The organism is Bradyrhizobium sp. AUGA SZCCT0222 (genome assembly GCF_018130205.1).
Lineage (GTDB): Bacteria > Pseudomonadota > Alphaproteobacteria > Rhizobiales > Xanthobacteraceae > Bradyrhizobium.
Window position 1 is genome coordinate 1 of sequence record NZ_JAFCLX010000007.1, and the last position, 55,143, is coordinate 55,143.

Here is a 55,143-nt window from a genome sequence, read left to right on the forward strand (position 1 = left end):
AGGACCCCTGCGGAGTCCTTTGCCCAAGTGTTGCACTTCGAGTGTGAATCCACCTCCCGGCCTTCGCCGGGACGACGAAAGCGGGGTGCATTCGTGCAACCCATGCTGCCGGAGACGCTAGCTCGTGGTCGACGGGCGCACCACGCGCTTGATCTTGTCGGTGGTGTAGCTTTGCCCGCCGATCGAAAGCAGCGGCGGGGAGGCGCTGAGATCGACCGAATCCACGACGCCCTGGACTTCGGTGGAGATCGCCACGTTGTTGCCGGAACTGTCCTTGCCGGTGGCGGTCAGTGTGTAGGTGCCGGCCGGCCACTGCACGCCGTCATTGCCTTTGCCGTCCCAGACGAAACTGCTGCCGCCCTGTTTCAGCGCGTAGTTGCCGCTGTAGGCGGTCTGTCCCGCCGAGTTGGTGATCGTGATGGTTGCCGAGGTGTCCTTGTCGCTCTGAAAATTCCAGGTCGCCGACTTGTCGAACGCCGCCTTGCTGCCGTCGACCGCAACCGTGTTGCCGACATAGACCAGCGCCTGGGTCGCCTGGGCGCTCTTTTCGATTTCGAGCAGCGACTTCAACTGCTCGTTGGACTTGAGCTGCTGCTCGACGCCGGCGAACTGCACCAGCTGCTGGGTGAACTGGTTGGTGTCGAGCGGATCCAGCGGGTTCTGGTTCTGCAGCTGCGTCGTCAGCAGCGTCAGAAAGGTCTGGAAATTATCCGCGATCCCCGTCGTCGCGGTCGAGCTCGTGGAGCTGCTGGAGCTCGAACTGCCCGTTGCGGGCGCCGAGACGATCGTCGTCGGCATGGTTGCATCGACTGCCATGGTGCTCTCCGTTAAACCCTGATGTCCACGCCGCCACTCGCTCCGAGCATGCGGCCGTAGTTGCGGCCGGCAACTGCTGCCGGAATGCTGTCTTCTTCGCTGACGACCAGGCGATGGGCGTTGGGATTGGACTGGTTACCGTCGTTCTGGCCCTGCGAGGATTGATCGCGCAGGCTGAATTGCAGCCCGCTGTTGCCGGTCGAAAGTCCGGCGTTGTCGAGCGCGCGCTGCAGCTGGTTGGCGTCCTGGCGCAGCATCGACAGCGTCTCCGGCCGCTCCACCGTCAGATGCGAGGTGACGTGGCCGTTGCGATCGACATCGATGCGGACGTCGATGCGGCCAAGCTCGGCCGGATCGAGACGGATTTCGAAACGGCTCTTGCCGCTCTTGGCCGACGCTGCGATTTCCATCGCAAGCCCGCTGAGCGGCACCGCTGCCGATGTCGCGACGGCGACGTTGAGCTGGGGTGCCGGGACTGGTGCGGTGGAAGACGCCGGCTGCTGCGTCTGGATCGCGCCTGCGGCCTGCAAGCCGTTGTTCGATGCGCTAAGCAACGTCTGGCTGGCGTCGGCTGTGACCGGATGCGCATGCGTGGCCGCATGGGCCGATGGTGCCGCCGCACCGTTGCCTGCGACTTCCGCCTTGGCGGCGTCGATGACGCCGTTCTCGGCTTTCGGTTGGCCTGTGACCTCGGCCTGCGGCGTGACTGATGGAACGATGGTGCCGGGCGCCGGAGCCGCGGGGGCGGCGATCGTGCCGGCTGTCTTGTCCGGCTCGCCTGATGTCGCAGCAGCTTCTTTCGTGGCGACCGTCGTCTTGGCTTGCGTTGCGTTTTTCGACACGCCGGCGGCCGTCGCAGCTGCGGATGCAGCCAATGCGATGCCTGACGTGACCGTGGTGTCGGCGGGCGCGGCCTGCGCGGTGACGGCTATGCTGACCTCGGTCTGGGCATCGATCTTCGCGCCCTCTGTCTTGGCGGCGTTGGCGGTCGCAGCCGGATTTGCGCTGGCATCGGCCGCCGGAGCGGTTGCCCCGGTGAGCGTGGCGGTGGCGACAATGGCGGCGGCGGCGATCGCAAGCGGCGCCGTCGCGGTATCGGTGGGAGCTTTTGCGATCGAGGCTTCCACTGTTGCCGTAGCGACAGGAATCACGGTGGCCACGGCGTTGGCCGTTACCAGTGCTGCCGTATCCTGTTTCGCTTCGGTCTGATCGGTGGCTGCAGCGTCCTCGCCGGAAGCGGGCTTGCCTTCCGCCTTGGTCTCATCCGGTTTCGAGATGTCGGACTTGGAAGAATCCGATTTCGTCTTGGAGCGGCGGGTTGCGTCAGTCTGGGTGTCTGCCTCGGCGTTGTCGCGGGCATTGCTGCCGGCATCGCGGCCGCTGGAATCCTGGCGCGCGTCGCTGCGCGCGGCCTTGTCGGATGCCGCTTTGTCCGAAGCCGCCTTGTCCGATGCGGCGGTGTTGTCGCGCGCCCGGTGGTCCGCCGGGCTTTGCGAATCATCGGCGCGTCGCGGCGCGGTGTCTCGTGGCGCAGTGTCCTGGGTACGGTTGTCGCTGTTGGCAGCGGCCTTGTTGCTATCGACCAGCGCGGCAAAGCTGTCGTTTCCGGCCGTTTGGTCGGAATCCGGTCGCCCCGACCTCGCCGTCGCGCCTTGAAAAGACACGTTTGCCAATAGTTCTGACGTGACACTAACCACGGGCGACCCTCGCGCTGAAACCTTGGCTACCTCTGAGCAAGGACCGGGCCATGCTGGATCTCCAAAAAATATCGTTTTATTTCAATGCCTTGTGGTGAAGCCGGGTCGCCAGCGGAGGTCCTGGGCCGGCCTCCTTTTCTGCCCGGCGGCAAGATTTGCCGTCTATTGCCGGGCCAAACCCGGTCCGGCTGATTGCCTCCCGGGAATACGGCCTATATTAAAGAGCGGACTTCCGGTCCGGCCTGAGATGGCCGGAACGTGCCTTAAGGCCTTATATAAAAAGGCTTTTTTGAACTCTTGCCGCGCGGCGCTGCCTCGCGATTGAAGCCGATTGACCCATGCCGAACAGTCTGGACCTCGAAGGCCGCCCCCAGGACACACGGATCGTGGTCGCCATGTCTGGCGGCGTCGATTCCTCGGTGACGGCTGCCTTGCTGAAGTCCGAGGGCTACGACGTGGTCGGAATCACGCTGCAGCTCTACGACCATGGCGCGGCCACCCATCGCAAGGGCGCCTGCTGCGCCGGCCGTGACATTCACGATGCCCGCAATGTCGCCGAGCGGATCGGCATTCCGCATTACGTGCTCGATTATGAAAGCCGTTTCCGCGAGTCGGTGATCGACAATTTCGCCGACAGCTACGCGCTCGGCGAAACGCCGGTACCGTGCATCGAGTGCAACCGCTCGGTCAAATTTCGCGACCTGCTGGCCACCGCGCGCGAGCTTGGCGCCAGCGCACTCGCGACCGGGCACTACGTCGCCTCGCGGCGTCTCGCTGACGGATCGCGGGCGCTGGTGTGTGCGGCCGACGCCGATCGCGACCAGAGCTATTTCCTGTTCGCGACCACGCGCGAGCAGCTCGACTATCTGCGCTTTCCGCTCGGCGACATGACCAAGCCGCAGGCGCGCGAACTGGCGCGGCGCTTTGGGCTCGAGGTCGCCGACAAGCAGGACAGCCAGGACATCTGCTTCGTCCCGACCGGGCGCTACACCGACATCATCGGCCGCCTGAAGCCCGGCGCGATCGAGCCCGGCGACATCGTCGATCTCGACGGCCACGTCATCGGCCAGCATCAGGGCATCGTTCATTTCACCGTCGGCCAGCGCAAGGGGCTGGGCATCGCGTCAGCCGCGCCGCTCTATGTCGTCAAGCTCGATGCCGCCAGCCGCCGCGTCGTGGTGGGACCGCGCGAGGCGCTGCGGATGGACCGTATCCAGCTGCGCGACGTCAACTGGATCGGCGACGGCGCGCTGGAGCACGTGATCGGCGCAGGCATCGAGATGTTCGTGCGCGTGCGCTCGACGCGCCCGCCGCAGCCGGCGTGGCTGCGCGCGGTCGATGGCGGCTATGAAGTCGAACTCGTCGCCGGCGAAGAAGGCGTTTCGCCGGGTCAGGCCTGCGTGTTTTACGACGCGCCCTCGGGGCAGGCGCGCGTGCTCGGCGGCGGATTCATCAGGAGTGCGACCGCACGGAAGGTTGCGAGGGCAGGGGTGCAGGATATAACGGCGCCACCGCTCGCCGAGGTGATGCGCGGCTAAAAAAATGCGGGGCATAAGGGCGGGGGCTTAAGGGAATGACTGCGGACATCGACCGCGAGGGGGTCGAAAAGGCTTATGGGCGCTGGGCGCCGGTCTACGATCTCGTGTTCGGCAAGGTGTTCGAGCACGGCCGTCAATCGACGATCGCGGAAGCCGACAAGATCGGCGGGCGCATTCTCGACGTCGGCGTCGGCACCGGATTGTCGCTATCGGATTATTCGCGCAGCACCAAATTGTGCGGCGTCGATATTTCCGAACCGATGCTGCGCCGGGCGCAACAGCGGGTTCGCGCGCTCGGCCTTTCCAATGTCGAAACGCTCGCGGTGATGGATGCCAAGAATCTGGCGTTCAAGGATTCGTTCTTCGATGCGGTGGTGGCGCAATATGTCATCACCGCGGTGCCGGATCCCGAACGCACGCTGGATGATTTCATCCGCGTGCTGAAGCCCGGCGGCGAACTCATCCTGGTCAATCACATCGGCGCCGAAAGCGGCCCGCGGCGCGTCTTTGAACTCGCCTTCGCGCCGCTGGCGCGGCGGCTCGGCTGGCGGCCGGAATTCCCCTGGGAACGATTGACCAATTGGGCCGCCAAACATGGCGGCGTCAGCCTGACAGAACGGCGGCCGATGCCGCCGATGGGGCATTTTTCGCTGATCCGCTTCCGCAAGTCCTGAAATTGCAGGTCCTGGAATTGCAAGTCCTGAAACTGCAAGTCTTGAAATCAGCGGGGAACCTCCGCGGCTGCGGACCGTTTTCCTTCCATGGCAATAAAACGCTCGCTCTTTCTGTCGTGTGTTCTGATGGCGGCCTCCGGCGTGGCGGCGGCGCAAGCCCCGCCGGGTCCGGCCACTCCCCCGGTTCCGACCGCGCCGCCATCGGCTGCGCGGACCGCCAATTGCGCGCCGATGCATCCAGCGCCGCATTCCGGCGCGGCAGCATCGGAAGGCACCACCACCGGCCAGCGGGCCGAACCGCTCGGCGAAAGATTGGCCCGCTCCGATGGTGTACTTTGCCCGCCCGCCGGCATTGATCCCGAAATGCATGCACCGGCGCCCGGTGGCGGCAAAACGCCGGTGATTCCGCCGCCCGGAAGTCCCGGCGGCGATCCTTCGATCCGGCCCAAATAGCGCCGTTTGCAGGCCCTTTTCCAGCGAGGCGGGGTTGCTTGACAGGTGCCCGACCGACTCCTTATATGCCGCGCGTTCGCGACTGCGGCATATTGAGCCGTGACGGTGAACCGTGGCGAGGTAGCTCAGCTGGTTAGAGCACGGGAATCATAATCCTGGGGTCGGGGGTTCGAGTCCCTCTCTCGCTACCATCATCACCCCCCGACAAATCGGCGGGGCTTAGCCTGAAGCCAAAAACTCTCCGTGTCGGGGGCTGTGACGGTAGCGCCCCCTCGCTACCAATCGTACGATTTTGTACGCCGATCTGCGATGTTCTCCGATCGCTAAAGAGTTGAGTGCGTGATAGCGATCTGACCGCTTCAACAAACGCGGAACCTCAGCCTTCGGCCGCCGATTTTGCCGCGGGCATGTAGATCTGAGCGTAGCCTTCCTTGATCGCCGAGGTGATCTGATCAAGGCGCCGATCGATGTGCTTCTCGAGGACCGGCACGCACTTGGCTTCGTCGCGCGCCTTGACGCCCAGCAGCACGGCGCGATGCTCGGCCTGGGTCTTGGTGCGGTTGATCCGATCCATGTCGATCCAGCGGACGAAGCGAATGCGCGCATTGACGTTGCGCAGCACGCGCAGCATCTCGCCATTGTTCGACATGCTCAGGAGCCCCTCATGGAAGGTCTCGTCGAGCCGGACCAGCTCCATCGAGGTTCGCTCGCCTGGGTCGGGTCCGGTATCCCGCAGGAAGGTGAGCAGCGCGTCGATATCCTGGTCGCGGGCGCGCTTGATGGCCAGGCGGACCGCGGCGATCTCGATCGACTTGCGCAGTTCATACAGGTCGAAGATCTCCTGGGCGTCGAGCTCGCGGCAGAAGAAACCCTTGCCGGGCATGAAGCGCAGAAAGCCTTCGGTGTTCAGTCGGTTCAGCGCCTCGCGCAGCGGCGTCCGGCTGACGCCCAGCTTGCTGGCAATGGCGCCCTCGTTGACCCGCGCGCCAGGCTTGAACTCGAAGCTCACGGCCATCGCCTTGAGCTGTTCATACACCCGGTCGACGACGCTATCGGAGGAAATCTCCAGCTGTTTGATCATTACTGAATGTACTTTCGAACACACTTCATTATGCGAACATGTACGTTGAGCTTGCAATCACGGCGCTGGCGTTTTCAACGGCCCCGTGACGGGCAGGGCGCCGCCTGGGGTCAGGAAAAAGCGCGGGGGCGAAGGCCCGCATGAAACCAGGTGATCATCGAATAGATATCATAGACCGGAATGCCGACGGCGGCCTGCAGCGCCGCCGCATAGGGCGGCATATTGGTGCATTCCAGCACGATAGCGCCGACATCGGGATTTTTGGCGACGAGCTGTCTGCCGGCCTCCACGACGTCCTGTTCGGCGAGTGCCACGTCCATGTCCTCTTTCTCGGCCTTGATCAGCACGCGAAAAAACTCCCGGCCGTTCTCCGTGCCGACCAGCGGCGTATCGAGCGGCACGCCGGCGCCTTCGAGATGCGCCGGCGTCAACGTCGAGCCCGAGACGGTGACCAGTCCGACACGCTTGCCGGGCGGCAGTGTCGCCTGCACCCACGGCACCTGCATCAGCGAGGAGGTCGCGACCGGCACGCCGGTAGCAGCCGCGATCTCTTTCTGGAACAAGGATAGGAAACCGCAATTGGTGGTGATCGCCTCGGCGCCGAGCCGCACCAGATCCTTCGCCGCATCGATGAAATCCGGCAGCAGGCCGGCCGCGCCCTTCAGCACTACTTTTTCCGGGCTTGCACCTGATACCACCCGGTAGAGCACGGGAAACGGCCATGTCGTGCCGTTGCCCATGTCGCCGGGAATCCTCGGAAACCTGGCTTCCAGCATCAGGATGCCGAGCGGCGCGCCATAGATGGCCTTGCCGCCGCGGGCGATGCGCGGTGTGAGGACGGGGGACGAATGCGCGGTCATGGTCTGGTTCTCTTCACTGCGACGAAAAATCAAAGGTAGCGTTTCGGATCGAACGGCGCGACCGGGATCTCGGGTTCGCGACCGCCGATGAGTTGAGCCACAACGCGCCCGGTGCGGGCCGAGCTCACCAGGCCGACATGGCCGTGGCCAAAGGCATAGACGACATCGCGCGAGACACTGGAATAGCCCAGGCACGGCCGGCCGTCCGGCATACTCGGCCGGTGTCCGAGCCAGCTGCGAATCGCGGCCGGCGGCAGGTCTTTCGGCAGTTTTGGAAACATGCCGAGCAGATGATCGCGCAGAATCTCCGCGCGTTTCCAGTTCGGCGCAGCCGCGAGCCCGGCGATCTCGACCTGGCCGGCGGCGCGCAGGCCGCGGTCGGTCCAGTTCACCACCATCTTGGCGTCGGAGGCCATCATCGATGTGCGCGGACCGGTCTCGGCGCTTTCGATCATGACGTGATAGCCACGCTCGGTCTCCAGCGGCAGGCGGTCGCCGATCGACGCCGCCAGCGGCTTCGAATGGGCGCCGGCGGCAACCACCACCGCGTCGCAGGTCACTTCACCCTTGTCCGTCAGCACCGACACCGGCTTGCCGTTCGCGTGCCGCAGGCCCCTGGCCGTCGCAGCGACAAATTCCGCGCCCAGCGAACGAGCGTGATCGGCAAGGGCCGCGACATAACCGCCGGGATCGCGGCAACGACCGGCTTCCTCGACCAACACGCCAAACTGATAGCGCGGATGCAGATCCGGCTCGCGCTGCCGCATCTCGTCTGCGGAGAGTTCCATCCAGGTCACGCCGACGCGCTTGCGGATGCTCCACCCCAGGGCATCGGCGTCGAACGCCGCGCGCGACGGATAGACGTGCATGACGCCCTGACGTTCGATCAGCTGACCAACGCCTGCTTCCTCGGCGAGCTTTCTGTGCAGGGCCGGTGCATCGATCAATAGCGGGCGGAGCGCGCGCGCCGTCGCCTCGACGCGTGCATCGGTCCAGCCCGAGAGCAGATACTGCACCAGCCAGGGCAACGCCTTCGGCAGATAGCTCCAGCTGACTGCGAGCGGGCCGAGCGGGTCGTTCAGAAATTTCGGTACACTCTTCCATGTTCCCGGCATGGCCGGCGGAATCACCGAATGTGTCGATAGCCAGCCGGCATTGCCATAGCTCGCCGCCTGTTCGCCACCCGGCGTTGCGGGCTCGATGACCGTGACGCGATGACCATCTCGCAGCAACTCGATGGCGCTGATCACGCCGATGGCACCGGCTCCGATGATGGCGATGTGACGGCGGGCGGGCTCGGTCATGGGGCTGCAACCTGCTGTGGCACGAAATCCTTCGCATGGGATTGCGCGCGCGGATCGAGCAGGCAGTGCAGGATCGCGGGCTTGCCGGAGGCCAGCGCGCGTTCGAATGCGGGTGCGAATTGCTCGGTCCGCTCGACCCGCTCGCCGTGACCGCCGAACGCCTTGGCATAGAGCGCGAAGTCCGGATTCTGCAATTGGGTGCCGACCACGCGGCCTGGATAGTCGCGCTCCTGATGCATGCGGATGGTGCCATACTGGGCGTTGTCGACCACGATCACGACAATCGCAGCAGCATATTGCGCGGCGGTCGCGAACTCCTGACCATTCATCAGGAAACAGCCGTCGCCGGCAAACGCCACCACCACGCGCTCCGGATGCTGGCGCTTGGCGATCACCGCCGCCGGCACGCCATAGCCCATCGAGCCGGAAGTCGGCGCGAGCTGGGCGGCAAAGGTGTGAAAGCGATGAAAGCGATGCAGCCAGCCGGCATAGTTGCCGGCGCCGTTGCAGACGATGGCATCCTTCGGCAGCCGGTCGCGTAGCCAAGCCACCACTTCGCCGTACTGGAAGTCACCGGGCAGCGTGCGCGGCGTTGCGGTCCAGTCGAGATAGTCGGCGTGGGCTTTGGCAGCTTCGCCCGACCAGGCCGGCGGCGCGGTCGGCCTCAGTTCGTCGAGGGCGACAGCAAATGCCGCCGGGCTTGCCTGAATGGCGAGCTGTGGTTGATAGACGCGTCCGAGTTCTTCGGCGCCCGGATGGACATGAATCAGCGCCTGACGCGGCGAGGGGATCTCGAGCAGCGCATAAGACGACGACGGCATTTCCGACAGGCGGCCGCCAACCAGCAGGATCAGGTCGGCATTGGCGATGCGAGCCTTCAGGCGAGGGTCGGGACCGATGCCAAGATCGCCGGCATAGTTCGGATGCTCCGCCGGAAAAAGCGAAGCGCGGCGAAACGATGTCGTGACCGGCAGATCGAAACGCTCGGCAAAGCGCGCGATCGCACGACACCCGTCTGCGTCCCACCCCGAGCCGCCGAGGATAACGATCGGCCGCTTTGCCGCTGCCAACATGATTCCGAGCCTGGCGATATCGGCTGGCGCCGGCCAGGCCTTCGCTGGTTCGACGCGCGGCGCGTCGATCGCGGTAGCCTGCTCGGCCAGCATGTTTTCTGGCAGTGCGATCACCACCGGGCCGGGCCGGCCCTGCATGGCAATACGAAATGCGCGTGCCACCAATTCCGGAATTCGGTCCGGCCGGTCGATCTCCACGACCCATTTCGCCAGCGTGCCGAATGCCGCCTTGTAGTCGACCTCCTGGAACGCCTCGCGCTCGCGCATGCCGGTGTCGACCTGACCGATGAACAGGATCATCGGCGTCGAATCCTGCATGGCAATGTGCACGCCATGGCTGGCATTGGTTGCACCCGGGCCGCGGGTGACGAAACAGATGCCGGGCCGTCCGGTCAGCTTGCCATAGGCCTCGGCCATCATCGCAGCGCCGCCTTCGGCGCGGCAGATCACGACGTCGATCGGGCTGTCATGCAATGCATCCAGCGCGGCGAGATAGCTTTCGCCGGGCACGCAGGTGACGCGCTCGACGCCCTGCATAACGAGCTGGTCGATCAGGATCTGGCCGCCGGTACGGCTGTTGATGGGTGGCTGCTTGGTCATGACAACTCCATGGCGGCTGCCGAAATGCGTCCGATCGCCTCGATGAGGTTCGCTTCGGAGGCTGCATAGGACAAGCGGATGTATGGTGCGAGGCCAAAGCAGCTGCCAGGAACCACGGCGACATTATGCCGTTCGAGCAGATAGCGACAGAACGCAGCGTCGCTGTCGATCACGCTGCCGTGGGCAGTGTGCCTGCCGATCAGTCCAGCGCAATTTGCGAAGACATAGAAGGCGCCTTCCGGGCGGCGGCAACTGATGCCGCTGATGGCATTGAGCCCGTCGACCACGATATCGCGGCGCCGCTGGAACGCGATGCGGCGTTCAATCAGAAAGTCCTGCGGTCCGGACAGTGCGGCGATGGCCGCGGCCTGGCTGATCGACGACGGATTGGTGGTGCTCTGGCTCTGTACGACGGCCATGGCGGCGATCAGTTCCTTCGGGCCGCCGCCATAGCCGAGACGCCAGCCGGTCATGGCGTAGGCCTTGGAAACGCCGTTCACGGTGAGCGTGCGGCTCTTCAGGCTGGGCTCGAGCTGGGCGGGAGTGACGAAAGGCAATCCGTCGTAGATGAGATGCTCATAGATATCGTCTGATATGAGCCAGACATGCGGATTGCGCTTCAGCACCTCGAGAACCGGTCGGAGCTGGGCTTCCGAATAGGCCGCCCCGGTCGGATTGGACGGCGAGTTCAGCAACAGCCAGCGGGTGCGCGGCGTGATTGCGGCTTCAAGATCGCCGGCGTCGAGGCGAAAGCCGTTCTCCTCACGGCAGGTCACATTGATCGGCGTGCCGTCGGCGATCAGCACCATGTCGGCATAGCTGGTCCAGTAGGGTGCGGCGAGGATCACCTCATCACCCGCACTCAGCGTCGCCATGAAGGCGTTGTGAATGATTTGCTTGGCGCCGGCACCGGCGGTGATCTCGTCGGCGGCGTAGTTCAGTCCGTTCTCGCGGCTGAACTTGCCGGCGATCGCGGTCTTCAGCTCTGCGGTGCCGTCGAGCACGGTATATTTGGTCTGGCCGGCGCGAATGGCCTGTTCGGCCGCCGCCTTGGCGTGATCAGGCGTATCGAAATCGGGTTCGCCGGCGCCGAGCACGATGACAGGCCGGCCCTCGCGCTTCAGACGGGTGGCGATGGCTCCGATCCGCAGGATTTCCGAGACACCGATAGAGCGAAGGCGCGGCGCCGGACGGAAGCCAGACTCGACCGATGCCAAAGGTGACATCGAAAGCGCATTTGACGAGAACGACATGGAACCTCCATACGGCGGCGCCGTGGCCCTGGCGCGGAATCAGCGCGCCGCGATCACTACGATTTCGACGCGATAAGCGGGATCGGCCAGTTCGACCTTGCCGCAGCAGCGCGTCGGCGTGTCGCCCGGCACCACCCAGGCGTCGTAAACAGCGTTCATGCCTTCGAAATCGTCCATGCTCTTCAGCCAGATCTGCACGCTGAGCGCGCGCGACTTGTCGGTGCCGGCCCGCGCCAGCATGTCGTCGACCTTGGCCAGCGCCTCGCGGGTCTGGCTGGCAATATCCCCGCTCTTGTCGTCGGCGACTTGGCCGGCGAGGAAAACCAGATCGCCGAACACGGAGGCGCGGCTGCGCCGGGCGTTCTGATCGATGCGAACGATGCTCGACATGGACGTCATTCCTTCTGCAATTTTCAACGGCCGGTGGTGACGATACGGCGGCAGTGATCGAGCGCCGCCCCAATGAGATTGTCGCTAGCCTCCGGCGTACGGAATGCGGAGTGGGCCGACAGCGTGACGTTCGGCAGCGTGGTCAGCACGTGCCCGGCCGGCAGCGGCTCGGTGACGAATACGTCGAGCCCGGCGTGACCGATCTGCCCGGAGCGCAGCGCCTCGACCATGGCGGCTTCGTCGACCACAGCGCCGCGTGCGGTGTTGATCAGGATGGCGCCCGGACGCATCGCTGCAATGCGCTCTGCGGACAGGAAATCCTTGGTGTCGTCATTGAGCAGTAGATGCAGCGAGACGACATGACTTTCGGCGAGCAACCGCTCCAGCGTCACGAACTCGACGCCGGGATGCGTCTTCGGTGTGCGATTCCACGCCAGCACCTTCATGCCGGAGCCGGCTGCGATCCGCGCCACCTGCGCGGCGATGCCGCCAAAGCCGATCAGGCCGATGGTCTTGCCGGTCAGTTCGATGCCATCGCTGCGCAGCCAGTTGCCGGCGCGCATCTCTCGGTCCATCCGCGCAAAACCCCTGGCGGCGGCCCACATCAGCGCGATGGCGCATTCGGCCACCGCGGTGTCGCCGTAGCCCTTGATGATGTGCACGGCAATACCGAGTTCGGCGAGCGCCTCCGGGTTCATGTAGCTGCGGGCGCCGGTGCCGAGAAACACCACGTGCTTCAGGCTTTTGCATTGCCCGGCGATCTCCGCCGGCAGATGGGTATGGTCGATGATCGCGATCTCGGCCCCGCCGAGCACGGACGGCAGTTGCTCCGGCGTCACCGACGCATCGCGGTTGACGATCACCTTGGGATCATCCGCGCGCACCAGTCTTTCGGTGACCGCAGCAAGGGTTTCATTGGCGTCGACGAATACGGCTCGCAACGGTCTCTCCTTCAATCATCCAAAAGCTGATCAATTTCGGCCAGGCTGGGCCGGGAAGGCGGCGCGACGATCGGCAGTCGTTCGTCGGCGTCGCGGCTAACTGCGCTCACCACTGTATTCAGAATTGAATTCCAATGGCAAGCGGGATTTGTCGCGCCGCAACGCGTCCAAACTGAGCCATTTTTCAGCTATTGCGTATAAATTGGGCGACGATTTGGAGCTGCCCTAGCCATAGTCATTTTTATAAAATCCCGTCTTGCATTTCATCCTGAATACAGAAATAGTTTGGGCGGGCCCGTGGGCAGGAACGCCGAGGGCAAGATTTCAGCGGGGTTCAGACCATGAATCGTAGGGAAGCCTTCACGAGCGTTGCATTGGCCGGCGTTGCTATCGCCGCCGGAGTTGATCTGGCTGCTGCCCAGTCGGCAGTTCCGGGCTCCACGCTGGAGCGCATCAAGCGAAGCGGTGTGCTGCGCGTTGCCGTCATCGTCGGCCAGGAGCCGTATTTCCACAAGGATTTGCCGACCGGCAAATGGTCGGGCGCCTGCATCGACATGGCGAACGACATCGCCGCCAAGTTGAGCGCAAAAGTAGAGACGGTCGAATCGACCTGGGGTAACCAGATTCTGGACCTGCAAGGCGACAAGGTGGATCTCGCTTTTGCGGTAAACCCGACGCCGGAACGCGCGCTGGTGATCGACTTTTCGACCCCCATCCTGGTCCACTCCTTCACGGTCATTACCCGCAAGGGCTTTGCCAAGCCGCAGACCTGGCAAGAGATCAACAAGCCCGAGGTCAAGATCGCCGTCGACATCGGCTCCACCCATGAGATGATCGCGCGACGCTATTGTCCCAAGGCTACGATCCTCGGGTTCAAGAACCGCGATGAGGCGATCCTGGCGGTCGCAACCGGCCGCGCCGATTGCAACGTTTCGCTCGCCGTCCTCGCCGTCTCCACGCTGAAGAAGAATCCGAATCTCGGGGAACTGGTGATCCCGCGGCCGCTGCTGACACTGCCGACCAACATGGGCATTCGCGCGGAGTCCGATCGCCGTTACAAGGACTTTCTCAGCGCCTGGGCGGACTATAACCGGGCCATGGGTCAGACCCGGGAATGGATGCTGAAGGGCTTTGAGGCCATTGGCCTCGCGGCGGATGACATTCCGCCCGAAGTTCAGTTCTGACGAGACATCAACGATGTATGTGTGGGACTTCGCAGCGCTCAGGCCGTATTGGGGTCTGATCTGGCAAGGGCTCGGTGTCACCGTGTTTTACACGCTGGTCACCGTTCTCGCCGGTCTCGCAATCGGTCTCGCCGTTGGTATCCTGCGCACCGCCGGGCCGCGCTGGGTTTCGATCCCGTTGCGCGCCTACATCGAGGTGTTTCGCTGTACGCCACTGCTGGTTCAGTTGGTCTGGGTCTACTATGCCCTGCCGGTTCTGATCGGTGTTGACATGTCGGCGACCACGGCCTGCTTCCTGACACTCTCGCTGTATGCCGGCTCGTTCTATGCCGAGATCTTTCGTGGCGGCATCGAGGCCATTGATCGAGGTCAGTGGGAAGCCGGTCACGCGATTGGCATGCAACAGAGCAAGATTTTTCGGCGTATCGTACTCCCGCAGGCAATTCAGGTGATGGTCCCGTCGCTGATCAACCAGACCATCATGCAGCTGAAGAACACCTCGCTGGTGTCGACCGTCGCGGTCGGCGATCTGCTCTATCAGGGATCGGTGATAACGGCGGCGAGCTATCGGCCGCTGGAGGTCTATACCACGATTGCCGTGCTCTACTTCGTGGTGCTGTTTCCGCTTACCCTTGTCGCCGATCAGGTTGAGCAGCGCATGGGGGCACACCGATGACGCAAGCGGCTCCGATTCTCGTCGCAAGCAACATCCAGAAGGCTTTCGGCACCAACCAGGTGTTGAAAGGCGTATCTCTCTCGGTTGCGCGCGGCGAGGTCGTGACGTTGATCGGCGCCAGCGGCTCCGGCAAGTCGACGTTCCTGCGCTGCTTGAATCTGCTTGAATTGCCGCAGAACGGTGAACTCGCGATCGGCTCCCATCACTTCGCATTCGGCGATGGCAAGCGAGGGCCCGACAAGACCCGGCTCGCACTACTGCGCCGCGATGTCGGCATGGTATTCCAGCACTTCAATCTGTTCCCGCACATGTCGGCGCTCGACAACGTTATCGAAGGTCCGGTGCAGGTGAAGAACATGGCCAGGGCCGAGGCGAAAGAACTTGGTCGCGACCTGCTGGCCAAGGTCGGGCTGGCGGACAAGGCAGATAGTTTTCCGAGCCGGCTGTCCGGCGGGCAAAAGCAGCGTGTGGCGATTGCGCGTGCGCTTGCCATGAAGCCCGATGTGATGCTGTTCGACGAGGTGACCTCAGCGCTCGATCCGGAACTTGTGGCAGAGGTTCTTGCGGTGATCAGCAAGCTCGCCGCCGACGGCATGACCATGATCCTGGTCACCCACGAAATGGCGTTCGCCGCCGATGTGTCCAATCGGGTCGGGTTCATGAGCGAGGGCGTGATGGCCGAGATCGGCGCCGCCGCGAGCGTGATCCATCGGCCGCAAAATCCCCGGCTGATTGCGTTCCTGAATCGATTTCACCAGCGAACGATTGTGCCGAATACGGGGGGCGTAGGCGCACCTTAAATGTCGACCATTAGCGCGTGTCGGTATCGGCGGTTGTGCCTCCGGGATTTGAACCTATTATTCGACAAGTTTCTTGCGCTTTAGGCGGACGATCGAAGGAAATTTCGCAGATCTGTGTTGTGTGGGGAAAGGCAGTAGCGGTCTCTCGTATCGTCAATCGCCCCTATAGAACCGGCGGGGAACGCGGGCATCCCCGGCTGGTTCGGACAGCTTGGCTTTGATCTCGATGGAGAACGCCAGGCGCATCGAAGGCGTTGGCCACAGTCTTGAGAAGGATATTGTGCTAGTTCTGTGAACTCATCAGCAAACGTCTTGTAGCATGCCTTCAGAACTAACGGTCGCCATCGAGGAAGCCTACCGGGTCTTCGGCGCCTATCGATTGGGCCATCACCTCATCGTATGCCATTGCCGTTGTTGCATGACCGAGGAGGAAGAGCGACAGCTGGTCAACACGCCGTTGCGGTCAATCCCGGCCGATCTGCTGGCCGAGTACACCAACTCCGCGCATGACGATGACGATGATCAGGTCGCCCGGGAGCTACGCTGCTTCCTGCCGCGTTATTTCGAGCTGATCGCCGCGCATGATTACCCTGACCACATCGGGCTGGATATCTGCCTGCGCCGGCTTGGCCAGGCCGACTACCGGAACAAGTGGCCCCGGGCGGAGGTGGAGAGCATCGACCGCTTCTTCGATGCATTCCTCAAGCACAGCCTGACCCGCCTCGACCTGGAGCCTGTTGGATATCGCCTCGCCTTCAATATCAGGAGCGTCGTGACGCTAGCTGTGACCGCAGGCGGCGATATCGATCGGCTGTTGCATAGTTGGGCCGGTGCTGAGGACCCGGCCGCTGCCATCCATATGGCCGCGTTGCGCGAGTATGTGATCGAGGAGCGGGACAAGGCCTATCTCCACTCTGCCTGCCTGGAGAGCCACGAGGAGGCGGCCAAAACAGTTGGTGAATGGCTGTTGCAGCCGAACCTGACGGCACGAATAGAAGCCGCGTTCTTCGGAGTAGGCGATCCCAGATTGCAGGTGATCCTGTCCAACGGAATGAGAACGGCCTAGAGATCAGCTGCTCTGACGCATGGCTGGATCACGCCAGTTGCGAATTGCAAGGGCGGCCCGCTTCATCTGAAGAAATGGACAAGTCCGATGCTCAGGCCGAGCAGCAGGAGCAGCGACAGCGTGACGGCGGCGGTGACCCTTCCGCCGACCGTTGAGAGAACGCGCACATCGACACCAAGCCCGAGCGCGGCCATCGACAGCACGGTAAGGATGGCCGCGGTTTTTGTCACCGGCGCGACCGCGATATCCGGCACGAGCTGAAGCGAGCGCAGCGCGGCGAGCACCAGAAAGCCGATGATGAACCACGGCACCAGCTTGAACGGGCTGATCGCAACCGCCCTCGTCGCGTCGGCATGGCGCTTGCGGCGGTGCGCGGCGACGAGCGAGAGTCCGACCACGATCGGCCCCAGCATCAGCACGCGCACCAGTTTCACCAGCGTGCCGATCTGCGTGGCTACGATACCGGCGGGGACGGTCGCCGCCAGCACCTGCGGAACGGCATAGACGGTCAGACCCGCCAGAATGCCGTATTGCGTCGCGGACAGCGCGAGCAACGGGATCAGGAGCGGCAGGCCCAGCACCATCAAGACGCCGAGGATCGCGGTGAAGGAGATCGACGAGGCGACATCGTCGCCATCGGCGCCGATCACGGGCGCCACCGCGGCGATTGCCGAATTGCCGCAGATCGAATTGCCGCAGGCGATCAGGATCGACAGTTTGGTCGGCAGGCCGAGCATCCGGCTGAGGCCGTAGCTGACAGCCAGCATGATGACGACGGTAGCGACGATCGCTGCGACCAGAAGGTAGCCGGACGCCACGATCGCGGCAAAGCTGACGGAAGCGCCGAGTAACATGACGGCGACCTCGAGCAGCTGCTTGGCGCTGAAGGCAATGCCGGAGCGCCAACGCTCGGACGGTTGCCAGGCGGTGCGAATTGCCATCCCGAGCAGGATCGCGATGACGAGCGCTTCGACATAGGGGTGGGCGAAGACGCGCTCCTCGACCAGTTGGGCGCCAAGCGAGACGGCGGTGATCGCGCCGCAAAGTGCGATGCCGGGAATGAGGGCCAGGCTGCGGCCGAGCGCGCCTGGGTCCGACCTTATCCCGTCCGTCTCGTGGTCTTGTTGCGGCACACGCCCCCCGTTTTGGAGAACAGTTTATGCGCCGGCCTGCTCGGCTTCACCAATAAATTTTCGATTCAGTGAGATAGGGAGAGTATTCTTCTTCCGGCTTCCAGCAGGGGCGGCCGCATCGCGTGCGCGCCCTAGAGCAACCCGAACAGGCCCTGCGCCCACGCCACGGCCTGCCCGAAGCTGAAAGCGCCCGGTTCGAAGTACATCGCGCGTGCCAGCACGATGACGCCAACCAGCCCCCAGAACAGCCCGACACCGGCCGATTTCAACCAGTTAGAGCCACGCTCCGGCGCGGCCGCCGAATCGGCGGTCGGGACCAGTTCTCCAAAGGGATCGAAGGCGGGCGGACTCATAACGGCTTCCATTGAACGAGCCCCTAATGTCGCCCAGTTCGGCCCGGAAGCAAGGGTAGCGGTATGCAATCTGCGGCCAGAATGTGGAAGTCCCTTTCCCGCCGCCGTTCGGGGGGAGGGTTTTCTTCTCCTGGCCCACAATTCATGCCGCTTGACCCGGCCGTATTCCCAGCCACACTGGTGCGAATCCGAAACAGGAGCCGTCCATGGTATTTCTCATTACCGCGCTCGATACATCGGGAACCGTGACCTTGCGGCGGGAGTCGGTGCTGGCCGCGATGAAAAAAGCCGATGAACTGATATCGGACGGCTGCTGGGACGTCGAAATCGTTACGCCTGACGGCGCCACCTACCATTCCGGCGAGTTTGACCAGTTGAGAGAACGGGTGTCAGGCCGCCCAGCACTGTCCGGCGCCGTCGACGCGCAGCACCTGTCCTGAGACGAACGCCCCCATCGGCCCCGCGAACATTTCGACGACGCGCGCGACTTCATCAACGGTGGCGATGCGATCGAGCGTGCCGGTTTCGACCAGCCTGTTCTGGTCGACCGCGCGCGTGCCCATGAAGCGGCCGGTACGGGTGTCGCCCGGCGCGATGCAGTTCACATTGATGTCGTAGGCGCGCAGCTGATCGGCGAGGCAGCGCGTGTAATGCGTCATGCCGGCTTTGGCGACGGCATAGATCGAACCGTTGGTGCGGCCCTTGAAGGCCGCGACCGAGCCGATGGTGACGATGCGGCCCTGGCGCCGCTTCATCATCTCCTGCGCCACCGCCTGGCAGGTCAGGATCGTGCTGAGCAGATTGCGATCGAGCACCGCGCGCACGTCCTCTTCCTTGATGCCGATGGCATCGTTCGGATCCGGCTTGCCGCCCTTGGCCGCGATGTCGCCGCCGGCATTGTGGACGAGGATCTCGATCGGCCCCAGCTCTCGCGTCGTGGTCTCGACCACGCGGGCGATGTCGGCACCTTGCGTGAGATCGCCGAGCACGCGAATGGTGCGCACGCCATGCGCCTTGGCGATATCTTCCGCGACCGCCGTCAGCGTCGATCCCTCGCCATATTCCGCCGGTCCGTTCTCGCGCATGCCGTGGATCGCGACGTCGGCGCCCATCGCAGCCAGTTTTTCCGCAAAGGCGCGGCCGAGCCCGCGGCCCGCGCCGGTCACCAATGCAACCTTGCCCTTGAGCGTCCGTGCGCCGTCGCTGGATGTCATGATGTCTTCTCCTGGATGTGAATGTGTCAGTGTGATCAGCGGCGGCATCCGCGGGTGCCGGAATGCGCCTTAATTCTTGATCGCATAGAGCGGCGTCCTCACCGTCAGCTGATAGGACGGCTTCGGCGTCCAGGCGATCTGCGCGGTGACGCCGAACAGGCGGTTGTCGTCATCGTCCATGCGATCGAGATCGAGCCGTACGATCGGCTGGGTGAAGGCCGGGAACGGCGTGAGATTGAGAAGCTGCGCACCGCCGAACGATTGCACGCCGAAGCGGCCGGTCAGCTTCCAGTTGTTGTCCCACTGATAGTAGCCGCCGACATAGCCCACATAGCCAGGCTTCACTTCAGCGAAGATGGAATCGACGATGATTTTTGTGTACTGCGCGCCGGCGAGCAGTCCCCGCGTTTCGTCCGGGTTCAGCGCGTAGCCGAATTCGAGGATCGTATTGTAGGAGGTCGTGGCCAATGGCGCGTCGGAAATCGATCGCGATGCATTGCTTTGTATCGTCACCGTTGGAAACATGCCGCCGTTTTGCTGATAGAGGTCGGCCTGAAATCCGACCGTAAAACCGTAGATATCGAACGACGACCAGGGCAGGCTGCCCGATTGGGACGAAGCGCCGCTGACGCCACCATAGACCGACAGCCACTCGTTGACGTCAACCGTCACGGGAATGTCGAGACTGACGCTTCGGCTGGACGGCGACGATAGGGTCCCGAGCGACGTCAGGCCCGACAGCGTCGACAACAGTGGCGGCGCGTTGAAGCCGATCGAGAGCGTACCGGCCGGCAGGGTGGTGTAGATCGTTCGCAAGTCGAGATAGATGTTAGGCAATACCGGCTTCGGCTTGGCCGGTTCATCTTCGTCCTCGCCATTGTCCTTGCTGTTGTTTTGGCCGAACGCCAGACCGGAACAGCACAGCGACAGCAATATCCCGAGCGCCAGCCGTCGGCCGGTTCGCGCCGGCCGGGCGTGCGCAAATCTCATTTTCAATCGAACTTGCACCGGCCCACTCGCATCCATAGCAGCCGCTTTCCGTCAACAGCTACGCAAGCCCCATGCTAACGGATTTGCGGACGCCGCACCATGAGGACCGGGCGAGCCTTACCGGCCGTTCTTGTCCGCCGCCTTGATGGCCACCGCCAGCGCCAGCTTGGTCTGCTTGACGATATCTTCGACCAGCTCCTCCCGGCTGACATTGGCAAGCTGGCCGGTGAGAAGTCCCTGTTCGGCCAGCATCACCACGCCGTGCAGCGCGGCCCAGATTTGCAGGGCGCTGCGTTCGCGCAGCAATCCGACCGCGGGCGCTTCGAGGGATTCCAGCAGCAGCTCGAAGGTTTCCATCGCGGCAACATGCAGCTCGCTGCCCTTGGGTGCGCATGCCATGATCCGTGAGGCGAACATCAGGCGGTAGACGCCGTTGCGGCGAAGACCGAAATCCAATGTGGCTTGCGCCAGGCGCGACAGCTTCGAACGCCTGGAGGGTTTTCCGATCGACTCGCGCAGGATGGCGTTGAACTGGCGGAAGGCTTCGGCCGTTACCGCCGTGAGCAGGCTCTCGCGGTCGGCAAAATGCTTGTAGGGAGCCGGCTGCGAGACGCCGAGCCTCTTGGCCAGCGCGCTGATGCTGATCGCTTCGGGGCCGCCGAGTTCCACTTCCCCGAGCGCGGCCTGAACCAGGGCATCGCGGAGATCCCCGTGGTGATAGGTATTGAGCGCTTTACGTGCGGGGCGAGGTGGCATTCAGTGTAATGATCTATAACTTTCCGCTTGACAGCACAATCGCGACGATAATGTAATACGGTATAACTTGAAGAGGCGGACCGGCCGCGGTTGGTAACGCCCAAATCAACATGAGGAAATGCGACGCGCCGGTTGAGCGCGCGCGGCTTGAAGGAGCGCTCGCATGCCGGGAAAGCTGAAGATCCGCGTCGATCAGGACAAATGTCAGGGACACGCACGCTGCAAGTCGCTGGCGCCGGAACTGTTCGAGCTCGACGAATTCGGCAATGCCCATGAAGTCGGCGACGGTTCGGTCCCCGCGGGCCTGGAAGACAAGGCCTGGCTCGCCCAGACCAATTGCCCCGAAATCGCGATCGAAGTGCAGGAAGAATAGGGGCGGTAGTCCGGTCCTGAAATCAAGCTCGTCCTGAACGAACCAAGCAAAAGGAATTTGCGCGATGTCCGATTCCGTCAGCATGATGCCCGAACATCCTCCGGTCACCGATTGGGTCAACGATTTCGATCATACTGATCCGCGCTGGACCGAGAATCCGTTTCCGATCTGGGACGAGTTGCGCAACGAATGCCCGGTGGTGCACACCAAGCGTTTCCTCGGCTGCTATCTGCCGACCACCTATCAGGCGGTGAAGGAAATCGCCTACGATACCGAGCATTTCTCGTCGCGGCGCGTCATCGTGCGCGACGTGCGGCCCGAAGTGACGCGAAACGCCGCGCCCCCGATCACGTCGGATCCGCCCGAGCACAAGCCCGCCAAGCAACTGCTGCTTCCGCCGTTCACGCCGGACGCGATGAAGAAGCTGGAGCCGCGGGTCCGCGCCATCTGCAACGAGCTGATCGACGAATTCATCGCCGACGGTCAATGCGACGCCGCGGCGCGCTACACCAAGCATGTGCCGGTGCGCGCCATCGCCCACATGCTCGGTATCCCCGAAAAGGACGGCGATCTCTTCGTCAACTGGATCCACATGATCCTCGAGCTCAGCATCAAGAACGAGAGCATGCTGATGCAGGCGGTGCAGGAGATGAGCGCCTATTTCGCCGGCCATATCGAGTATCGCAAGACGCATCCGACCGACGACCTGATCTCGACGCTGATGAAGGCCAAGGACAAGGACGGTAATCCGCTGGAGGATTCCCAGGTGCTGGGCTCGCTGCGGCTGCTGCTGATTGCCGGCATCGACACCACCTGGAGCGCGATCGGCTCCTCGCTGTGGCATCTGGCGAACACGCCCGCGGACCGCGACCGGCTGATCGCCGAGCCGGAACTGATGCCGAGCGCCATCGAGGAATTCCTGCGGGCCTATTCGCCGGTCACGATGGCGCGCGAAGTGATGAAGGAAACCACTATCAGCGGCTGCCCGGTCAAGCCGGGCAACATGGTGCTGCTGTCGTTCCCGGCGGCCAACCGCGACCCCGCGATGTTCCCGGATGCCGACAAGGTGGTGATCGACCGCAAGGAGAACCGCCATGCCGCGTTCGGCCTCGGCATTCACCGTTGCGTCGGCTCCAACCTCGCGCGCATGGAAATGACGGTCGCGATCGAGGAATGGCTGAAGCGGATTCCGGACTTCAAGCTCGATCCGGCCGGCAAGGTCACCTGGTCGGAAGGCACGGTGCGTGGCCCGCGCCAGCTTCCGGTGCTGTTCGGCAAGAAAAACTGAGCAGGAACTGAGCCTGCTTCGGGCGCGGCGCGCCGGCAATTTCGGCCGGATCGCCCGCGTGTTCACTTGATCTCGATTTTGGCTTCTCTGGCGACCACCTTCCAGGCCTCGATGTCGCGAACGTTGATGTCGCGCTGCCGGTCTCCGGGGATGAAGTCCGCGGTGACGCCGAGCGCGAGCAGCCTTTCGGTCATATCCGCTTCGGCGATCGACTCCTGCAGTGCAGCTGAAAGCTTCTTCGCGGCGATGTCGGGGATGCCAGCGGGCGCGTACATGACCCAGGACAGGCTGCGCTCAAAATCGATCCCCTGGTCCTTGTAGCTCGCGACTTCAGGCAGGCTTGGCGATCGATCCCCGCATGTGCCCAGCGCCTTTACTTTTCCATCCTTCACCAGCGGCGTCGCCGTCGCCATATCCAGCGTGCCGAGCGAGATGTGGCCGCCGATCAGATCATTGGCAACCTTCGCCGCGCCGCTGAACGGCACGTGTTCGAGTTTGATGCCGGCTTTCTGCGACAGGATTTCCGCGCAGAAATGTCCGGTCGAGCCGACGCCCCAGGATCCGTACTGGATCTGATCGCCCTTTTTCGCCATCGCGATCAGGCCGCGCAGGTCGTTGGCCGGAAAATCCTTGGAGGCCACCACCAGGATCGCCGACGTTCCGATGCGGCCGATGACCGCAAAATCCTTGATCGGATCGTAGGGCAGGCTGGTATAGGACGCGGGCGCAAGTACATGCGTGGTCATGCCGCCGATCATGATGGTGTAACCGTCCGCCGGCGAGGTCGCGACCATCTGCGTGCCGATGGTGCCGGCCGCTCCCGTGCGGTTTTCGACGAAAATGGTCTGCCCCAGGCGCTTGCCCATCTTGTCGGCCAGCAGCCGGCCGATCACGTCGCCGCCGCCACCGGCCGCGAACGGCAACAGCATTTTTATTTTTCTGGAGGGGTAGTCCGACGCGTCCTCGGCCCTTGCCGAACAGGTGGCCAGGACGAGCATCAGCAACGTCAGCATCGTTGTGCGGAACTTCATACGCAACTCCCTTGGGTTTCCCGGTACTTGTTTTTTTGTTAGCGATCGTCAAAGCTGGCAGATCGGCAGGGCAGGCAACTCCTCAAATCACTTGGCGCGCGGCTCGGCGCAGGAATGTCGAAGGATGAATCGGGTCGGCAGATAAATCGGCCTTGTGTCCTGGGCCTGATCGCAGTCGCGCACCCGCTCAAGCAGGGTTTTTGCGGCGATCCTGCCGATTTCGCTCAAGTCCCATGTCAGCGTGCTGATTGCCGGCGTCGCGTGCCGGGCCAGATCCGTGTCGCCGATACACACGAGCGAGATGTCGCCCGGATAGCGAATGCCGTTGCTGGCGAGCGCGTCCATCACGCTGGCGAGCATGTGCGTTCCCAGCGTGATGATCGCAGTGGGCGGCGCAGGCCCTTGCAGCAACTGGCAGACGTCGCTGAAGGCGATGCCCGAGCCGTGCACCTGCGGGCGGACGAGATCGAGATCGACCTCAAGTCCGGCTTCGATATGCGCCTGCCGATATCCGGCTACCCGCTCCGTACTCGGTAGCACCGCCGCAGGCCCGGTCAGCAGCGCGATACGGCGATGGCCGAGGCCGATGAGATAGCGCGTCACCTCAAAGCCGCCGCCGCGATGATCGGCGCGCACCGACGGCGCGCCCGGCACCTCGCGGTCGATCCCGACACAGGGCAGGTCGAGCGTAGCCAGCGCGCTTGTAAAATCCTTGTGGGTGTTGTCTCCGGCGAACAGCAGCAATCCATCCATCCGCCGCCGGCGCACCGCGGATATGAACGCGGTTTCGCGTTCCTCGGCGTGCCGGGTTGCGCCGAGCATCAGGACGTAGCCGGCGCGTTGCAATTCCTCTTCCGCGGCGTTGACCATCTCGCTGTAGAGCGGGTTGGAGATATCGGAGACCATGCAGCCGATCGTGTTGCTGGCGCGCGAGCGCAGCGCCTGCGCGGCGGAATCTGGCTCGAAGCCGAGGCGGTCCACGACGCGCATGATCCGGGCGTGCAGTTCAGGACTGATGTGCGGCTCGCGGTTCAACACCCGGCTGACGCTGCTGACCGACACGCCGGCTTGCGCAGCGACATCGCGGATGGTCGGCCGAAGGGATGGGGTCGGCTGGGTTCTGGCCATCGGTCCTGCTTGCCCGCTGTCTCGTCCTAAGTGCCCGGATTCGTTTGCATTCGAGCCCGGTCGGCTCAAAATCAGCTGCATCTGGAAACGTTATTTGATGCACTTTACCTATTAATATTGACATCAGTGGAAACATCAAGCTCAATCATGGAAACGTTTCCAAGAACAACCCTCGACCGGGCCGGGAGGATTTTGCGTGAACGGGCAGAGCGCATGAAACGGCGGGTCGAAGGCAAGGTCGCGCTGGTGACCGGCGCCGCCAACGGGATAGGGCGCAGCGCGGTCATTGTGTTGGCGCGCGAGGGCGCGAAGATCGTCGCGACCGATCTGCAGGACGAGAACGGCGAGCGCCTGCTGGGCGAACTGCGGTCGGCTGGATGCGAGGCGGAATATCTCCATCACGACGTGACCAGCGAGGAAGACTGGCAGTCGGTGATCGCCAAAACCAAAGCACGGTTCGGCCGGCTGGACGTGCTCGTCAACAACGCCGGGATCGGTCTCTCCAGTCCCGTCGTCGACATGTCGCTCGCCGACTGGCGACGCCAGGTTGCCGTCAATCTCGATGGCGTCTTCCTCGGCGTCAAAACCGCGCTTCCGCTGATGCGCGCAGGCGGTGGCGGCAGCATCATCAATGTTTCCTCGATTGCGGGCATCAAGGCCTCGCCAAACGTGTCCGGTTATTGCGCGACCAAGGGCGGCGTCCGTCTGTTCACAAAGTCCGTCGCGCTGGAATGCGCCGCCGCCAAGGACGGCGTCCGGGTCAACTCGCTTCACCCCGGCATCACCGAAACCGCGATCTGGGACACGCTGATCGGCACCGCCGAGGAGGGTTCAAATTCAGGGCCGCCGCGCGGCGCGACCCTGGACAAGCTGACCGAACGCGCGGTGCCGCTCGGTTTCAAGGCGATGCCGGAAGACATCGCCAACGGCATTCTGTGGCTCGCCAGCGACGAGAGCCGCTACGTCACGGGCACCGAACTCGTGATCGACGGTGGCCGCTCTATCGGCTGACAGGAAATAGACCATGGCAACTCAAGCGAACAAGCAAGACACGGGGGATCGCGCCGAACGCGCGGCGGTCGAGGGCGACTATGACGCGGTCGTGGTCGGCGCAGGTTTTGGCGGTCTCTATGCGTTGCACCGGTTGCGTGAGAAGGGCCTATCCGTGATCGGGTTCGAGGCCGCCCCCGAAGTCGGCGGCACCTGGTACTGGAACCGCTATCCCGGCGTGCGCTGCGACGTTCCGAGCCTCTATTATTCCTACACATGGTCGGAGGAGTTACGGCGGGAGTGGCGCTGGTCGGAGAAATACGCGGCCAGGCACGAGATTCTGGACTACGCCAAATACGTCGCCGATCGTTTCAAGCTGCGCGATTTGCTGCGGTTTCAGACCCGCGTCATTTCGGCGTCATTCGATGAAGCCAGCGGGCGCTGGCTGGTGCGGACCGATCGCGGCGACCAGATCCGCGCCCGCTTCTGCATCATGGCATCAGGCGCGCTCTCGGTGCCGAACAGCCCGAAGACGCCAGGCCTTGAGAGTTTTCGCGGTCCGATCTACCACACCGCCCGCTGGCCGGAACAGGAGGTCGACTTCTCTGGTCTGCGCGTCGGCGTCGTCGGCACGGGGTCATCGGGCGTGCAGGCGATTCCCCTGATCGCGGAAGCCGCCAAACACGTCGTGGTGTTCCAGCGCACACCGAATTTCTCCGTGCCCGCGCGCAACCGCGCGCTTGGGGACGAGGACTTCGAGCAGTTTGATGCGGCCTTTCCGGCCTACTGCGAGAGCCTCGCAAGTCCGAATGCCGGCCGCGTGAATTCGTCCGCCTTCGAGGCGCCGATACCCTCGCGCGACGAACAATGGCGGCGCTATGAGGAGCTCTGGCAGGAAGGCGGCGGCGGGTTTTTGCTGTCGTTCCCGAATCTCCTGACCCACGAGGCCGTCAACGGCGTCGCCTGCGATTTCGTGCGCGAGAAGATCCGCCAGATCGTCAAGAATCCCAAGACCGCCGCGGCGCTGAGCCCCTCGGGATATCCGTTGGGCGTCAAGCGCATCTGCGTCGATACGAACTATTACGAGACCTTCAACCGCGACAATGTCGAACTGGTGAATCTCAAGGAAGAGCCGCTCGAGGCGCTGACGGCCGACGGCGTCAAGACCTCGGCGCGCCAGTTCGATCTGGACGCGCTGGTGTTCGCTACCGGCTTCGACGCCATTACCGGTGCGCTGTTCGCGATGGACATTCGCGGACGAAATGAGCTTCGTCTGCAGGATGCCTGGGCCGAAGGACCGCGCGCCTATCTCGGCATCGCCGTGGCTGAATTTCCCAACCTGTTCATCATCACCGGCCCCGGCAGCCCGTCGGTGATCGGCAACATGATCAACGCCTGCGAACAGCATGTCGACTGGCTGACCGACTGCATCGACCATATGCGGGCGCAGGATCTTCGGATCATCGAGCCCGATCCCGCAGCCGAGCGCGCCTGGATGGCGCATGTCGCCGAGATGGCCGAACGCACGTTGTTTCCGAAAGCGGACTCCTGGTATCTCGGCGCGAACATCGCCGGAAAACCGCGCGTCTTCATGCCCTATGTCGGGGAAGGCTACCGGCACCGCTGCGCGCAGATCGCCGCGCGTGGCTATGAGGGTTTTCACCTGACCTGAGGCGCGGAAGCGGAAACAACATCAGGCGCGGCGATCCGCAAGAAGCGGGCGAACGCCGCCGACAACGGAGGTATCATGAGTCGCATTTTTGGCGCCGTCTGTCAGAACGGATATGTGGTGCGCGACATCCGCGCCGCGATGGATCACTGGATCAACGTGATGGGCGTCGGGCCCTGGTTCTACATCGACCGGGTCAAGACCGACTATTTCCGTCACCGCGGTGCCGAGTCCGGCGTGGAGATGAGCATCGCGCTCGCCAATTCCGGCGATCTTCAGATCGAGCTCATTCAACAGAGGAACGACGCGCCTTCCATGTACAAGGAGTTCCTCGATTCCGGCCGCGAAGGCATGCAGCACATGTCGTACTGGACGAGGGATTATCAGGCTCTCTACGACCGCGCGTTGTCGCTGGGCTACAAGGTTGGGCACGAGGGCCAGATCGGCGGCGAGCAGGGCCGCTTCTGCTATTTCGACACGGAATCCCATCCCGGCACCATCGTGGAGATCTCCGACATCAGCGGTGGCAAGGGACGGTTCTTCGAACATATCAAGCAGATCGCCGCCGGTTGGGACGGCTCCGAGCCGATCCGTGACGTCAGAGCTCGCTGAGCCGCCGGTCAACGTCGAAAAAACAGCAAACACAAGGAGACGCACATGGCCAGATTACCCCTGATCGACCCCGAGAAGACCAGCGGCGACACCCGCACGGCCTTCGACAGGATGCCGGTGAAGCTGAACATCTTCCGGATGCTGGCGCATGCCGAAACCAACTTCATTCCCGCGATGCGGTTCGCCAACTCCATCCTGCACAAGCAGAAGCTCAGCCACGTCAATCGCGAACTGCTGATTCTCCAGGCCGCGCAGCGGGAAGGCGGCGCCTATGAGTGGCGCCAGCATGTCCCGATCGCGCTCGGGGTCGGCGTCACGCAGCCGCAGATCGACTGCATCGAACAGGGCAATTACGCCGACGCCGCGTTCAATGCAGCCGAACAGGCGCTGCTGGCTTTCGGCCGGGAAGTGGTCGACAATGTCCGTGTGCCCGAGCCGGTGTTTGCCGGGATGCGCGCGCATTTCAGCGAGCAGGAAGTCGTCGAATCGATCATGACGATCGGCTTCTACATGATGATGGCGCGCCTGACCGAGGCGACCGAGACCGACCTCGATCCCGCCGCCGGGATGACCGTTTACGAGAGCAGCAAGCGCGGGAAGGCCGCCTCTGCGGATTGACCGCGCCGTCGGCACCAGCAATCATCGCGACCGGTTTGAACGGTAAAAGGCGGAGCGGTTGCGATGAGCGAGTTGCCGGAGAAGGATGGTCCGCGATCCCTGAGCGAGATCGCCAGCTACCACGCCCACATCTATTACGATCCGGCGACGACGCGGGGCGAGGCCGAGCAGTTGCGCGGCTGGATGGGCGAGCGCTTTTCGGTGACGCTCGGCCGGTGGCACGACGTCAAGGTCGGTCCCCACGATCAGGCGATGTACCAGGTGGCCTTTGCCAAAGAGGTGTTCCCTGAACTGGTACCCTGGCTGATGCTGAATCATGGCAGGTTGAGCGTTCTGGTCCATCCGAACACGACCAATCCGCGCCGCGACCATCTTGCCGATCCGATCTGGATCGGGCCCGCGCTATCGGTGCATGCGGACAAGCTGCCGGAACACTCGGAAATGGAACAGGCACCGGCACCGAATACCAGCCCGACGCTCCGGCCCTGAACGTGCCCCTAACACCGGGAACCGGCGGCTGTTTACCAAGATTGCCCGGGTCGCTGCGGATTCGATTGATGACCATAGCCGTGGTCCGGTGTCTCGATTATGCCTTACTTTGAATTGCATTATATTTGGGCTTATTCGGTGAATCCCTTGCGGAAACAGGTCTGATTCCGAAGCGCCGAGCCGGGGACGGATGGATTACAGGACCACGAGCACGACCGGGCATGCTTCGAGCCGCGGTTTTCCATTGGTCGGCAAGGCCGCCTTTGCCGCTGCCTTGCTCGTGGTGACGTCGGCGCTGGCCGCCTGGACGATGAATGTTGATCTCGCGGCCTGGCTACGAAATCCGCAAGCCGCCAAGAGCGCCGGCGCATTCTCGTTCGATGACAGGTTCGGATCGGGCGCGGCGCGCAACGCGCCGTCGATCAGGTATCCCTCGCGTCCCGTCTTCCGTCCGGCGCGAACGGATTTCGACGCCGAGTTCGGTCACATCGAAAGCCAGCTGGCCGAGCAGTCGCCGGATGCGCAGGCCGACCGGCCCGCCGCGCCGGCCGGGCCTGCGATTCCGCTGCCGAGGTCGCGGCCCGCCGAAGCCGTTCTGGCGCTGAGGGTTGATCCGCCTCCGCCGGCGCGGTCGGACGACCGGACCATGTTCCAGAAGCTGGCCGATATGGTGCCGATGCGTTTTTCGCTGGCGTCCCTGACGCCGGGCGACGGCCTGTTCGGCAACAAGCCCGATCTTGGCGCGCTCGGATATGACAACGTTACCGCGGTCTACGACATCTCGGCGCGGACCGTTTACATGCCGAACGGCGTCAAGCTCGAGGCGCATTCAGGGCTCGGCGGCCTGATGGACAACCCCGCTTCTGTCAGCATGCGCATGGTCGGGGCGACGCCGCCGAACGTCTATGATCTGAAGCCGCGGGAGAAGCTGTTTCACGGTGTCGCGGCGCTTCGCATGACGCCGGTGGGTGATGCCGACACCCTCGGACGAACCGGATTGCTGGTGCACTCCTACTTGCTTGGGCCCAATGGCGATTCCAACGGCTGCGTCTCGATCAAGGAGTACGACAAGTTCCTGCAGGCCTATCGAAACGGGCAGGTCAAGCGCCTCGTCGTGGTGCCGAGCCTGGGCGAGGGCTTGACCGCGTCGCGGCGTTCGACATCGCCATCATGACTGCGAATAGCGTCTCCAATTCCGAAACGCCGCTGCGCGCCACCTTCAAGATCAGCTTGAACGGCAAGACGGTATCGATTGGTACCGTCGGCCAGGCCTATCAGTTTATCACCAATCTCAGCTCGGTCGAATGGATCGAGTTCAAGTCGTTGCACGCCGATGCGGTGCGTACGCTGCAAGGCGCCGCTGACAATGCGATGCTGACGGTGCAGGCGACCACCGCGTTGCGCGCGCTGTTCGTTCGCGCCAAGCTGCTTTGACGATGTAGTCCCACAAGAGCTATCATTTTCGTTGGCCATCTCGCGGCGTGGCCAGTCATTTCAAATCGATTTTTCTCAAGGATGGCAGCTGCATGAGTCTCGGTGACATTCGCAATCTCGACTACACCGTTCTGCTGTGTTCGAAGATGCAGGAGACCAGGCAATTCTATCTCGACGTGATGGGCTTTCCGCTCGCTCACGACAGTGAGAACTGGGTCAGCTTTCAGGTCGGCTCCGCGCTGCTTACCTTGAGGCCGCGCGGTCCCTGGGCTGCGTGGCACGATGGTCCGTTTCCCGCCGGCTCGGCTGCGGTCCAGCTCGCCTTCCGGGTCGCGCCGCATCTGATCGATTCCTGTTATGCGACGTTGCAATCCAAGGGGGTGACGATCCTGAGCCCGCCCCGGGATATACCGAGCTGGCACCATCGCGCGCTGTTCTTCCGCGACCCCGAGGGAAATGTCATCGAGATCTACGCCGAGGTTTGAGTGCGAGGAGCAGCACGCTAGCTGATCTCCCTGCGTACGATTGCAGCCGCCTCGCACATCGCCTTCAGCTTTCCGAATGCGACGTGGCGCGGCATGTATTTCATGCCGCAATCGGGTGCCACCACCAGACGTTCGGCCGCGACATGCTTGAGGCCGTTGCGGATGCGGTCGGCGACGATGGCGGCCGTCTCGATCTCGGGATTACCCAGATCAAGCACGCCCAGCATGATCTTCTTCGATGAGAGATCCTTGAGTACACCGAGATCGAGCTTCGGCTGCGCGGCTTCGATCGAAATCTGTTCGGCGCTGGTGTCGGCGAGTTCGGCGAGGAACGAATAACCCGCCGGCTTGGTCGAACCCGGCACGACCGCGGCATAGCCGAAGCACAGATGCACGACCGTCGGCACGGTGATGCCGGCCAATGCGCGGTTGATGGCCTTGACGGCATAGCGCCTTGCGAGGTCCGGATCGTTGCGCACCCAGGGCTCGTCGAGCTGGATCACGTCGGCGCCGGCCTTCTGCAGGTCCAGCGCTTCGGCGTTGACGGCCTCCGCAAACGCCATCGCGAGTTCTTCGTCGTCCTTGTAGAACTCGTTCCTGGCCTGCTGGCTCATCGTGAACGGGCCGGGCAGGGTGATCTTGGCCGCGCGGTCGGTGTTCTTGCGCAGGAACTCCATGTCGGGCCGTTCGACAGGCCCGCTGCGCCTCACCGGGCCGACCACGCGCGGCACCGGCGTTTGATGCCCGCTGCGCGAGGTGATCATGTCAGGCTTTTCGTCGTCGATGCCGTCGAGCGCTGTCGCAAACCGGTTGGAGTAGCTTTCGCGGCGGATTTCGCCGTCGGTGACGATGTCGATGCCCGCGCGCTCCATGTCTCTGATGGCGACGATGGTGGCGTCGTCCTGCGCTTCCTGCAGATGCTCCGGCGGCAGCCGCCACATCGCATGCATGCGCGTCCGCGGCACCACCTTCGACAGCATCGCACGGTCAACCAGCCATTCCGGCTGCGGATAGCTTCCGACCACGGTGGTCGGCAGCAAATGCGTTGGCAGGTTCATCACGGTATCCTTGTTCTTGTCGTTATGGCGTCGACAGCGTTTTCAAGCGAAGCATGCCCTCGGACTTGATCCGGGGGTGGATTCCGGTTCGCGTGCAGAAAACGCGTCAAACAGGTAAAGCCTCGGGCCGCGCGAGTGCGTCCTCTTGCAGGCGGTGGCGATCGTGGCTTTTGACCTCATGGATGGCATCATAATTGCCCAATCGGATGCCTGGATAGGGCTTAGTGTCGCTTCGCGCCGCGAGAACGGGAGAAAACCGTCGACTTCCGATCGCAACAGGAACAGAGTCGTTTTGCCGCTGCTCGTCGCAATCCGTCGGGTTGACGCGGTGGATTGGGTGGATGAGTTTTGACGACCTCACGTGATCAATAGACGGCAACCGGCGCGTCTACCAAAGGCGGTGTCGGCATGACCACGCCCTGGTGGCAGAATGGCGTGATCTATCAGATCTACCCGCGTTCCTTTCAGGACACCAACGGTGACGGCATAGGCGACCTCAGAGGGATCGCGCAGCGGCTCGATTATCTTGTCAGCCTTGGCGTTGATGCGATCTGGATCTCCCCGATCTATCCGTCGCCGATGGTTGATTTCGGCTATGACGTTGCCGACTATTGCGACGTCGATCCACGCTTTGGGACGCTGGCAGACTTCGACGACGTGCTGATGCAAGCCCATCGGCGGGGGCTCAAGGTTCTGCTCGACTTCGTGCCCAACCACACCTCCGACCAGCATCCATGGTTCGTCGAGAGCCGCGCTTCGCGTGGAAATCAGAAAAGAGATTGGTACATCTGGCGCGATGCTGCGGCTGACGGCGGACCGCCCAATAACTGGATCAGCGATTTCGGCGGCTCGGCCTGGGAATGGGACGAAACCACCGGACAATATTACTACCACGCCTTCCTGAAGGAGCAGCCGGATCTCAACTGGCGTCATCCAGCCGTGCGGGCCGCGATGTATGACGTGATGCGTTTCTGGTTCGATCGCGGCGTCGACGGCTTCCGCATCGACGTGCTCTGGCACATGGTGAAGGCCGCAGACTTCCCGAACAATCCGCTCAACCCGGCCTATCGGCCCGAAATGGGTGAAATGCACCGCCTGCTTCAACTCCATTCCACAGACCAGCCCGAGGTGCACCGGATCGCCGCCGAAATGCGTGAAATCGCCGACGGCTACGGCGCCAGGGGACAAGGCGAACGGGTTCTGATCGGTGAGATCTACCTGCCGGTCGATCGTCTGATGCACTATTACGGCGGTGAGCGCCCGGAGGTGCACTTGCCCTTCAATTTCCAGCTCATCGATACGCGGTGGGAGGCGCGAGCCCTGGCTGCGGCGATCACCGGCTATGAGGCAGCACTACCGCCGGGTGGTTGGCCAAACTGGGTGCTCGGCAACCATGATCGGCCGCGCGTTGCGGCCAAGCGCGGGCAGGCCCAGGCCCGCGTCGCGGCGGTGCTGTTGCTGACGCTCCGTGGCACGCCCACGCTCTACTACGGCGACGAACTTGGTTTGAGCGATGTCATGATCGAAGCATCGCAAGTGCGGGACCCGCGCGAGTTGCGTGAGCCCGGTCTGGCGTTGGGGCGGGATCCCGTGCGCACGCCGATGCCATGGGATGACAGCGAAAATGCCGGTTTCACCACAGCGAATCCGTGGCTGCCGCTCAATGCCGACTGGCCGACGCGCAACGTGGCGCGGATGTCGGAAGATCCTCACTCAATCCTGACGCTTTATCGTCGGTTGCTTGTGTTCAGGCGCGATTGCCCGGCTTTGTCGATCGGTGACTTCGTACTGTTGAATGTGGAGGACGAGATGCTGGTTTACGAACGCCGGCACGATTCGGAGCGGCTGATTGTGGCGCTCAACCTCGGCGCACAGTCGCATCGATTGCCGTTGCCGGATTGGGGGCGCGGGAGCCGGGTGCTGCTGTCCACGGTCGCGGATGCGGCGCTGGTCGAAGACGGTGCCCTCCTGCTAGGGTCGAATGAAGCTGTCGTGCTCGAGGCCGGATAGCACACAGCAGAGAAGGATGGTCACGTGCGCATTGCCATGCTGGCGCCGATCTCCTGGCGTACACCGCCGCGCCATTACGGCCCCTGGGAGCAGGTGACGAGTCTCTTGACGGAGGCTTTGGTCGCGCGCGGCGTCGACATCACGCTGTTCGCCACCAAGGACAGCAGGACGGCGGGCAAGCTCGATGCCGTCTGCCCTGCGCCCTATTCCGAGGATCCCGCGATCGACGCAAAGGTGTGGGAGATGCTCCATGTCGCCCACGTCTTTGAGCAGGCCGGTCAGTTCGATTTGATTCACAACCAGGCCGATTTCGTCCCGCTCGCCTTCTCGCGGCTGGTCGGAACCCCAGTCGTAACGACGATCCACGGTTTCTCTTCCGCGCGCATCCTGCCCGCCTACAAGGAATACGAAGAACGCGTCCACTATGTTGCCATCAGTGACGCCGATCGCCATCCGGACCTGCGCTATGCCGCAACAATCCACCATGGCATTCCGCTGGAGGATTTCCCCTTCGATCCGCACGGCAGCGAAGATCTGCTCTTCTTCGGCCGCATTCACCCGGACAAGGGGGCGGCTGAAGCGATCGCTGCGGCAGATCGGTCCGGCCGGAAATTGATCATGGCCGGCATCGTCCAGGACCAGAATTACTACGACGAGCAAGTAGCGCCCGCACTCGACGACAAATCCGTGGTCTATCTTGGCCCGGTTGGCGGAACGGTGCGCGCGAAGACTCTGGGCTCCGCGCGCGCGCTGCTCCACCTCATCAATTTCGACGAGCCGTTCGGTCTGTCGGTGGTAGAAGCGCTCGCCTGCGGAACGCCGGTCATTGCCCGCAACCGCGGATCGATGCCCGAGCTCATAGATGATGGCGTGACCGGATTTCTGGTCGACAGCCTCGATGCGGCGGTAGATGCGATAGCTCGCATCGACGAGATCGATCGCGCTGCTTGCCGTGCTGCCGTATCGGCGCGATTCACGGTGGACCGCATGGCTGATCGATATCTGGGCCTGTACCGATCAATTCTCGGCTGAGAACCGGGGCGCGCGCCCCTCGCGGTCACTCCGCCGCCAGATTGTAGTCGTGGCGTAATGCCTTCTGGATATCGAGCGCGGCGCGTGCCGCCGCGTTGGCATCGGCGTCGCCCGCGGACACCACGCACATCGACCAATTGTTTTCAGCCCGCTCATCCGTGGCGCGATTGATGGCGATCTTGCGAACGTTCGAGCAGCCGGGTTGATTGCGGAGCTCTGCCAACGCATGCGCTTGCAAGTCTTGCATCGAAAGCAGGATCTTTGCCATGCCGGTCTTTACCTGTGCGAGGCGTTACTTCGTGGATTTCGCGATCTTGTGTTCGAGATGGCCGGTCTCGTAATCCCGGCGCAGCTGGCTCAGCGACGTCTCGTTGAGCTGAAGCAAAACGTCGCTCAGCTTCTCGGTTGCCGGATAACCGGCGGCGAAACCCTGTCCGTAAATCTTGCGAAACGTGCCAACCAGCGTGGCGCCGTGCTTGTGGCTGATTTCGCCGTCGTGGTTGCGGTGGCGATTGTCGAGACCTGTCTTGCTCATGTCGCGCTCCCTTTGCCCATGGCCGACAGCATCCTCCCGCCGGGATCAAAGGGCAACCAATGACTTGGCTGCCCTCTTGGAACGCTCTCTTGGGCCGGGCCGCCGCCTTGGGGATCGCGCGGATGCTCGCATCCGGGGCTGCCAGTTCCAAAGGCTGGCGTCCGGTCGAGATGTGGTCCGGGGAACTACGTACGACTAATCCGGAAATCTTAGCCGCCCGTTATTCTTAAGGCCGATTCATTCCTTGTTTACCGCTTTTTATAACCCCCGGTTTGGCGGCAAAACGTCAACTTGGTCCGCGACATAGGGGATCGATGATGTTGCGTACCAATTTGGCGCGCATGTTCGGAGCGCTAAGCGCCACCAATGAAGCCATCCTGCGGGCCAAATCGGAGGATGAGCTTTTCCAAAGGGTGTGCGACGCTGCGGTGTTTGGCGGTAAGTTCCTCGGCACGGGCATGCTGCTCGCCGACGGCAGCGGTCGTTTGCGTTGTGTTGCCGGCGCCGGCCTTGGCGTCGATACGCTGAAGAACGCGGACAATGCCAGTTCGGTTCACGCGGAGTCGGACGATGGAACGGGCCTGGCTCCGTCCGCATTTCGCACCGGCCGCTCGTTCGTCTCCAACGACTACACCAACGACGAACGGACCAAGCGCTGGCATGTCCAGGCACGTCAGATCGGAGCCCGGTCGGCCGCCGCCGTGCCGATCAAGCGGCACGGAAAACCGATCGGCGTGCTGCTGTTTTATCTGGAACAACCCGATGCGTTGAACGAAGAAACGGTCGGCCTGCTCGAACGCATGGCTGAAAACGCCTCCTTTGCACTCGACAATTTTGACCGCGACAATGCCACGGCGCGCATCACCCGAATGTTCGCCGCGCTCACCGCGACCAACGAAGCGATCATGCGGGCGCGCTCGGAAGACGAGATGTTCACGCGGGTCTGCGAGGCCGCCGTCGAGCAGGGAAAACTGCTGGGCGCCGCCATCTTCTTGCCCGAGCCGGATACCACCTGGTTCAGGCTGGCCGCGCAGGCGAGCGTCTATCCCGAAATCACCGCGAGCCTGCGTTTCTCCTGCGATCCCGCGATCCCGCAAGGACAGGGCATGGGCGGGACGGCATTCCGGACAGGCAAGCCTTGTCTTAGCAACGACGTGCCCAACGATCCGCGCTCGCGCCCGTGGTTGCCGCTGGTGGAAAAAGCAGGGCTGGCGGCGTGCGCGGTGTTCCCGCTGTTCGCCGGCGCCAGGACCGTAGGGGTCATGTACTTCTTCTTCGGCGGCGGCGACCGGCTCGATGACGAGATGACCGCCCTGATGGGGCGGATCGTCGAAAACGTCTCGTTCGGGCTTGATGTGCTGGCGCAGGAGGCCGAGCGCAGCGCCGCCGAAAGGCAAAAGGAGCGGATTGCGCGCCTGCTGGCCGCCCTGGGCGCCACCAACGAAGCGATCATGCGGGCAACCACGCGCGATGAGCTGTTCCGGCGGGTATGCGAAGCGGCGGTGCTGGGCGGTGATTTCACCTCCACGGTCATTGCGCTGGCGCGCCCCGACAGCGAGTTTCTGGAGGTGGTCGCGGCAGCGGGTCCCGGACGGGATCGCGTGATCGATATCCGCTTGTCCGCGCATGCGCATCACCCGGAAGGACAGGGCGTTACCGGCATCGCGATGCGTACGCGCAAGGCATGCATCAGCAATGACTATCTCGCCGACTTTCCGGTGAACAGCCACTTCTACAATCGCGCCAAGGATCGTGTGACCATGTCGGGCGCGGCATTGCCGCTGATGCGCGGCGGAGAGGCGCTTGGCGCGCTGTTGTTTCTGTCGAGAGAACGCAACGCATTCACTCCTGAATTGACCGAGCTGCTGCAGCGTCTTGCCGACAATGTTGCGTTCGCACTGGAGAATTTTGAGCGCGCCGACGCGAAAACGATCGCGGATCAGCGCATCGAATACCTCGCCTCCCACGACAGCCTCACTGATCTGCCGAACCGTGAGTCGTTCAATCAGCTATTGCACTTTGCAATCGAGTCGGCGCGGCGCCAGGATCGGCAATTGGCCGTGTTGTTCATCGATCTCGACCGCTTCAAGGTCATCAATGATTCGCTCGGCCATGACGCCGGCGACCGGCTGTTGACCGAGATCGGCGCCCGGCTGCGGCGCAGCGTGCGCGCTTGCGACGTCGTCGCCCGGCTTGGCGGTGACGAGTTCGTCCTTATTCTGGAGGATGTTTCGGGGCGGGAGGACGTCGAAGGCGTCGCGCGAGACCTGCTGAGGATTTTAAGTGAGCCGATCCAGCTCAGCGGTCACGAATGTAACGTCACCGCCTCGATTGGCGTGGCGATCTATCCTGCTGATGGCACCGACATTCAGACCCTGACCGCGAATGCCGACACGGCGATGTATCTCGTCAAGGGCGATGGCAAGGACGGATTCAGATTTTTCACCCGCGACACCAGGACCCAGCCCATCGAGCGGCTCACGATGGAGACCAACCTCCGGCATGCGCTGGAGCGCGACGAGCTGCTGCTGCATTATCAGCCCAAGATCGATCTGAACACCGGCGAGATCACCGGCGTCGAGGCGCTGTTGCGCTGGCGCGCGCCGGACGGAGCCATGTTGCCGCCGTGCCAGTTCATTCCGCTTGCCGAAGAAACCGGCCTGATCGTTCCGATCGGCCGTTGGGTGCTCAGGGAAGCCTGCGCGCAGAACATGATCTGGCAACGCCAGGGGATGCGGCCGGTCTCGATGGCGGTCAACCTGTCCCCGCGCCAGTTCGTCGACGAGCGCCTGTTGCAGGACATCGATGCGGCGCTGGCGATCAGCGGCATGCCGCCGAACCTGCTCCAGCTCGAGGTCACCGAAAGCATGGTGATGCAGAACGTCGCGCGCGCCGTGCGTGTGCTGGACGGGATCGAGGGGCGGGGCATTCATATCGCCATCGACGATTTTGGCACCGGTCACTCCTCGATGTCGCTGATGAAGCAATTCCCGATCGACACCATCAAGATCGATCGATCCTTCGTTCGCGACCTCGCGGAGGACATGGAGGACCAGGCGATCGCGCAAGCCATCATCAGCATGGGCAAGGCACTCGGCATGACCGTCGTGGCCGAGGGCGTGGAGACCATCGAGCAGCAGGCGTTTTTGCGCCGGCACGGCTGCGACGAGATGCAGGGCTACCTGTTCAGCAAGCCGCTGCCGCCGGGCGGCATTGCGGATCTGCTGCGGCCGTCTCATACGGTGTCGCCGTCGCTCCAGCCGGGCGCCGATGGTGAAGTCAAAGCAGCAGAGCTTGCGATCGACCAGTGAAGGCGATGGCTCGGGGCGATCGATCTAGATCAGCGCCGGATACGATCCGCCATCCAGATGGAGGTTCTGGCCTGACATAAAACCTGCCAGAGCGCTGCACAGGAAGGCGCAGGTCGCGCCGAATTCCCTGGGATCGCCGAGCCGTTTCGCGGCGATCGATTCGATCTGGCGCGCACGAGCCTCTTCATAGGAAATATTCTCGCGCGTCATCGCGGCCTTCGCCATCTGGTGCTGGCGGTCGGTGTCGAACCGCTCGGGCAGCAGATTGTTGATAGTCACATTGTCGCGCGCGACCTCGAGCGAGAGCCCCTTCATTGCCGCGGTCAGGCCGCCGCGCGCGCCGGAGGACAGCGTCATGTGCGGACGGGGCGTCGTTACCATCGCGGAGGTGATGTTGACGATGCGTCCGAAGCGCCGCTGCCGCATCGTCGGCAGTACCGCGCGGATCAGCATCAGCGGCGCGATCATGTTGGCCTCGATCACCGCCAGCCAGCGGTCGCGCTCGATGTCGGCGAAATTGCCGGGCGAGGGACCTGCATTGTTGTTGACGAGAATGTCGGGTGAGGGACACGCCGCGAGCAGCCGTGCCTGGCCGTCCGCGGTCGTGACATCGGCCGCGACCGCGGTCACGTTGCCGCGGGCCGTCTCGCGCAGCGCGGCGGCTGTCGTGTCGAGTTTTGCCGCTTCGCGCCCGTTGATGACGACGTGGACGCCCTCCTGCGCCAGGGCTTGAGCGCAGGCCAGCCCGAGCCCCTGACTGGACGCGCAAACCAGCGCAGTGCGGCCTTCGATCCCAAGATTCATGTGTCTCGCTCCCAGAGCTTATTGTTTGAAAACACTTGCCTTTTTGTCGAATGTCGCGCTATTCATCCATTTGAATAATCGATTATCAAGAAAATTACTATTGAAAATCGATTATTTTTCCGCGATGACTCCCATCAACGCGGTGGCAGCGGCGACGTCAAACCAGCCGCTGCATCATGGGGAGGACAGGATGACGCGACTTTGCATGGCATTGCTGGCGTGGTTTGCAGCGTTCCTGCCGCTGAATGCGGGCGCCGAGCCGGTGATGCTCAAGCTGTCGTTCTTTGCATCGGACACCGAGGTCAATTACGCGCGCGCCATCAAGCCATGGATCGACGCCATAAACGCCGATCCGAGTGGCGCGGTGAAGATCGAGGCCTTTCCGAATGGCGCGCTCGGCAAGGCGCTGCCGGCGCAGCCGCAGCTGCTGCTCGACGGCGTCGCCGACATCGCGTTCGTCAATCCGAGCCTGGGGCCCGGCCGCTTTCCGGACGATCAGGTGTTCGAATTGCCGGGACTGCTGCAAAACCTGAAAGAGGGTGTGAAGCTCTACGAAGAGCTGCTGAAGGCCAATCTCTTGCGCGGCTATTCCGACTATTACGTCGTGGGCGCCTTCATGAACCCGCAATACATGGTGTTCGCCCGCCGCCCGATCAAATCGCTCGCCGACCTCAAGGGCATGAAGGTGCGCATCAACGGCGCGGTGATCGGGCAGACCGTCAAGGAACTCGGCATGGTGCCGGTGCTGATGCCACCGAATGAGGTGGTCGAGGCGATGGGGCGCGGCACGATCGACGCTACCACCACCGTTCCGGCGGCGATCGTCGATTTCGGCATCGACCGCGTCACCAGCCACGATTATCTGCTGCCGCTCGGCGCGGGTCCGCTGGCTGTCCTGATGAATCGCAAGAAGTTCGAGTCGTTGCCGAAGCCGGCGCAGGACGTGATCGCGAAATACTCGATCCGCTGGATCGACGACACCTATATCCGCGACCTCGGGCAATACAACGACGAGCTGATCGCAAAGTTCAAGGCCGATCCCAAGCGCACCGTGGTCGCGCCCTCGCCGGCGGATCTCGCGAGCCTGCAGCCGGTCTATCAGAAGGTCACCGCCGAATGGGTCGCCAAGGGCCCTGGCAATGCCGAGCTGCTAAGCAAGGCGCGCGAACTCTTGACCCGGATCAGGGCCAACTAGCGTGAAGGCGGCGCGAACCATCGTCACCCGCGTCGCGAACGCGTTCGCCGTCGCCGGGTTGTCGTTGCTGCTGATCCTTGCCGTCTTCACGCTGCTCGACGGGCTGCTCAGGGCTGTCGCGAACACGCCGATCGACCTGGTGCGCGAGATCGGCGACATGATAGCGGCGATCTGCGGCACCTGCTGCCTGCCGATCGTGCTGCTGCACCGGAACAATATCGTGCTGCGGATCTTCGATCGGATCCTGCCGCGATCCGGTGTTCGCGTCATCGACACAGCTGCGGCGCTGGTGATCGAGATCGTCATGATCGGCATGGCCTGGCAATTCTGGCGCTTCGGCATCAAGACCATGCAGGCGGGCGACGTCACCTGGCTGCTCAACTGGCCGAAGGCGCCGTTCTGGTTCGCCGTTGACGGCATCCTGTGGGTGGCGGTGGCCGTGCAGACCTTCGTGCTGATCGAGGAGATCACCGGTGCTTCCCGGCGCCGCGATCCGGAGCCCGCGGCATGACCGCGACCGGTATCGGCATCGGCGGCATCGTGGCGCTGTTCGTGCTGGTCGCAATGCATATTCCGCTGGCGTTCGCCATGATCGTCGTCGGCGTCGTGGCGTTCGCGCTGCAGACCAACTGGGCTTCGGCGCTGACGTTTCTCGCCACCGAGCCGTCGCAGGTGCTCGGCAGCACGGATCTTGCGGCCGTGCCGCTGTTCCTGATGATGGGCGCGTTCGTCAACGTTTCGGGCTTTGCGCGCGATCTTTATGCGGCGGCCGCGGCGCTGCTCGGCCACCGGCGCGGCGGGTTGTCCTATGCGACCATCGGCGGCAGTGCTGCGTTCGGGGCGATCTGCGGATCGTCGCCGGCGACGGTTGCGACCTTTACCCAAGTGGCGCTGCCGGAGATGCTCAAGCGCGGTTACTCGCCGGGATTTTCCGGTGCGACCATCGCCGCCGGCGGCGCGCTGAAGGCGCTGATCCCACCCTCGCTCAGCATGATCCTCTATTGCGTGGTGGCGCGGACCTATATTTTCGATGTGTTCATCGCCGCCGTCATTCCGGCGCTGATCACCATAACGGCCAATCTGATCGCCATCGCCGTGATGGTGCGCCTTGATCCTGCGATCGCGCCGGTCTCCGAGCGCGTGTCGCGGCAGGACAAGCTCGCGGCCGTGCGGCGCGCCGCGCCGGCGGCGTTGCTGATCGCGATCATCTTCGCCGGCCTCTACAGCGGCGTCTTTACCGTCAACGAAGCGGCTTCAGTCGCAGCCGTCGTATCATTTGCATTTGCGCTGATGCGCCGCACGATCACGCCGACGAATCTGGTTTCCAGCCTGCGCGAGACCGCGCTGATCGCCGGCATGATCTATTTCGTGCTGATCGGCTCGTCGATCTTCACCTATTTCATCAGCCTCGCAAAAATACCGGAACAGCTCATCGCGTTGCTGGCGCATGTCAATCTGCCGCCGATCGGCATCATCGTGCTGATGCTCGCCGCCTACCTTGTGCTCGGCGCCGTGTTCGACGAACTGGCCGCCATGGTCGTCACTCTGCCGTTCGCGCTGCCGATCATCGTGCATTTCGGCTATGATCCGGTATGGTGGGCGATCATCAATGTGATCATCGTCGAGCTCGGCCTCGTGATCCCGCCGATCGGTCTTGTGATCCTGATCATCAATGCGATGCGGCCGGATATTCCATTGCGGGCGCTTTACCGCAACATCGTCGCCTTCGTGGCGGCCGACATCGTCGTGCTGGCGTTATTGACGCTATTTCCGTCCCTGGCGCTGTGGCTGCCGGCCTTGCTGCGCGGCTGATCCGACAAGATGCAACGAAAGGCGAGCGAATGAGCCTCCCAACCACGAATTTCGATCCGGGATTTCACGTCACCCGCGCAAGCCATGTCGTGCTCACCGTCCGCGATCTCGCGGCGAGCCGGCAGTTCTATTCCGAGGTGATCGGCCTGATCCTGACCGCGGAGGAGGACGACACGCTTTACTTCCGCGGTGTCGAGGAAGCGTGCCATCACAGCCTGGTGCTGCGAAAGGCCAAGGATGTCTCATGCACGCGGATCGGGTTGCGGGTGTTCACGGACGCCGATCTCGAAAAGCTCAAGGCCTTCTTCGAGGCCCACGGCTGCCCGGCTGCGTGGGCTGACGTGCCGCATCAGGGCCGCACGCTGCACGCGACCGATCCGGCCGGGACGCCGCTGGAATTCTGCGCCACGATGCCGGTGATGCCGCGTATGATCACCAAATTCACGCGTCACGCCGGCGGCTCGGCGCTGCGGCTCGACCACTACCAGATCCTGACGCCGGAGGTTCGCAAGACCTGCGAGTTCTATATGGCGGCGGGCTTCCGCCTGAGCGAATATATCGCACCCGCAGGCACGTTCGACCTGCGCGGCGTGTTCCTGCAGCGCAAGGGCAACCCGCATGACATCGTGTTTTTCAACGGCACCGGCCCGCGCCTGCATCATTTCGCCTTCCTGGCGCCGGAGGTGCATCATCTCTTGCATGCCTGCGACGTCGCCGGTGAACTCGGCTATGGGACCCGTATCGAGCGCGGCCCGGGGCGGCACGGGCCCGGACATGCGATGTATGTCTACATGCGCGACCCGGACGGCCATCGCGTCGAGCTGTTCAACACCCACTACCAGATCATGGATGTCGAGAACGAGCCGGTGGGCTGGGATCCTTCGGATCCAGCGATTGCCCACCCCTGGGGATTGCCGGCGCGCCAGGCCTGGTTCGAGGAAGCAACGCCGTTCGCGGGCGTTACCATGAGCGAGCCGCAGATCAAGCCGACCCCGATGACGCTCGAGAAATATCTCGCAAAGCAGAATAACTAGAGGCCACCCATGCCCGAGATCGCGCTCGACAGCCCGGAAACCGCCAAGGAGACGCTGGCCTCGCACGTCTATGACCGGTTGCGCCAGGATATCATCTCGGTTGCGATCGAACCGGGCGAGAAGCTGCATATCCGCTCGCTGTGCGAACGTTTCGAGGTGGGCTTAAGCCCGATGCGCGAGGCGCTGAGCCGCCTGTCGAGCGAGGGGCTGGTCGCGCAGAGTGATCACCGCGGTTTTGCGGTCGCGCCGATGGGCGAGGAAGACCTCGTCGACATCACGCGCGCGCGCTGCTGGCTCAACGAGCTTGCGATCCGCAAATCCATCGCCCATGGCGATGCCGCCTGGGAGGAGCAGGTGGTGCTCTCGTTCCATCGGTTGTCGCGGACGCCACGCTTCGAACCTGGCCAGGAGCGCGAGCGCAGTCCGAAATGGGAAATCGCCCATCGTAATTTCCATTCCAGCCTGATCTCGGCCTCGGGTTCGCGGCGGCTCGAGCAGTACTGCGAGCATTTGTTCGATTCCTCCGAGCGTTACCGCCATGTCGGCCGCAAGGCGGGCATCAAGGGCGTGAACCGCGAGAAGGAACATCGTGCCCTGATGGAGGCGGTGGTGGCGCGCGACGCCGATGCGGCCGCGCGGCTGATCACTGACCATTTCGAGCGCACCGCCGAACTGGTTCGGCAGGTGCTGAGGGACCGCGTGCCTTGAGCAAGACCCCGGAGTATGACGTCGCCATCGTCGGTTATGGACCCGTTGGCGCCATCTTTGCCAATTTGCTGGCGAATTATGGCCTGAAAATCGCGGTGATTGAGCGCGCGGCGGCCGTTTATGACAAGCCGCGCGCGATCACGCTGGATCACGAGGCGCTGCGGGTTTTTCAGGCCGTTGGCCTCGCCGAGGTCATGGAGAATGCGATCGCGCCGCATAACGGTTCACACTACCTCGGCGTCGACGGCGAAGTAATCAAGATGTTCGATCCGATGCCGCCGCCTTATCCGCTCGGCTGGATCCCGAATGTGACCTTCGTCCAGCCTGATGCCGAGCAGGCGTTGCGCGACAAGCTCGCCGGATACCAGGGCGCCGATGTTTTTCTCTCGGCCACCGCCGTAGCTCTGGCGCAGGATGAAGCATCGGTATCGCTGCAGGCGAGGGCAGAATCCGGCGACGCGTTCGAGATCCGCGCGCGCTATCTGGTCGGATGCGACGGCGCCAACAGTTTTGTTCGCAAGCACCTCGGTATCGAGCTTGAAGATCTCGCCTTCGACGAATGGTGGATGGTGGTGGATACGTTGACCAGCGAGCCCGCCAAGCGGCCCGCAAGGGCCTTCCAGTATTGCTGGCCGTCACGTCCCGGAACCTTCGTGCCGGGTCCCCGCAATCTGCGGCGATGGGAGATCAAACTGTTGCCGGGCGAAGATCCGGAAGCCGCCGGCGCGCCCGACAATGTGTTGAAGTTGCTCAAGGGCTTTACGGATACCTCCGATCTGACGATCTGGCGTTCGGCGGTCTATCGCTTCCACGCGCTGCTCGGGCAAGGATGGCGCGCCCGTCGCGTGCTCCTGATGGGCGATGCCGTGCACCAGACGCCGCCGTTTCTCGGACAGGGCCTCTGCGCGGGCATCCGCGATGCGGCCAATCTCGCCTGGAAGCTGGCGCTGGTGATGCGCGGCCATGCGGGTGATGCGCTGCTCGACAGCTACGAGGTCGAACGCAAGCCGCATGTCCGCTCGGTGGTCGCCAGCGCCAAGGAGTTCGGCAAGATCATCGGCGAACTGGATCCCGCAGCTGCGATGGCCCGCGACGCGCAGTTGCGCGCCGAATTGAAGTCCGGGAAGGCCCAGACCATCCGGCAGAAATTTATTCCCGATCTTGTGGGTGGCCTGATCGCATCCGGAGCCAAGCTTGCCGGTGGCTTGTTTGTGCAGCCGCATGTACGAGCCGCCGACGGCCCCCTGAGGCGCCTCGACGATCTGCTCAAGCCGGAATTCGCGATTTTCGCAGCGACACCGGCAGCGATGTCCGGGATATCGGAAGCTTCGCTTTCGAGCTGGCGGCAGCTCGGGGGAGAACGGGTGGTCATTGCCGGATCAGGAGAAAGTTCGAACCGGGACGGCATCATGACCGTCGTGGAAAATGAACGGCTGTTTGCGGACTGGATGCAGGCCAATGCCGTCGAAGCCGTCATCGTGCGGCCCGATCGCTATGTGTTTGCAGGCGCGGAAAATCCGCAACGATTGAGTATGCTGATAGAGCAATTGATCCAGAACCTGCACGCAGGGCCATAGGCTTTTCAAGGCGCGGCTTTGTCTGTACCACCGGTGATGTGATTGCCGGGGGAAACCAATGAACAATAATAATGACGCTGCCGAATTCGATTACGTCATCGTCGGTGCCGGCTCGGCCGGTTGTGTGCTCGCCAATCGGCTGAGCGCGGACGGCAAGCATTCGGTGCTGCTGCTGGAGGCCGGACCAAAGGACAGCAATCTCTGGATCCACGTGCCGCTCGGCTACGGCAAGCTGTTCAAGGAAAAATCCGTCAACTGGATGTACCAGACCGAGCCCGAGCCGGGCTTGAACGGCCGGCAGGTGTTTCAGCCGCGTGGCAAGGTGCTGGGCGGCTCGAGTTCGATCAATGGTCTGCTCTATGTGCGCGGCCAGCACGAGGATTATGATCGCTGGCGCCAGCGCGGCAATGCCGGCTGGGGCTATGACGACGTGCTGCCCTATTTCAAGAAGGCCGAGAACCAGCAGCGCGGCGGCGACAAGTATCACGGCACAGGTGGCCCGCTGCCGGTGTCGGATTGGCGCCACGCCGATCCGCTGTCGGAAGCCTTTGTGGTCGCGGCCGCCGAGGTCGGTATTCCCACCAATCCCGATTTCAACGGCGCGACCCAGGAAGGCGCCGGATTTTTCCAGACCACGACGCAGCGCGGACGCCGCGCCAGTTCGGCGTTCTCCTATCTTCGTCCGGCCAAGAACCGCAGCAATCTGCACATCGAAACCTCGGCGCTGGCGCAGCGCATTTTGTTCGAAGGCCGCCGCGCCAGGGCGGTCGAGTACAAGCAGGAAGGCCGCGTGCGCGTTGCACGGGCGCGCAAGGAAATCCTGGTTTCCAGCGGCGCATATAATTCTCCGCAATTGCTGCAACTCTCCGGCGTCGGGCCGGCGGATCTCCTGAAGAGCCACGGCATCGAGGTGGTGCTCGACGCGCAAGGCGTCGGCAACGATCTGCAGGATCATTTGCAGGTCCGGCTGGTGACGCGTTGCGCCCAATCCATCACGCTGAACGACATCGTCAACAATCCGGTACGGCGGGTGATGGCCGGCCTGCAATATGCGGCGTTCCGCAAGGGCGCGTTGACGATCGCGGCCGGCACCTCGGGCGCGTTCTTCAAGACCAGTCCCCGTTTGGCCTCGCCCGACATCCAGATTCATTTCCTGCCGTTCTCGACCGACAAGATGGGCGAGAAGCTGCATGCGCAATCGGGCTTCACGGCCTCGGTCTGCCAGCTGCGCCCCGAAAGCCGCGGCTCGCTGCGCATCAAGAGCGCGGACCCGAGCGTGGCGCCGGAAATCCGTATCAATTATCTCGCGACCGAAACCGACCGCCGCGCCTTCATCGATGGCATAAGGATATTGCGCAAGATTCTCGCGGCGCCCGCGCTAAAGCCGTTTGCGGTCGGCGAGGTCGATCCCGGGCCGAAGGTCGCGAGCGACGACGAGTTGCTGGATTTCTGCCGCCGCACCGGCAGCACGGTCTATCATCCGACCTCGACCTGCCGGATGGGCAACGATCCCTTGGCGGTGGTCGATCAGCGCCTGAAAGTGCGCGGCATCGAGGGCCTGCGCGTGGTCGATGCCTCCATCATGCCGGACCTGATGTCCGGCAATACCAACGCGCCGACGATCATGATCGCCGAGAAAGCGTCCGACATGATTTTGGAGGATGCGCGCTAGGCTGGGATTCACTCGCAGTTTATCGCGTCATCCTGAGGTGCGCGCTCTTGCGCGCCTCGAAGGATGAAAAGCGCCCGTGGCCCATCCTTCGAGGCTCGCCCAGCGGTGCAAGTGCACCGCAAGGCTCGCACCTCAGGATGACGTCCGACTAGATTTACAGGCTCAGCCCTTATACCCCCGCACCCGCTTCAGCATCTGCTCGACATGGGCGATCGGCGTCTCCGGCTGGATGCCGTGGCCGAGATTGAAGATCAGCCGGCCGCTTGCGTAATTCGCGAGCACGTCGTCGACAGCGCGATCGAGCGCCGCACCGCCGGCGATCAGCGCCAGCGGATCGAGATTGCCCTGCACGGCGACGCGGTTCTGCACGCGCTCGCGGATCAATGACGGCTCCGCCGCCCAATCGATGCTGACGGCATTGACGGCAGTCGCCTCGACGTAAGCGGGCAGCATGGCACCTGCGCCGCGCGGAAAGCCGATGATCTTGGCATCGGGCGCTTGCGCCCGCACGCCCGCGACGATGCGTTTGGCGGGCTCGATCGACCAGCGCTGGAATTCGCGCGGCGGCAGCACGCCGGCCCAGGTGTCGAAGATCTGCAGCACGTCGGCGCCGGCCTTGAGCTGGCCGAGCAGATATTGGATCGAATTCTCGACCAGCACGTCGATGATTTTCGAGAACGCCTCGGGATGGCGATAGGCCATCATCCGGGCCGGCGCCTGATCCGGCGTGCCCTGGCCTGCGACCATGTAGGTCGCCACCGTCCACGGCGCGCCGCAGAAGCCGATCAGCGCGATGTTGGGATCGAGCTCGCGGCGAACGCGGCGCAGTGCTTCATACACCGGTTCAAGTTTGCTGAAGTCGGCCTGCGTGGCCAGGCTCGTCACCTGCTCCGTATCCAGGGGGTCGAGCCGCGGGCCTTCGCCGGCCTCGAAGCGCACGGAACGGCCGAGCGCGTAGGGGATGACGAGAATGTCGGAAAAGATGATCGCGGCGTCGAAGTTGAAACGGCGGATCGGCTGCAGCGTCACTTCGGCGGCGTATTCCGGCGTGAAGCACAGATCGAGAAAGCCGCCGGCCTTGGCGCGCAGTTCGCGATACTCGGGCAAATAACGCCCGGCCTGCCGCATCATCCAGACCGGCGGCACGTTCTGCCGATGGCCGGACAACACGTCGAGAAACGGCTTCTGGGATATCTGGGTCAACGAAAGGTTCCTGCGTGAAAGGCTGATATTTGATGCCTCTGATAACAGCAGGTTCCGGCTTGGCCAAGGCGAGATATGGAACAGGCGCAGATCGGGGGCGTTATCTCGGCAATGGAGGAACCACATGGCTGAGAAATTCAATCCCGCGGCGCATGACAAGCACGCCGATGACCCCCGTGACGCGCTGTTGGCCGATAGGGAAACGCACGAAAAACTCGATGCCGGGCTGGAGGGCAGTTTTCCGGCCTCCGATCCCGCCAGCGCCGCGCAACCGGCGCCGTCGAAACATGACGGCGATCGCGCCAACAAAACGCTGTGGGACAAGGTGCTCGCGGTTTTCCGCTAGCACTTGTTGGCAGGTGATGTGATGAAGACTGAATTCAACCATGCTGCCAACAACTCGCCGCGTAGCGGCAGTTCGAAGAAAGTCGCGCCTGTGGTCTGGGCCGCGATCGTGGCCATGATGATCGCGCTCGCGATCTGGTTTGGCGTGCGTGCATAGTGCAATTGCAGCGCGCGTGATTGCGCCGGAACAATTCATATCACCGCGAATTGCTCCCAGATAACTTACAGAGATAAATTCACAGAGAGGAACATGCGATGATCAAGCATCTTGTCATGGCTGCCGTCGCGGTAGCCGGAATTTCCTTCGTTCAGCCGGTGAGTGCGCAGGATGTCGGCGTCGGCGTCGGCGTTGGACCGGGAGGCGCTGGCGTCACCGTCGGCCGCGTCGACCGTGACCGCTATCGCGACCGTGAGGTGATCCGCGAGCGGGAGTACCGTGATCGCGATGAGACCGTGGTGATCAAGCGCAAGCGCGATTACGATCCTGACCGCAAGGTCATCATCGAGCGCGAGCGCTAGTAGAGCGTTTTAGCGTTGAGTTTGGTGGAACCGCCTCCCTGGTGGGGGCCGTTTCCCGTTGTCGCCTCAATAATGCGGCGGCCGTTCGTTGACCGGACCGGTGATGTTGCTTTCGGCATCCTGCAGCCGATCCTTCAACTCCGCGAGCTGGCGCGTCAGGGCGTCGATCTGCTTCCACTGCTCGGTGATGGTCTGGTTCAGCGTCTCGATGGTTACGTCCTGAAACGTCAGCCGCATTTCCAGTGCGTCGATGCGCTCGCCGAGCGCGTTGGTGTCACTCATGGGAGCCACCATTGGTTTGCCGCTCCTCCAGGCCGTGGCCAAGCGCGACCCGTTCGTCGAACACGAAGCATTCGCCGCGCCAGCGGCTTTGTTCTTTCGGCACGCCTTCCAGATAACGCAGGATGCCGCCCTTGAGGTGATAGACTTCGTTAAATCCATGCGCCAGCAAATAGGCGCTGGCCTTTTCGCAGCGAATGCCGCCGGTGCAGAACATCGCGATCTTGCGGTGCTTGGCCGGATCCAGCTGCCGTGCGGCAAAATCCTTGAATTGCCCAAAACTCCTGATGCCGGGATCGACCGCGCCTTCGAACGTCCCCATCGCGACCTCGAAGGCGTTGCGGGTGTCGATCACAAGCGTGTCCGGCGCTGATATCAGCGCGTTCCAGTCCGCCGGCTCCACATAGGTGCCGACCTGCCGGGTCGGATCGGCAATCGCGTCGCCGAGCGTGACGATTTCCTTCTTGAGCCGGATCTTCAGCCGCGCAAACGGCATCGCGGCGGCGTGCGAGAATTTGAGTTCGAGGTTGTCGAGCCGGCCGCCGAACAGGGTGCCTGCTTGCAACTCCTCGGCCAGGGCGTCGATCGCTATGGCGTCTCCAGCCAACGTGCCATTGATGCCCTCATGCGCCAGCAGCACGCTGCCTTTCAGCCCGAGGCCCGCGCAGAATGCGCGCAGGGGCTCGCGCAGCTCCCGGAAATCCGGCAGCGCGGCGAATTGGTAAAAGGCGGCGACCTTGAGGGGCATGGCGACCGTTTATCAGGCGGGCTGGGGAGGGGAAACCCGTCTTTGTCGCCCCGGCCTAGTGCGCAATTGCGCACGGGGGGCCGGGGCCCATAACCACCAATGCTTATGGTGGGCAAGGTATCTGCCCGAGGTGCCCCAAAGATAAGCCGCGGAGTATGGGTCCCGGCCTTCGCCGGGACGACGCGGGAAGCTAAATGCCCTGGCATACCAGCCATTGCCCTGCCGGGGATGGATGTGTCATGAAACCCCGCTTAAACCGGACGACTACTCAAAACAACGATCAAGCGAGCACTCCTGATGAGGAATTTCCATTTCGCCGGCCGCTCCACGGTCCATGCCCAGAACGCGATGGTGGCGACCTCGCATCCCGCAGCGGCGCTGGTGGCGGTCGACGTGATGCGCGCCGGCGGCACCGCCGCGGACGCCGCGGTGGCGGCCTGCGCGCTGCTCGGCGTCATCGAGCCGCAATCGACCGGCATCGGCGGCGATTGTTTTGCGCTGATCCAGCCCAAGGGCGAAGGCAAGATCGTCGCCTATAACGGCTCCGGCCGCGCGCCGATGGCGGCAAACGCCGAATGGTATCTGGAGCGCAAGATCAACTCGGTGCCGCTGACCTCGGCGCACGCGGTCAGCATTCCCGGCAGCATCGACGCCTGGGATACGATCCTGCGCGATCACGGCAAGATGGGGCTCGATACCCTGCTGCAGCCCGCGATCAAGGCCGCGGAAGAAGGCTACATCGTCGCCCCGCGCATCGCCTTCGACTGGAAGAACGGTTTTGAGAAACTCAAGAACGGCACCAACACCGCGCGCTATCTGTTGCCGCACGGCAAGCCCGCCTCCGCCGGCGATGTGATCCATCAGCCGGAACTCGGCAAGACGCTGCGCGCGATCGCCAAGAATGGCCGCGACGCGTTCTATACCGGCGAGATCGCCGCCGACATGGTCGATACGCTGCGCGGCATCGGCGGCCTGCACACGCTGGAGGATTTCGCAGCCCACTCTACCGAGACGACTTCGCCGATCGGCACGATCTATAAAGGCCACGACGTCTGGCAGTGCCCGCCGAACGGCCCGGGCATCACCATGCTGGTGATGCTCAACATCCTCTCGCGCTTCGACCTGACGAAATATCCCGCGCTGAGCGTCGAGCGTTTTCATCTCGAGGCCGAGGCCGCGCGCATCGCCTACATGATGCGCGAGCAATATATCGGCGACCCCGCGCAGGTTCACGTCGATGTCGCCGGCATTCTCGCCAAGGAATTCGCCGAGGAGCACATCAGCAAGATCCGGATGGACGGACTGCTCGACCTGCCCAACGTCGCGCCTCCGATGAATCCGTCCACCGTCTACATCACCGTGGTCGACAAGGACCGCAACGTCTGCTCGTTCATCAACTCGATCGCGCATTCGTTCGGCTCGGCGATCGTTTCCAACAACACCGGCGTGCTGCTGCAGAACCGCGCCGGCGGTTTCCGGATCCAGCCCGGCCATCCCAATTGCATCGCGCCGGGCAAGCGGCCGCTGCACACGATCATTCCGAGCCTCGTGACCAAGAATGGCCGCGCGCTGATGCCGTTCGGCGTGATGGGCGGGCAGTATCAGCCGGTGGGCCAGAGCCATGTGCTGACCAACATGCTCGACTATGGCTGCGACGTGCAGGAAGCGATCGATATGCCGCGCGGCCTGCACTACGAGGGCGTCTACCAGCTCGAGGACAGCGTCCCGGCTGACATCGTCGAGGGCCTGAAGAAGATCGGGCACAAGACCACGAGCGTGGTCGGCCCGCTCGGCGGCGGCCAGGCGATCTGGATCGACTGGGACAAGGGCACGCTGGCCGGCGGTTCCGATCCCCGCAAGGATGGTTGCGCGCTGGGATACTAAGGAGCGTTTTCCAGCGTAGTGGATACCGGTTCGCGTGAAGAAAACGCGTCAAATAAAGTTTAGAGCGTTGATTCTGATGCAATCAGAACCAACGCGCTAAGCGATCGGGCAGGTTTGCTGCCCGCCCGTTGCCTCTCACCTCATCGACTCGGAACCAGTTCCCATCGCTTTCGTTAAGCGATGGGCGCGGACGTGCGCCGGTTTGTCTCCTGCGTCAGCCCCCTGAGGTCCGTGATCAGCGTTCTCGATACCGACGACACCGAACAAGCCGATCTGCGCGGCGGCCGATCGCCGTGGTTTACGGCGGCCGACCATCCGGCCCGTCGTGAGGTCAGCGAGAATCTCAAATGCGATGCGCTGATCGTCGGCGCGGGGATCACCGGATCGCTGGTCGCCGAGCGCCTGACGCGCCAGGGCCTCGACGTCGTGATCGTCGATCGCGAGCTGCCGGGTCGCGGCAGCACCGCGGCCAGCACCTCGATGCTGCTGTGGGAAATCGACCGCTCGCTGACGGAACTGACGGAGGCTTATGGTTTCGAGCGCGCCTCGCGCGCCTATCGCGCCAGCCTGAACGCGGTCACCGGCCTGAAATCGCTGGTAGCACAGCTCGGCATCGCCTGCGACATGCATGACAGGGATTCGCTGTATCTGGCGGCCGGTGACACCGGAGGTGAATTGATTGAGGAGCATCGTTTGCGCCAGCGCGCCGGTCTGCCCGGCGATTATCTCGAACATGCCAGGCTGCTGGAAATTTATGGAATTGCGCGGGCCGGTGCGATTGTCTCGCCGGGCGCCGCCGATGCCGATCCGATGCAACTGGCGCGCGGGCTTCTCAAGGCGTCAGTTGCGCGGGGCGCCCGTTCGTTTGAAGGCGATGCCGTAGCGTTCGACTCCGCCGGCCGCTCAGTTGGCGTCGCCATGGCCAATGGCCGCGAGATCGAGGCGCGTTCGGTGATACTCGCGACCGGCTATACGATGCCCGATATCGTCAATTCGACGGTGCATGCGGTGTCATCGAGCTGGGCGATCGCGACCACGCCGCAGCCGCAGAACATCTGGAAAGACGCCGCGTTGATCTGGGAGAACAGCAAGGATTATCATTATGCGCGCACGACGCGGGCAGGGCGGATCATCATCGGCGGCGAGGACAGCGAGGATGTGATCGAGCCGGAGGCGCGCGACCGCCTGATCCCCGAGAAGTCGAGGATTCTCGCACAAAAACTCGCGTCGCTATGGCCGATCGCGAACACCGAAATCGAATTCCGCTGGTCCGGCACGTTCGACACCACGCGCGACGGGCTGCCGCTGATCGGCCCGGTGCCGGGACACAAGGGCGTCTTTGCGGCGTACGGCTATGGCGGCAACGGGATCACGTTCAGTTATCTCGCCGCTCACATGATCGGCGATTTGATTGCCGGCACGAGTTCGCCCTTGCTGCGCGATTTCGCGCTGGACCGGGATGGCGGATCGATCGGTTGACCGGTTGCACTATTGGAACCTGGCTCAGCGCCACGCGTTGTCCATGCAGTCAACAATACATGGAGGCTGACATGGGTTTCGGAAAAGGCGCGCTTCTCTGGTTAATCGGAATTCCGCTTCCGATCATTTTGCTTCTCGCACTATTCATGAATCGCTAGGTAGTGAGCGTCCGGAGCCCCTGACGGACAATTCCGCAGTGAGGCTCCGGATGCAGCTTAATCACCTTATGGCGCTGTCGAAATGATCCAGGACTTCGCTCCGTGGATCGGAGCCTGCGCCGCCGCTCTTACGTCCCTGTCCTATATTCCGCAGGTGCGGAAGGCGTGGCCGCGCGGATCGACCGATGATCTGTCGCTGACCATGCTCGTCGTTCTGACGTCAGGTTTGGTGTGCTGGATCGGTTACGGCTTGCTGAAAGGCGACTGGGTTATCGTCGCTGCTAACAGCGTCGGAGCCGCACTCTCGGCCAGCGTTCTCGCCTTCAAGTTTCGCGACCTGCGGGCCGGAAACTAGCCCGAGATTCCGACGCCATCTCAATGAACATCAGGTAGGAACATTGCGCATCCAGCAATGTTTAACGCGCATCGATTCCAAATATTAAGCTCAGGAGATCTAGATGGGACTGTTTTCAAAAGACATCAAAACCATGGACGACCTGTTGCTGCACGGCTTGCAGGACATCTATTACGCCGAGCAACAGATCACCAAGGCGCTGCCGAAGATGATCGACCAGGCGACCAACCGCGATCTGGCGCAGGGCCTCAAGCTGCATCTCGAGGAGACCAGCAAGCAGATCGAGCGGCTTGATCAGGTATTCAAGAAACTGGGCAAACAACCTTCCGGCACCGATTGCCCGGCGATCGACGGCCTGATCAAGGAAGCCAATGCAACCGCAAGCGAGATCGAAGACAAGTCGGTGCTGGACGCCGCGATCGTGGCGAACGCACAGGCGGTCGAGCATTACGAGAT

58 protein-coding genes and 1 tRNA gene (1 of these 59 only partly in view) are annotated in these 55,143 nt (G+C 63.1%); 36 read left to right on the forward strand and 23 right to left on the reverse strand.

All coding sequences use genetic code 11. The annotated features are described in order from the left end of the window. Positions 1-117: 117 nt before the first annotated feature. Both JQ629_RS07910 and JQ629_RS37700 read right to left on the reverse strand, forming a co-directional pair. The gene (locus JQ629_RS07910) at positions 118-816 is read right to left on the reverse strand and encodes a flagellar hook assembly protein FlgD (RefSeq protein ID WP_212390620.1); all 699 of its coding nucleotides are present in this window, start codon (positions 814-816) and stop codon (positions 118-120) included. 11 nt (positions 817-827) lie between these two features. Beyond that, positions 828-2,480, reverse strand: a complete 1,653-nt coding sequence (locus JQ629_RS37700; protein ID WP_212412183.1) for a flagellar hook-length control protein FliK — start codon at positions 2,478-2,480, stop codon at positions 828-830. A gap of 371 nt (positions 2,481-2,851) precedes the next feature. Between JQ629_RS37700 and mnmA the strand changes: the two genes are divergently transcribed. The 4 genes from mnmA (at position 2,852) to JQ629_RS07935 (ending at position 5,369) form a co-directional block, all read left to right on the forward strand. Then, a complete protein-coding gene (gene mnmA, locus JQ629_RS07920; RefSeq protein ID WP_212412184.1) occupies positions 2,852-4,051 on the forward strand; it encodes a tRNA 2-thiouridine(34) synthase MnmA in 1,200 nt (399 codons plus the stop codon). Positions 4,052-4,086: 35 nt separating this feature from the next. After that, complete coding sequence (locus JQ629_RS07925; RefSeq protein ID WP_192737539.1) at positions 4,087-4,725, forward strand: class I SAM-dependent methyltransferase; 639 nt, start codon at positions 4,087-4,089, stop codon at positions 4,723-4,725. 87 nt (positions 4,726-4,812) lie between these two features. Next, positions 4,813-5,178, forward strand: coding sequence for a hypothetical protein (locus JQ629_RS07930; protein WP_212412185.1), 366 nt, complete (start codon positions 4,813-4,815; stop codon positions 5,176-5,178). A 114-nt stretch (positions 5,179-5,292) separates the two neighbouring features. Next, a tRNA-Met gene (locus JQ629_RS07935) sits at positions 5,293-5,369 on the forward strand. Positions 5,370-5,554: 185 nt separating this feature from the next. On the opposite strand, the gene JQ629_RS07940 is transcribed toward JQ629_RS07935, so the two are convergent. From JQ629_RS07940 to JQ629_RS07970, 7 genes are all read right to left on the reverse strand, one after another. Beyond that, complete coding sequence (locus tag JQ629_RS07940) at positions 5,555-6,259, reverse strand: GntR family transcriptional regulator (protein ID WP_212412186.1); 705 nt, start codon at positions 6,257-6,259, stop codon at positions 5,555-5,557. Between the two features lie 110 nt (positions 6,260-6,369). Further along, positions 6,370-7,119, reverse strand: coding sequence for an aspartate/glutamate racemase family protein (locus JQ629_RS07945; RefSeq protein ID WP_212412187.1), 750 nt, complete (start codon positions 7,117-7,119; stop codon positions 6,370-6,372). Between the two features lie 29 nt (positions 7,120-7,148). After that, positions 7,149-8,423, reverse strand: coding sequence for an NAD(P)/FAD-dependent oxidoreductase (locus JQ629_RS07950; protein WP_212412188.1), 1,275 nt, complete (start codon positions 8,421-8,423; stop codon positions 7,149-7,151). Beyond that, on the reverse strand, positions 8,420-10,096 hold the full coding sequence (locus JQ629_RS07955) for a thiamine pyrophosphate-binding protein (RefSeq protein WP_212412189.1): 1,677 nt from the start codon (positions 10,094-10,096) through the stop codon (positions 8,420-8,422). Before JQ629_RS07955 ends, JQ629_RS07950 begins: the two co-directional genes overlap by 4 nt. Then, positions 10,093-11,349, reverse strand: coding sequence for a pyridoxal phosphate-dependent aminotransferase (locus JQ629_RS07960; RefSeq protein ID WP_502752588.1), 1,257 nt, complete (start codon positions 11,347-11,349; stop codon positions 10,093-10,095). Before JQ629_RS07960 ends, JQ629_RS07955 begins: the two co-directional genes overlap by 4 nt. Before the next feature lie 39 nt (positions 11,350-11,388). Then, a complete protein-coding gene (locus JQ629_RS07965) occupies positions 11,389-11,739 on the reverse strand; it encodes a RidA family protein (RefSeq protein ID WP_212412190.1) in 351 nt (116 codons plus the stop codon). Between the two features lie 23 nt (positions 11,740-11,762). Beyond that, a complete protein-coding gene (locus JQ629_RS07970; RefSeq protein WP_212412191.1) occupies positions 11,763-12,680 on the reverse strand; it encodes an NAD(P)-dependent oxidoreductase in 918 nt (305 codons plus the stop codon). Positions 12,681-13,021: 341 nt separating this feature from the next. On the opposite strand from JQ629_RS07970, the gene JQ629_RS07975 reads away from it, so the two are divergent. From JQ629_RS07975 to JQ629_RS07990, 4 genes are all read left to right on the forward strand, one after another. After that, positions 13,022-13,864, forward strand: coding sequence for a transporter substrate-binding domain-containing protein (locus JQ629_RS07975; protein WP_212412192.1), 843 nt, complete (start codon positions 13,022-13,024; stop codon positions 13,862-13,864). 13 nt (positions 13,865-13,877) lie between these two features. Beyond that, a complete protein-coding gene (locus JQ629_RS07980) occupies positions 13,878-14,540 on the forward strand; it encodes an amino acid ABC transporter permease (protein ID WP_212412193.1) in 663 nt (220 codons plus the stop codon). Then, on the forward strand, positions 14,537-15,340 hold the full coding sequence (locus tag JQ629_RS07985; RefSeq protein WP_212412194.1) for an amino acid ABC transporter ATP-binding protein: 804 nt from the start codon (positions 14,537-14,539) through the stop codon (positions 15,338-15,340). The genes JQ629_RS07980 and JQ629_RS07985 overlap by 4 nt, the downstream gene beginning before the upstream one ends. 319 nt (positions 15,341-15,659) lie before the next feature. Next, entirely contained in the window at positions 15,660-16,406 is a 747-nt protein-coding gene (locus JQ629_RS07990; RefSeq protein ID WP_212412195.1) for a hypothetical protein, read from the forward strand. 62 nt (positions 16,407-16,468) lie between these two features. Here JQ629_RS07990 and JQ629_RS07995 read toward each other — a convergent pair whose 3' ends face one another. Together JQ629_RS07995 and JQ629_RS08000 are read right to left on the reverse strand one after the other, a co-directional pair. Further along, entirely contained in the window at positions 16,469-17,539 is a 1,071-nt protein-coding gene (locus JQ629_RS07995; protein WP_212412196.1) for a YeiH family protein, read from the reverse strand. Positions 17,540-17,670: 131 nt separating this feature from the next. Continuing rightward, positions 17,671-17,892: a hypothetical protein gene (locus tag JQ629_RS08000; RefSeq protein ID WP_212412197.1), complete on the reverse strand. Its 222-nt coding sequence runs from the start codon at positions 17,890-17,892 to the stop codon at positions 17,671-17,673. A 206-nt stretch (positions 17,893-18,098) separates the two neighbouring features. On the opposite strand from JQ629_RS08000, the gene JQ629_RS08005 reads away from it, so the two are divergent. Beyond that, positions 18,099-18,332, forward strand: coding sequence for a hypothetical protein (locus tag JQ629_RS08005; RefSeq protein ID WP_212262986.1), 234 nt, complete (start codon positions 18,099-18,101; stop codon positions 18,330-18,332). Here the strand turns inward: JQ629_RS08005 and JQ629_RS08010 are convergent. The 3 genes from JQ629_RS08010 to JQ629_RS08020 form a co-directional block, all read right to left on the reverse strand. Next, the gene (locus JQ629_RS08010) at positions 18,282-19,106 is read right to left on the reverse strand and encodes an SDR family NAD(P)-dependent oxidoreductase (RefSeq protein ID WP_212412198.1); all 825 of its coding nucleotides are present in this window, start codon (positions 19,104-19,106) and stop codon (positions 18,282-18,284) included. The genes JQ629_RS08005 and JQ629_RS08010 overlap by 51 nt on opposite strands. A 69-nt stretch (positions 19,107-19,175) precedes the next feature. Then, positions 19,176-20,096, reverse strand: a complete 921-nt coding sequence (locus JQ629_RS08015) for a hypothetical protein (RefSeq protein WP_249134892.1) — start codon at positions 20,094-20,096, stop codon at positions 19,176-19,178. 117 nt (positions 20,097-20,213) lie between these two features. Further along, the gene (locus JQ629_RS08020) at positions 20,214-20,852 is read right to left on the reverse strand and encodes a TetR/AcrR family transcriptional regulator (protein WP_211997680.1); all 639 of its coding nucleotides are present in this window, start codon (positions 20,850-20,852) and stop codon (positions 20,214-20,216) included. A gap of 163 nt (positions 20,853-21,015) precedes the next feature. Between JQ629_RS08020 and JQ629_RS08025 the strand changes: the two genes are divergently transcribed. Both JQ629_RS08025 and JQ629_RS08030 read left to right on the forward strand, forming a co-directional pair. Beyond that, entirely contained in the window at positions 21,016-21,225 is a 210-nt protein-coding gene (locus JQ629_RS08025) for a ferredoxin (RefSeq protein ID WP_212412199.1), read from the forward strand. A 64-nt stretch (positions 21,226-21,289) separates the two neighbouring features. Further along, complete coding sequence (locus tag JQ629_RS08030; protein WP_212412200.1) at positions 21,290-22,513, forward strand: cytochrome P450; 1,224 nt, start codon at positions 21,290-21,292, stop codon at positions 22,511-22,513. Between the two features lie 62 nt (positions 22,514-22,575). On the opposite strand, the gene JQ629_RS08035 is transcribed toward JQ629_RS08030, so the two are convergent. Together JQ629_RS08035 and JQ629_RS08040 are read right to left on the reverse strand one after the other, a co-directional pair. Further along, positions 22,576-23,544, reverse strand: coding sequence for a Bug family tripartite tricarboxylate transporter substrate binding protein (locus tag JQ629_RS08035; protein WP_212412201.1), 969 nt, complete (start codon positions 23,542-23,544; stop codon positions 22,576-22,578). Between the two features lie 87 nt (positions 23,545-23,631). Beyond that, positions 23,632-24,672: a LacI family DNA-binding transcriptional regulator gene (locus JQ629_RS08040; protein WP_212412202.1), complete on the reverse strand. Its 1,041-nt coding sequence runs from the start codon at positions 24,670-24,672 to the stop codon at positions 23,632-23,634. A gap of 213 nt (positions 24,673-24,885) precedes the next feature. Between JQ629_RS08040 and JQ629_RS08045 the strand changes: the two genes are divergently transcribed. The 8 genes from JQ629_RS08045 to JQ629_RS08080 all read left to right on the forward strand — a co-directional run bounded on the left by JQ629_RS08045 (position 24,886) and on the right by JQ629_RS08080 (position 30,969). After that, a complete protein-coding gene (locus tag JQ629_RS08045; protein ID WP_212412203.1) occupies positions 24,886-25,683 on the forward strand; it encodes an SDR family NAD(P)-dependent oxidoreductase in 798 nt (265 codons plus the stop codon). 13 nt (positions 25,684-25,696) lie between these two features. Beyond that, positions 25,697-27,334, forward strand: a complete 1,638-nt coding sequence (locus JQ629_RS08050; RefSeq protein ID WP_212412204.1) for a flavin-containing monooxygenase — start codon at positions 25,697-25,699, stop codon at positions 27,332-27,334. A 75-nt stretch (positions 27,335-27,409) separates the two neighbouring features. Beyond that, a complete protein-coding gene (locus tag JQ629_RS08055) occupies positions 27,410-27,943 on the forward strand; it encodes a VOC family protein (RefSeq protein ID WP_212387435.1) in 534 nt (177 codons plus the stop codon). Positions 27,944-27,988: 45 nt separating this feature from the next. After that, a complete protein-coding gene (locus tag JQ629_RS08060) occupies positions 27,989-28,561 on the forward strand; it encodes a carboxymuconolactone decarboxylase family protein (RefSeq protein ID WP_212412205.1) in 573 nt (190 codons plus the stop codon). Positions 28,562-28,624: 63 nt separating this feature from the next. Beyond that, complete coding sequence (locus tag JQ629_RS08065) at positions 28,625-29,050, forward strand: DOPA 4,5-dioxygenase family protein (RefSeq protein WP_212262706.1); 426 nt, start codon at positions 28,625-28,627, stop codon at positions 29,048-29,050. A gap of 190 nt (positions 29,051-29,240) precedes the next feature. Beyond that, positions 29,241-30,224, forward strand: coding sequence for a DUF2778 domain-containing protein (locus JQ629_RS08070; RefSeq protein ID WP_212412206.1), 984 nt, complete (start codon positions 29,241-29,243; stop codon positions 30,222-30,224). After that, complete coding sequence (locus tag JQ629_RS08075) at positions 30,221-30,484, forward strand: hypothetical protein (protein WP_212412207.1); 264 nt, start codon at positions 30,221-30,223, stop codon at positions 30,482-30,484. The genes JQ629_RS08070 and JQ629_RS08075 overlap by 4 nt, the downstream gene beginning before the upstream one ends. A gap of 92 nt (positions 30,485-30,576) precedes the next feature. Beyond that, entirely contained in the window at positions 30,577-30,969 is a 393-nt protein-coding gene (locus JQ629_RS08080; RefSeq protein WP_212412208.1) for a VOC family protein, read from the forward strand. A 17-nt stretch (positions 30,970-30,986) separates the two neighbouring features. Here JQ629_RS08080 and JQ629_RS08085 read toward each other — a convergent pair whose 3' ends face one another. Then, positions 30,987-32,027: a 5-methyltetrahydropteroyltriglutamate--homocysteine methyltransferase gene (locus JQ629_RS08085; RefSeq protein ID WP_212412209.1), complete on the reverse strand. Its 1,041-nt coding sequence runs from the start codon at positions 32,025-32,027 to the stop codon at positions 30,987-30,989. 408 nt (positions 32,028-32,435) lie between these two features. On the opposite strand from JQ629_RS08085, the gene JQ629_RS08090 reads away from it, so the two are divergent. Together JQ629_RS08090 and JQ629_RS08095 are read left to right on the forward strand one after the other, a co-directional pair. Then, positions 32,436-34,037 carry an alpha-amylase family glycosyl hydrolase gene (locus tag JQ629_RS08090; protein WP_212412210.1) on the forward strand — a complete coding sequence of 534 codons (1,602 nt, stop codon included), beginning with the start codon at positions 32,436-32,438 and terminating at the stop codon, positions 34,035-34,037. A gap of 24 nt (positions 34,038-34,061) precedes the next feature. Beyond that, positions 34,062-35,069 carry a glycosyltransferase family 4 protein gene (locus JQ629_RS08095; RefSeq protein ID WP_212412211.1) on the forward strand — a complete coding sequence of 336 codons (1,008 nt, stop codon included), beginning with the start codon at positions 34,062-34,064 and terminating at the stop codon, positions 35,067-35,069. Positions 35,070-35,094: 25 nt separating this feature from the next. On the opposite strand, the gene JQ629_RS08100 is transcribed toward JQ629_RS08095, so the two are convergent. Both JQ629_RS08100 and JQ629_RS08105 read right to left on the reverse strand, forming a co-directional pair. Then, positions 35,095-35,337, reverse strand: a complete 243-nt coding sequence (locus JQ629_RS08100) for a hypothetical protein (protein ID WP_212262695.1) — start codon at positions 35,335-35,337, stop codon at positions 35,095-35,097. A 24-nt stretch (positions 35,338-35,361) separates the two neighbouring features. Then, on the reverse strand, positions 35,362-35,604 hold the full coding sequence (locus JQ629_RS08105; protein ID WP_212412212.1) for a hypothetical protein: 243 nt from the start codon (positions 35,602-35,604) through the stop codon (positions 35,362-35,364). Between the two features lie 317 nt (positions 35,605-35,921). On the opposite strand from JQ629_RS08105, the gene JQ629_RS08110 reads away from it, so the two are divergent. Beyond that, positions 35,922-38,915, forward strand: a complete 2,994-nt coding sequence (locus tag JQ629_RS08110) for a bifunctional diguanylate cyclase/phosphodiesterase (protein ID WP_212412213.1) — start codon at positions 35,922-35,924, stop codon at positions 38,913-38,915. Between the two features lie 24 nt (positions 38,916-38,939). On the opposite strand, the gene JQ629_RS08115 is transcribed toward JQ629_RS08110, so the two are convergent. After that, entirely contained in the window at positions 38,940-39,719 is a 780-nt protein-coding gene (locus tag JQ629_RS08115) for an SDR family oxidoreductase (RefSeq protein ID WP_212412214.1), read from the reverse strand. A gap of 190 nt (positions 39,720-39,909) precedes the next feature. On the opposite strand from JQ629_RS08115, the gene dctP reads away from it, so the two are divergent. Genes dctP through JQ629_RS08150 form a run of 7 tightly spaced genes read left to right on the forward strand, consistent with a single transcriptional unit; the run spans position 39,910 to position 47,717 of the window. Further along, entirely contained in the window at positions 39,910-40,914 is a 1,005-nt protein-coding gene (gene dctP, locus JQ629_RS08120) for a TRAP transporter substrate-binding protein DctP (protein ID WP_212412215.1), read from the forward strand. Position 40,915: 1 nt separating this feature from the next. Then, a complete protein-coding gene (locus JQ629_RS08125) occupies positions 40,916-41,425 on the forward strand; it encodes a TRAP transporter small permease (protein ID WP_212387449.1) in 510 nt (169 codons plus the stop codon). Continuing rightward, positions 41,422-42,726 carry a TRAP transporter large permease gene (locus JQ629_RS08130; protein ID WP_212412216.1) on the forward strand — a complete coding sequence of 435 codons (1,305 nt, stop codon included), beginning with the start codon at positions 41,422-41,424 and terminating at the stop codon, positions 42,724-42,726. The genes JQ629_RS08125 and JQ629_RS08130 overlap by 4 nt, the downstream gene beginning before the upstream one ends. A gap of 29 nt (positions 42,727-42,755) precedes the next feature. Then, positions 42,756-43,760 carry a VOC family protein gene (locus JQ629_RS08135; protein ID WP_212412217.1) on the forward strand — a complete coding sequence of 335 codons (1,005 nt, stop codon included), beginning with the start codon at positions 42,756-42,758 and terminating at the stop codon, positions 43,758-43,760. A 9-nt stretch (positions 43,761-43,769) separates the two neighbouring features. Beyond that, the gene (locus tag JQ629_RS08140) at positions 43,770-44,468 is read left to right on the forward strand and encodes a GntR family transcriptional regulator (protein ID WP_212387453.1); all 699 of its coding nucleotides are present in this window, start codon (positions 43,770-43,772) and stop codon (positions 44,466-44,468) included. Beyond that, positions 44,465-46,045 carry a bifunctional 3-(3-hydroxy-phenyl)propionate/3-hydroxycinnamic acid hydroxylase MhpA gene (gene mhpA / locus JQ629_RS08145; RefSeq protein WP_212412218.1) on the forward strand — a complete coding sequence of 527 codons (1,581 nt, stop codon included), beginning with the start codon at positions 44,465-44,467 and terminating at the stop codon, positions 46,043-46,045. The genes JQ629_RS08140 and mhpA overlap by 4 nt, the downstream gene beginning before the upstream one ends. 58 nt (positions 46,046-46,103) lie before the next feature. Continuing rightward, positions 46,104-47,717: a GMC family oxidoreductase gene (locus JQ629_RS08150; RefSeq protein ID WP_212412219.1), complete on the forward strand. Its 1,614-nt coding sequence runs from the start codon at positions 46,104-46,106 to the stop codon at positions 47,715-47,717. A 162-nt stretch (positions 47,718-47,879) separates the two neighbouring features. On the opposite strand, the gene hemE is transcribed toward JQ629_RS08150, so the two are convergent. Beyond that, positions 47,880-48,920, reverse strand: coding sequence for a uroporphyrinogen decarboxylase (gene hemE / locus JQ629_RS08155; RefSeq protein ID WP_212412220.1), 1,041 nt, complete (start codon positions 48,918-48,920; stop codon positions 47,880-47,882). A 124-nt stretch (positions 48,921-49,044) separates the two neighbouring features. Here hemE and JQ629_RS08160 point away from each other — a divergent pair, with 124 nt between their 5' ends. The 3 genes from JQ629_RS08160 to JQ629_RS08165 all read left to right on the forward strand — a co-directional run bounded on the left by JQ629_RS08160 (position 49,045) and on the right by JQ629_RS08165 (position 49,784). Then, positions 49,045-49,266 carry a hypothetical protein gene (locus JQ629_RS08160; RefSeq protein ID WP_212412221.1) on the forward strand — a complete coding sequence of 74 codons (222 nt, stop codon included), beginning with the start codon at positions 49,045-49,047 and terminating at the stop codon, positions 49,264-49,266. A 21-nt stretch (positions 49,267-49,287) separates the two neighbouring features. After that, on the forward strand, positions 49,288-49,422 hold the full coding sequence (locus tag JQ629_RS37475; protein WP_283815906.1) for a hypothetical protein: 135 nt from the start codon (positions 49,288-49,290) through the stop codon (positions 49,420-49,422). 98 nt (positions 49,423-49,520) lie between these two features. Next, positions 49,521-49,784, forward strand: a complete 264-nt coding sequence (locus JQ629_RS08165) for a hypothetical protein (RefSeq protein WP_212412222.1) — start codon at positions 49,521-49,523, stop codon at positions 49,782-49,784. A 66-nt stretch (positions 49,785-49,850) separates the two neighbouring features. Here JQ629_RS08165 and JQ629_RS08170 read toward each other — a convergent pair whose 3' ends face one another. Continuing rightward, complete coding sequence (locus JQ629_RS08170) at positions 49,851-50,066, reverse strand: SlyX family protein (RefSeq protein ID WP_212037307.1); 216 nt, start codon at positions 50,064-50,066, stop codon at positions 49,851-49,853. Then, entirely contained in the window at positions 50,059-50,811 is a 753-nt protein-coding gene (gene trhO, locus JQ629_RS08175; protein WP_212412223.1) for an oxygen-dependent tRNA uridine(34) hydroxylase TrhO, read from the reverse strand. The genes JQ629_RS08170 and trhO overlap by 8 nt, the downstream gene beginning before the upstream one ends. A gap of 297 nt (positions 50,812-51,108) precedes the next feature. On the opposite strand from trhO, the gene ggt reads away from it, so the two are divergent. The 4 genes from ggt to JQ629_RS08195 all read left to right on the forward strand — a co-directional run. Beyond that, a complete protein-coding gene (gene ggt, locus JQ629_RS08180) occupies positions 51,109-52,695 on the forward strand; it encodes a gamma-glutamyltransferase (protein ID WP_212412224.1) in 1,587 nt (528 codons plus the stop codon). Positions 52,696-52,926: 231 nt separating this feature from the next. Continuing rightward, complete coding sequence (locus JQ629_RS08185) at positions 52,927-54,174, forward strand: NAD(P)/FAD-dependent oxidoreductase (RefSeq protein WP_349631228.1); 1,248 nt, start codon at positions 52,927-52,929, stop codon at positions 54,172-54,174. 240 nt (positions 54,175-54,414) lie between these two features. Then, positions 54,415-54,687 carry a SemiSWEET family sugar transporter gene (locus JQ629_RS08190; RefSeq protein ID WP_212412226.1) on the forward strand — a complete coding sequence of 91 codons (273 nt, stop codon included), beginning with the start codon at positions 54,415-54,417 and terminating at the stop codon, positions 54,685-54,687. Positions 54,688-54,790: 103 nt separating this feature from the next. Next, on the forward strand, positions 54,791-55,143 hold the 5' portion of the coding sequence (locus JQ629_RS08195; protein WP_212412227.1) for a YciE/YciF ferroxidase family protein. Its footprint extends 157 nt past the window's final position; the window shows 353 of its 510 coding nt (coding positions 1-353); its start codon is at positions 54,791-54,793; the stop codon falls past the right edge of the window.

Bases quoted from the DNA above. Each gene is read 5' to 3' on its own strand.
- JQ629_RS07910 (WP_212390620.1), bottom strand. From the start codon at position 816: ATGGCAGTCGATGCAACCATGCCGACGACGATCGTCTCGGCGCCCGCA.
- mnmA (WP_212412184.1), top strand. From the start codon at position 2,852: ATGCCGAACAGTCTGGACCTCGAAGGCCGCCCCCAGGACACACGGATC.
- JQ629_RS07925 (WP_192737539.1), top strand. From the start codon at position 4,087: ATGACTGCGGACATCGACCGCGAGGGGGTCGAAAAGGCTTATGGGCGC.
- JQ629_RS07930 (WP_212412185.1), top strand. From the start codon at position 4,813: ATGGCAATAAAACGCTCGCTCTTTCTGTCGTGTGTTCTGATGGCGGCC.
- JQ629_RS07940 (WP_212412186.1), bottom strand. From the start codon at position 6,259: ATGATCAAACAGCTGGAGATTTCCTCCGATAGCGTCGTCGACCGGGTG.
- JQ629_RS07945 (WP_212412187.1), bottom strand. From the start codon at position 7,119: ATGACCGCGCATTCGTCCCCCGTCCTCACACCGCGCATCGCCCGCGGC.
- JQ629_RS07950 (WP_212412188.1), bottom strand. From the start codon at position 8,423: ATGACCGAGCCCGCCCGCCGTCACATCGCCATCATCGGAGCCGGTGCC.
- JQ629_RS07955 (WP_212412189.1), bottom strand. From the start codon at position 10,096: ATGACCAAGCAGCCACCCATCAACAGCCGTACCGGCGGCCAGATCCTG.
- JQ629_RS07960 (WP_502752588.1), bottom strand. From the start codon at position 11,349: ATGTCGTTCTCGTCAAATGCGCTTTCGATGTCACCTTTGGCATCGGTC.
- JQ629_RS07965 (WP_212412190.1), bottom strand. From the start codon at position 11,739: ATGTCGAGCATCGTTCGCATCGATCAGAACGCCCGGCGCAGCCGCGCC.
- JQ629_RS07975 (WP_212412192.1), top strand. From the start codon at position 13,022: ATGAATCGTAGGGAAGCCTTCACGAGCGTTGCATTGGCCGGCGTTGCT.
- JQ629_RS07980 (WP_212412193.1), top strand. From the start codon at position 13,878: ATGTATGTGTGGGACTTCGCAGCGCTCAGGCCGTATTGGGGTCTGATC.
- JQ629_RS07985 (WP_212412194.1), top strand. From the start codon at position 14,537: ATGACGCAAGCGGCTCCGATTCTCGTCGCAAGCAACATCCAGAAGGCT.
- JQ629_RS07990 (WP_212412195.1), top strand. From the start codon at position 15,660: ATGCCTTCAGAACTAACGGTCGCCATCGAGGAAGCCTACCGGGTCTTC.
- JQ629_RS08000 (WP_212412197.1), bottom strand. From the start codon at position 17,892: ATGAGTCCGCCCGCCTTCGATCCCTTTGGAGAACTGGTCCCGACCGCC.
- JQ629_RS08005 (WP_212262986.1), top strand. From the start codon at position 18,099: ATGGTATTTCTCATTACCGCGCTCGATACATCGGGAACCGTGACCTTG.
- JQ629_RS08010 (WP_212412198.1), bottom strand. From the start codon at position 19,106: ATGACATCCAGCGACGGCGCACGGACGCTCAAGGGCAAGGTTGCATTG.
- JQ629_RS08015 (WP_249134892.1), bottom strand. From the start codon at position 20,096: ATGAGATTTGCGCACGCCCGGCCGGCGCGAACCGGCCGACGGCTGGCG.
- JQ629_RS08020 (WP_211997680.1), bottom strand. From the start codon at position 20,852: ATGCCACCTCGCCCCGCACGTAAAGCGCTCAATACCTATCACCACGGG.
- JQ629_RS08025 (WP_212412199.1), top strand. From the start codon at position 21,016: ATGCCGGGAAAGCTGAAGATCCGCGTCGATCAGGACAAATGTCAGGGA.
- JQ629_RS08030 (WP_212412200.1), top strand. From the start codon at position 21,290: ATGTCCGATTCCGTCAGCATGATGCCCGAACATCCTCCGGTCACCGAT.
- JQ629_RS08035 (WP_212412201.1), bottom strand. From the start codon at position 23,544: ATGAAGTTCCGCACAACGATGCTGACGTTGCTGATGCTCGTCCTGGCC.
- JQ629_RS08040 (WP_212412202.1), bottom strand. From the start codon at position 24,672: ATGGCCAGAACCCAGCCGACCCCATCCCTTCGGCCGACCATCCGCGAT.
- JQ629_RS08045 (WP_212412203.1), top strand. From the start codon at position 24,886: ATGAAACGGCGGGTCGAAGGCAAGGTCGCGCTGGTGACCGGCGCCGCC.
- JQ629_RS08050 (WP_212412204.1), top strand. From the start codon at position 25,697: ATGGCAACTCAAGCGAACAAGCAAGACACGGGGGATCGCGCCGAACGC.
- JQ629_RS08055 (WP_212387435.1), top strand. From the start codon at position 27,410: ATGAGTCGCATTTTTGGCGCCGTCTGTCAGAACGGATATGTGGTGCGC.
- JQ629_RS08060 (WP_212412205.1), top strand. From the start codon at position 27,989: ATGGCCAGATTACCCCTGATCGACCCCGAGAAGACCAGCGGCGACACC.
- JQ629_RS08065 (WP_212262706.1), top strand. From the start codon at position 28,625: ATGAGCGAGTTGCCGGAGAAGGATGGTCCGCGATCCCTGAGCGAGATC.
- JQ629_RS08070 (WP_212412206.1), top strand. From the start codon at position 29,241: ATGGATTACAGGACCACGAGCACGACCGGGCATGCTTCGAGCCGCGGT.
- JQ629_RS08075 (WP_212412207.1), top strand. From the start codon at position 30,221: ATGACTGCGAATAGCGTCTCCAATTCCGAAACGCCGCTGCGCGCCACC.
- JQ629_RS08080 (WP_212412208.1), top strand. From the start codon at position 30,577: ATGAGTCTCGGTGACATTCGCAATCTCGACTACACCGTTCTGCTGTGT.
- JQ629_RS08085 (WP_212412209.1), bottom strand. From the start codon at position 32,027: ATGAACCTGCCAACGCATTTGCTGCCGACCACCGTGGTCGGAAGCTAT.
- JQ629_RS08090 (WP_212412210.1), top strand. From the start codon at position 32,436: ATGACCACGCCCTGGTGGCAGAATGGCGTGATCTATCAGATCTACCCG.
- JQ629_RS08100 (WP_212262695.1), bottom strand. From the start codon at position 35,337: ATGGCAAAGATCCTGCTTTCGATGCAAGACTTGCAAGCGCATGCGTTG.
- JQ629_RS08105 (WP_212412212.1), bottom strand. From the start codon at position 35,604: ATGAGCAAGACAGGTCTCGACAATCGCCACCGCAACCACGACGGCGAA.
- JQ629_RS08110 (WP_212412213.1), top strand. From the start codon at position 35,922: ATGTTGCGTACCAATTTGGCGCGCATGTTCGGAGCGCTAAGCGCCACC.
- JQ629_RS08115 (WP_212412214.1), bottom strand. From the start codon at position 39,719: ATGAATCTTGGGATCGAAGGCCGCACTGCGCTGGTTTGCGCGTCCAGT.
- dctP (WP_212412215.1), top strand. From the start codon at position 39,910: ATGACGCGACTTTGCATGGCATTGCTGGCGTGGTTTGCAGCGTTCCTG.
- JQ629_RS08130 (WP_212412216.1), top strand. From the start codon at position 41,422: ATGACCGCGACCGGTATCGGCATCGGCGGCATCGTGGCGCTGTTCGTG.
- JQ629_RS08135 (WP_212412217.1), top strand. From the start codon at position 42,756: ATGAGCCTCCCAACCACGAATTTCGATCCGGGATTTCACGTCACCCGC.
- JQ629_RS08140 (WP_212387453.1), top strand. From the start codon at position 43,770: ATGCCCGAGATCGCGCTCGACAGCCCGGAAACCGCCAAGGAGACGCTG.
- JQ629_RS08150 (WP_212412219.1), top strand. From the start codon at position 46,104: ATGAACAATAATAATGACGCTGCCGAATTCGATTACGTCATCGTCGGT.
- JQ629_RS08160 (WP_212412221.1), top strand. From the start codon at position 49,045: ATGGCTGAGAAATTCAATCCCGCGGCGCATGACAAGCACGCCGATGAC.
- JQ629_RS37475 (WP_283815906.1), top strand. From the start codon at position 49,288: ATGAAGACTGAATTCAACCATGCTGCCAACAACTCGCCGCGTAGCGGC.
- JQ629_RS08165 (WP_212412222.1), top strand. From the start codon at position 49,521: ATGATCAAGCATCTTGTCATGGCTGCCGTCGCGGTAGCCGGAATTTCC.
- JQ629_RS08170 (WP_212037307.1), bottom strand. From the start codon at position 50,066: ATGAGTGACACCAACGCGCTCGGCGAGCGCATCGACGCACTGGAAATG.
- trhO (WP_212412223.1), bottom strand. From the start codon at position 50,811: ATGCCCCTCAAGGTCGCCGCCTTTTACCAATTCGCCGCGCTGCCGGAT.
- ggt (WP_212412224.1), top strand. From the start codon at position 51,109: ATGAGGAATTTCCATTTCGCCGGCCGCTCCACGGTCCATGCCCAGAAC.
- JQ629_RS08190 (WP_212412226.1), top strand. From the start codon at position 54,415: ATGATCCAGGACTTCGCTCCGTGGATCGGAGCCTGCGCCGCCGCTCTT.